Origin of the sequence: Caballeronia sp. AZ10_KS36 (genome assembly GCF_023631105.1) — a bacterium.
Classification (GTDB): Bacteria; Pseudomonadota; Gammaproteobacteria; order Burkholderiales; family Burkholderiaceae; genus Caballeronia.
The window spans coordinates 1-57,514 of record NZ_JALQDQ010000022.1 but is presented as its reverse complement, the minus strand read 5'-3'; the positions used below and the strand labels follow the sequence as shown (position 1 = coordinate 57,514).

The 57,514-nt window shown below is 64.4% G+C and carries 50 protein-coding genes and 1 pseudogene (1 of these 51 cut by a window edge); 19 read left to right on the top strand and 32 right to left on the bottom strand.

Annotated features, from left to right (window positions below; genetic code table 11):
* The 5 genes from NCR35_RS14540 to acnA form a co-directional block, all read left to right on the top strand.
* A protein-coding gene (locus tag NCR35_RS14540; RefSeq protein WP_250534870.1) for an HpcH/HpaI aldolase/citrate lyase family protein crosses the window boundary here: on the top strand, positions 1-949 show its 3' portion. It extends 44 nt beyond the left edge of the window; only the last 949 of its 993 coding nucleotides appear in the window; its start codon lies beyond the left edge, outside the window; the stop codon is at positions 947-949.
* Between the two features lie 109 nt (positions 950-1,058).
* Positions 1,059-2,231 (top strand): bifunctional 2-methylcitrate synthase/citrate synthase, encoded by a 1,173-nt coding sequence (gene prpC / locus NCR35_RS14535; protein ID WP_250534869.1) that lies wholly within the window; start codon positions 1,059-1,061, stop codon positions 2,229-2,231.
* 89 nt (positions 2,232-2,320) lie between these two features.
* Entirely contained in the window at positions 2,321-2,842 is a 522-nt protein-coding gene (locus tag NCR35_RS14530) for a hypothetical protein (protein WP_250534868.1), read from the top strand.
* Positions 2,843-2,873: 31 nt separating this feature from the next.
* Positions 2,874-4,325 (top strand): bifunctional 2-methylcitrate dehydratase/aconitate hydratase, encoded by a 1,452-nt coding sequence (locus NCR35_RS14525; RefSeq protein ID WP_250534867.1) that lies wholly within the window; start codon positions 2,874-2,876, stop codon positions 4,323-4,325.
* Between the two features lie 69 nt (positions 4,326-4,394).
* Positions 4,395-7,100: an aconitate hydratase AcnA gene (gene acnA, locus NCR35_RS14520; RefSeq protein WP_175940898.1), complete on the top strand. Its 2,706-nt coding sequence runs from the start codon at positions 4,395-4,397 to the stop codon at positions 7,098-7,100.
* A gap of 107 nt (positions 7,101-7,207) precedes the next feature.
* Here acnA and NCR35_RS14515 read toward each other — a convergent pair whose 3' ends face one another.
* Genes NCR35_RS14515 through NCR35_RS14505 form a run of 3 tightly spaced genes read right to left on the bottom strand, consistent with a single transcriptional unit; the run spans position 7,208 to position 9,243 of the window.
* On the bottom strand, positions 7,208-7,819 hold the full coding sequence (locus NCR35_RS14515; protein ID WP_250534866.1) for a DUF5666 domain-containing protein: 612 nt from the start codon (positions 7,817-7,819) through the stop codon (positions 7,208-7,210).
* Between the two features lie 49 nt (positions 7,820-7,868).
* On the bottom strand, positions 7,869-8,636 hold the full coding sequence (locus tag NCR35_RS14510; protein WP_250534865.1) for a molybdopterin-dependent oxidoreductase: 768 nt from the start codon (positions 8,634-8,636) through the stop codon (positions 7,869-7,871).
* 4 nt (positions 8,637-8,640) lie between these two features.
* Positions 8,641-9,243 (bottom strand): cytochrome b/b6 domain-containing protein, encoded by a 603-nt coding sequence (locus tag NCR35_RS14505; RefSeq protein WP_502801674.1) that lies wholly within the window; start codon positions 9,241-9,243, stop codon positions 8,641-8,643.
* A gap of 155 nt (positions 9,244-9,398) precedes the next feature.
* On the opposite strand from NCR35_RS14505, the gene NCR35_RS14500 reads away from it, so the two are divergent.
* Positions 9,399-10,070 carry a heavy metal response regulator transcription factor gene (locus NCR35_RS14500; protein WP_206469105.1) on the top strand — a complete coding sequence of 224 codons (672 nt, stop codon included), beginning with the start codon at positions 9,399-9,401 and terminating at the stop codon, positions 10,068-10,070.
* Positions 10,067-11,479 (top strand): heavy metal sensor histidine kinase, encoded by a 1,413-nt coding sequence (locus tag NCR35_RS14495; RefSeq protein WP_250534864.1) that lies wholly within the window; start codon positions 10,067-10,069, stop codon positions 11,477-11,479. Before NCR35_RS14500 ends, NCR35_RS14495 begins: the two co-directional genes overlap by 4 nt.
* 18 nt (positions 11,480-11,497) lie before the next feature.
* Here the strand turns inward: NCR35_RS14495 and NCR35_RS14490 are convergent, their stop codons facing one another.
* From NCR35_RS14490 to NCR35_RS14440, 11 genes and pseudogenes are all read right to left on the bottom strand, one after another.
* On the bottom strand, positions 11,498-13,291 hold the full coding sequence (locus tag NCR35_RS14490; protein ID WP_250534863.1) for an FAD-dependent oxidoreductase: 1,794 nt from the start codon (positions 13,289-13,291) through the stop codon (positions 11,498-11,500).
* Positions 13,288-14,400, bottom strand: coding sequence for a DedA family protein/thiosulfate sulfurtransferase GlpE (locus NCR35_RS14485; RefSeq protein WP_502801676.1), 1,113 nt, complete (start codon positions 14,398-14,400; stop codon positions 13,288-13,290). The genes NCR35_RS14490 and NCR35_RS14485 overlap by 4 nt, the downstream gene beginning before the upstream one ends.
* Before the next feature lie 325 nt (positions 14,401-14,725).
* The gene (denD, locus tag NCR35_RS14480) at positions 14,726-15,691 is read right to left on the bottom strand and encodes a D-erythronate dehydrogenase (RefSeq protein WP_250534861.1); all 966 of its coding nucleotides are present in this window, start codon (positions 15,689-15,691) and stop codon (positions 14,726-14,728) included.
* Positions 15,692-15,719: 28 nt separating this feature from the next.
* Positions 15,720-16,508 (bottom strand): 2-oxo-tetronate isomerase, encoded by a 789-nt coding sequence (gene otnI, locus NCR35_RS14475; RefSeq protein WP_250534860.1) that lies wholly within the window; start codon positions 16,506-16,508, stop codon positions 15,720-15,722.
* 62 nt (positions 16,509-16,570) lie between these two features.
* Positions 16,571-17,590, bottom strand: coding sequence for an L-threonate dehydrogenase (ltnD, locus tag NCR35_RS14470; RefSeq protein WP_350029202.1), 1,020 nt, complete (start codon positions 17,588-17,590; stop codon positions 16,571-16,573).
* Positions 17,487-18,190 (bottom strand): annotated as a pseudogene (locus tag NCR35_RS14465) (FadR/GntR family transcriptional regulator). Before NCR35_RS14465 ends, ltnD begins: the two are co-directional and overlap by 104 nt.
* A 105-nt stretch (positions 18,191-18,295) precedes the next feature.
* Positions 18,296-18,634 carry a thioredoxin family protein gene (locus tag NCR35_RS14460; protein WP_175940888.1) on the bottom strand — a complete coding sequence of 113 codons (339 nt, stop codon included), beginning with the start codon at positions 18,632-18,634 and terminating at the stop codon, positions 18,296-18,298.
* Positions 18,635-18,835: 201 nt separating this feature from the next.
* Positions 18,836-19,363, bottom strand: coding sequence for a chromate transporter (locus NCR35_RS14455; protein WP_250534859.1), 528 nt, complete (start codon positions 19,361-19,363; stop codon positions 18,836-18,838).
* Positions 19,360-19,905 (bottom strand): chromate transporter, encoded by a 546-nt coding sequence (locus tag NCR35_RS14450; RefSeq protein ID WP_250534858.1) that lies wholly within the window; start codon positions 19,903-19,905, stop codon positions 19,360-19,362. The genes NCR35_RS14455 and NCR35_RS14450 overlap by 4 nt, the downstream gene beginning before the upstream one ends.
* A gap of 70 nt (positions 19,906-19,975) precedes the next feature.
* The gene (gene panE, locus NCR35_RS14445) at positions 19,976-20,914 is read right to left on the bottom strand and encodes a 2-dehydropantoate 2-reductase (protein ID WP_250534857.1); all 939 of its coding nucleotides are present in this window, start codon (positions 20,912-20,914) and stop codon (positions 19,976-19,978) included.
* A gap of 39 nt (positions 20,915-20,953) precedes the next feature.
* Positions 20,954-21,295, bottom strand: coding sequence for a hypothetical protein (locus NCR35_RS14440; protein ID WP_250534856.1), 342 nt, complete (start codon positions 21,293-21,295; stop codon positions 20,954-20,956).
* A gap of 284 nt (positions 21,296-21,579) precedes the next feature.
* On the opposite strand from NCR35_RS14440, the gene gnd reads away from it, so the two are divergent.
* Positions 21,580-22,986, top strand: coding sequence for an NADP-dependent phosphogluconate dehydrogenase (gene gnd, locus NCR35_RS14435; RefSeq protein WP_250534855.1), 1,407 nt, complete (start codon positions 21,580-21,582; stop codon positions 22,984-22,986).
* 51 nt (positions 22,987-23,037) lie between these two features.
* Here the strand turns inward: gnd and NCR35_RS14430 are convergent, their stop codons facing one another.
* The 6 genes from NCR35_RS14430 to NCR35_RS14405 are packed head-to-tail and all read right to left on the bottom strand — an operon-like array spanning position 23,038 to position 29,787.
* Positions 23,038-24,159 (bottom strand): Gfo/Idh/MocA family protein, encoded by a 1,122-nt coding sequence (locus NCR35_RS14430; protein WP_250534854.1) that lies wholly within the window; start codon positions 24,157-24,159, stop codon positions 23,038-23,040.
* Positions 24,156-25,229 carry a sugar phosphate isomerase/epimerase family protein gene (locus tag NCR35_RS14425; protein WP_250534853.1) on the bottom strand — a complete coding sequence of 358 codons (1,074 nt, stop codon included), beginning with the start codon at positions 25,227-25,229 and terminating at the stop codon, positions 24,156-24,158. Before NCR35_RS14425 ends, NCR35_RS14430 begins: the two co-directional genes overlap by 4 nt.
* A gap of 57 nt (positions 25,230-25,286) precedes the next feature.
* A complete protein-coding gene (locus NCR35_RS14420) occupies positions 25,287-26,249 on the bottom strand; it encodes a substrate-binding domain-containing protein (protein WP_250534852.1) in 963 nt (320 codons plus the stop codon).
* Positions 26,250-26,280: 31 nt separating this feature from the next.
* On the bottom strand, positions 26,281-27,297 hold the full coding sequence (locus NCR35_RS14415; protein ID WP_250534851.1) for an ABC transporter permease: 1,017 nt from the start codon (positions 27,295-27,297) through the stop codon (positions 26,281-26,283).
* A complete protein-coding gene (locus tag NCR35_RS14410; protein WP_250534850.1) occupies positions 27,278-28,765 on the bottom strand; it encodes a sugar ABC transporter ATP-binding protein in 1,488 nt (495 codons plus the stop codon). The genes NCR35_RS14415 and NCR35_RS14410 overlap by 20 nt, the downstream gene beginning before the upstream one ends.
* 2 nt (positions 28,766-28,767) lie before the next feature.
* Positions 28,768-29,787 carry a LacI family DNA-binding transcriptional regulator gene (locus NCR35_RS14405; protein WP_250534849.1) on the bottom strand — a complete coding sequence of 340 codons (1,020 nt, stop codon included), beginning with the start codon at positions 29,785-29,787 and terminating at the stop codon, positions 28,768-28,770.
* A 198-nt stretch (positions 29,788-29,985) separates the two neighbouring features.
* On the opposite strand from NCR35_RS14405, the gene NCR35_RS14400 reads away from it, so the two are divergent.
* Complete coding sequence (locus tag NCR35_RS14400) at positions 29,986-30,405, top strand: YciI family protein (RefSeq protein ID WP_244849746.1); 420 nt, start codon at positions 29,986-29,988, stop codon at positions 30,403-30,405.
* Here NCR35_RS14400 and NCR35_RS14395 read toward each other — a convergent pair.
* Positions 30,402-31,109, bottom strand: coding sequence for an SDR family oxidoreductase (locus tag NCR35_RS14395; protein WP_250534848.1), 708 nt, complete (start codon positions 31,107-31,109; stop codon positions 30,402-30,404). The genes NCR35_RS14400 and NCR35_RS14395 overlap by 4 nt on opposite strands.
* Positions 31,110-31,185: 76 nt before the next feature.
* Positions 31,186-31,614: a MarR family winged helix-turn-helix transcriptional regulator gene (locus NCR35_RS14390; RefSeq protein ID WP_175940867.1), complete on the bottom strand. Its 429-nt coding sequence runs from the start codon at positions 31,612-31,614 to the stop codon at positions 31,186-31,188.
* A gap of 360 nt (positions 31,615-31,974) precedes the next feature.
* Here NCR35_RS14390 and NCR35_RS14385 point away from each other — a divergent pair, with 360 nt between their 5' ends.
* Positions 31,975-33,135: a branched-chain amino acid ABC transporter substrate-binding protein gene (locus NCR35_RS14385; protein WP_250534847.1), complete on the top strand. Its 1,161-nt coding sequence runs from the start codon at positions 31,975-31,977 to the stop codon at positions 33,133-33,135.
* 3 nt (positions 33,136-33,138) lie between these two features.
* Here the strand turns inward: NCR35_RS14385 and NCR35_RS14380 are convergent, their stop codons facing one another.
* Positions 33,139-34,056, bottom strand: a complete 918-nt coding sequence (locus NCR35_RS14380) for a LysR substrate-binding domain-containing protein (protein ID WP_250534846.1) — start codon at positions 34,054-34,056, stop codon at positions 33,139-33,141.
* A gap of 114 nt (positions 34,057-34,170) precedes the next feature.
* Here NCR35_RS14380 and NCR35_RS14375 point away from each other — a divergent pair, with 114 nt between their 5' ends.
* From NCR35_RS14375 to NCR35_RS14365, 3 genes are all read left to right on the top strand, one after another.
* Positions 34,171-35,334 (top strand): methionine aminotransferase, encoded by a 1,164-nt coding sequence (locus NCR35_RS14375; RefSeq protein WP_250534845.1) that lies wholly within the window; start codon positions 34,171-34,173, stop codon positions 35,332-35,334.
* 16 nt (positions 35,335-35,350) lie between these two features.
* Positions 35,351-36,133 carry an ABC transporter substrate-binding protein gene (locus tag NCR35_RS14370; RefSeq protein ID WP_250534844.1) on the top strand — a complete coding sequence of 261 codons (783 nt, stop codon included), beginning with the start codon at positions 35,351-35,353 and terminating at the stop codon, positions 36,131-36,133.
* A gap of 105 nt (positions 36,134-36,238) precedes the next feature.
* A complete protein-coding gene (locus NCR35_RS14365) occupies positions 36,239-37,807 on the top strand; it encodes a DHA2 family efflux MFS transporter permease subunit (RefSeq protein ID WP_250534843.1) in 1,569 nt (522 codons plus the stop codon).
* Positions 37,808-37,827: 20 nt separating this feature from the next.
* Here NCR35_RS14365 and NCR35_RS14360 read toward each other — a convergent pair whose 3' ends face one another.
* The 3 genes from NCR35_RS14360 to NCR35_RS14350 form a co-directional block, all read right to left on the bottom strand.
* A complete protein-coding gene (locus NCR35_RS14360; RefSeq protein ID WP_250534842.1) occupies positions 37,828-38,265 on the bottom strand; it encodes a DUF29 domain-containing protein in 438 nt (145 codons plus the stop codon).
* Between the two features lie 92 nt (positions 38,266-38,357).
* Positions 38,358-42,026 (bottom strand): DUF748 domain-containing protein, encoded by a 3,669-nt coding sequence (locus NCR35_RS14355; RefSeq protein WP_250534841.1) that lies wholly within the window; start codon positions 42,024-42,026, stop codon positions 38,358-38,360.
* Positions 42,027-42,160: 134 nt separating this feature from the next.
* On the bottom strand, positions 42,161-43,627 hold the full coding sequence (locus NCR35_RS14350; RefSeq protein WP_250534840.1) for a DUF1254 domain-containing protein: 1,467 nt from the start codon (positions 43,625-43,627) through the stop codon (positions 42,161-42,163).
* Between the two features lie 264 nt (positions 43,628-43,891).
* Here NCR35_RS14350 and NCR35_RS14345 point away from each other — a divergent pair, with 264 nt between their 5' ends.
* From NCR35_RS14345 to NCR35_RS30015, 6 genes are all read left to right on the top strand, one after another.
* Positions 43,892-44,542, top strand: coding sequence for an FMN-binding negative transcriptional regulator (locus NCR35_RS14345; RefSeq protein ID WP_250534871.1), 651 nt, complete (start codon positions 43,892-43,894; stop codon positions 44,540-44,542).
* Between the two features lie 148 nt (positions 44,543-44,690).
* Positions 44,691-46,931 carry a heavy metal translocating P-type ATPase gene (locus NCR35_RS14340; RefSeq protein WP_502801675.1) on the top strand — a complete coding sequence of 747 codons (2,241 nt, stop codon included), beginning with the start codon at positions 44,691-44,693 and terminating at the stop codon, positions 46,929-46,931.
* 751 nt (positions 46,932-47,682) lie between these two features.
* Positions 47,683-50,751 (top strand): acetoacetate--CoA ligase, encoded by a 3,069-nt coding sequence (locus tag NCR35_RS14335; RefSeq protein ID WP_284503035.1) that lies wholly within the window; start codon positions 47,683-47,685, stop codon positions 50,749-50,751.
* Positions 50,752-50,949: 198 nt separating this feature from the next.
* The gene (locus NCR35_RS14330) at positions 50,950-52,269 is read left to right on the top strand and encodes a glycosyltransferase family protein (RefSeq protein ID WP_250534837.1); all 1,320 of its coding nucleotides are present in this window, start codon (positions 50,950-50,952) and stop codon (positions 52,267-52,269) included.
* A gap of 117 nt (positions 52,270-52,386) precedes the next feature.
* A complete protein-coding gene (gene purU, locus NCR35_RS14325; RefSeq protein WP_250534836.1) occupies positions 52,387-53,262 on the top strand; it encodes a formyltetrahydrofolate deformylase in 876 nt (291 codons plus the stop codon).
* Between the two features lie 397 nt (positions 53,263-53,659).
* Positions 53,660-54,010: a phage integrase central domain-containing protein gene (locus NCR35_RS30015; protein ID WP_350029203.1), complete on the top strand. Its 351-nt coding sequence runs from the start codon at positions 53,660-53,662 to the stop codon at positions 54,008-54,010.
* A 270-nt stretch (positions 54,011-54,280) separates the two neighbouring features.
* On the opposite strand, the gene NCR35_RS14315 is transcribed toward NCR35_RS30015, so the two are convergent.
* The 6 genes from NCR35_RS14315 to NCR35_RS14290 all read right to left on the bottom strand — a co-directional run.
* Positions 54,281-54,823, bottom strand: a complete 543-nt coding sequence (locus NCR35_RS14315; protein WP_250534834.1) for a hypothetical protein — start codon at positions 54,821-54,823, stop codon at positions 54,281-54,283.
* Positions 54,824-54,856: 33 nt separating this feature from the next.
* A complete protein-coding gene (locus NCR35_RS14310) occupies positions 54,857-55,567 on the bottom strand; it encodes an Imm52 family immunity protein (protein WP_250534833.1) in 711 nt (236 codons plus the stop codon).
* On the bottom strand, positions 55,564-56,229 hold the full coding sequence (locus NCR35_RS14305) for a Tox-REase-5 domain-containing protein (RefSeq protein WP_250534832.1): 666 nt from the start codon (positions 56,227-56,229) through the stop codon (positions 55,564-55,566). The genes NCR35_RS14310 and NCR35_RS14305 overlap by 4 nt, the downstream gene beginning before the upstream one ends.
* Complete coding sequence (locus tag NCR35_RS14300; protein ID WP_250534831.1) at positions 56,229-56,576, bottom strand: hypothetical protein; 348 nt, start codon at positions 56,574-56,576, stop codon at positions 56,229-56,231. Before NCR35_RS14300 ends, NCR35_RS14305 begins: the two co-directional genes overlap by 1 nt.
* Positions 56,569-57,063: a DUF4123 domain-containing protein gene (locus NCR35_RS14295; protein WP_250534830.1), complete on the bottom strand. Its 495-nt coding sequence runs from the start codon at positions 57,061-57,063 to the stop codon at positions 56,569-56,571. The genes NCR35_RS14300 and NCR35_RS14295 overlap by 8 nt, the downstream gene beginning before the upstream one ends.
* The coding region (locus tag NCR35_RS14290; protein ID WP_250534829.1) for a DUF2345 domain-containing protein at positions 57,060-57,514 on the bottom strand (455 nt) is incomplete at its 5' end. The genes NCR35_RS14290 and NCR35_RS14295, both read right to left, overlap by 4 nt.

Genomic DNA, 57,514 nt, shown 5'->3' with positions numbered 1-57,514 from the left:
GCAACCGGCAGTTCTGCCGCCCTGCGATCACTACGCGGGCAGCGAGAAGCTGATCAGGAAGTCGCTCGCGTTGCAGGCGCAGCTCGGCCCGGTGTTCGACATCACGCTCGATTGCGAGGACGGCGCGCAGGTCGGTCACGAGGCCGAACATGCGGAGATGGTGGCGTCGTTCGTCGGCGGCGAGGACGACCGCTTCGGGCGCGTCGGCGTGCGCATTCACGACTTCGAGCATCGCGCGTGGCGCGACGACGTGCGCATCATCCTGCGTCAGGCAAAGCAGGCGCCGGCCTATGTGATGCTGCCGAAGATCCGCAGCGTCTCCGATGCCGCCGAGATGGTCGCGTTCATCGAGGCCACGCGGCGCGAGTTGGATATCGCGAAGGCTATCGCCTGTCATGTGCTAGTGGAAACGCATGGCGCGCTCGCGGATGTCTTGCGGCTGGCCGCGCTGCCCGGCGTCGAGTCGCTGAGCTTCGGGTTGATGGACTTCGTATCCGCGCACAACGGCGCGATTCCGGATACCGCAATGCGCTCGCCCGGTCAGTTCGATCATCCGCTCGTGCGACGGGCGAAGCTGGAGATTGCGGCCGCATGTCACGCGCATGGCAAGGTGCCGTCGCATAACGTGTCGACGGAAGTGCGCGACATGACGGTCGTCGCGAACGATGCCGCGCGCGCCCGCAACGAGTTCGGCTACACGCGCATGTGGAGCATTCATCCGGAACAGATTCGCCCGATTGTCGAGGCTTTCTCGCCGCGCGCCGACGAAATCACGCTGGCCGCCGAGATTCTGCTCGCGGCGCAGCACGCGCAATGGGGGCCGACGCGTCACGGCGACACGCTGCACGACCGCGCGAGTTATCGCTATTACTGGTCGGTGCTGCGCCGGGCGAAGTCGACCGGACACGCGCTGCCCGACGAATGCGCGCGGCTCTTCGGCGCCAACTGATGCAAGCTGACACGAGCCTTTGGTCACGCGGCGCGAGCGCAAGCCCGGCGCGCGTTTCAAGCGAAAGAGACGACGCCGCGAGACGGGCGTTCACAGGAGACTTGAAGCAATGAGCGACACCGTATCGAGCGACGCACCGGCAGCCGGTGGTTTCAAGCCGAAGAAATCCGTCGCGCTGTCGGGCGTGACAGCGGGCAATACCGCGTTGTGCACCGTCGGCAAGACCGGCAACGATCTGCACTATCGCGGCTACGACATTCTGGATGTGGCGACCACGTCCGAGTTCGAGGAAATCGCCTATCTGCTCGTGCATGGCAAGCTGCCGAACGTCGCGGAACTGAAGGCGTACAAGACGAAGCTGAAGGCGCTGCGCGGCCTGCCCGCGAACCTGAAGGCCGCGCTCGAATGGATTCCCGCGTCCGCGCATCCGATGGACGTGATGCGCACCGGCGTCTCGGTACTCGGCACGATCTTGCCGGAGAAGGAAGACCACAACATCGCGGGCGCGAGGGACATCGCCGACAAGCTGATGGCCTCGCTCGGCTCGATGCTGCTCTACTGGTACCACTATTCGCACAATGGCAAGCGTATCGAAGTCGAAACCGATGACGACTCCATCGGCGGGCACTTTCTGCATTTGCTGCATGGCGTGGAGCCGTCGCAGTCATGGGTGCAGGCGATGCATGTCTCGCTCAATCTGTATGCCGAACACGAGTTCAACGCATCGACGTTCACGAGCCGCGTGATCGCAGGCACGGGCTCGGACATGTATTCGGCGATTACCGGTGCCATCGGCGCGCTGCGCGGCCCGAAGCACGGCGGCGCGAACGAAGTCGCATTCGAAATCCAGTCACGCTATGAGACGCCCGACGAAGCGGAAGCCGACATCAAGCGTCGCGTCGAGAACAAGGAAGTCGTGATCGGCTTCGGGCATCCGGTTTATACGATCTCCGATCCGCGCAACAAAGTCATCAAGGAAGTCGCTAAGTCGCTGTCGAAAGAAGCGGGCAACACCAAGCTCTTCGATATCGCGGAACGCCTAGAGACCGTGATGTGGGATGCGAAGAAGATGTTCCCGAACCTCGACTGGTTCAGCGCCGTGTCGTATCACATGATGGGCGTGCCGACCGCGATGTTCACGCCGCTCTTCGTCATCTCGCGTACGTCGGGCTGGAGCGCGCACATCATCGAACAGCGCATCGACAACAAGATCATCCGGCCGAGCGCGAATTACACCGGGCCCGAGAATTTGAAGTTCGTGCCGATAAATAAGCGAAAATAGCGGGCTGCGCGATCGGAATTCGCGTTCTGGCGATTCCCATCCGCGCAGCAACCGCCACTCAACCCAAATGTTTCTGAAAGGTTTCACCGATGAATAAACTTCTGATCGCTGCAATCGTCGGCACGCTCGCCACGTCGAGCGTGTTCGTGAGTGCCGACGCCTTCGCCGCGACAACCGAATCGAGCGCGGCCAAGGCCAAGCGCCCCGCTCCGGCACGCCGACTGATCAAGCGCAAGCCCAAGGCCGAAGCGGCTGCGGCAGCGAAGACGGACCCGATCCCCGACGGCGCAGTGAAGTGGTCCTGCAAGGACGGCATGGCTTTCTACCTGAAAGGCGACATGAAGCGTGACACCATCGTCACGGTGAACTGGGCCAAGAAGGACTACAAGCTGCCGCGTCAGGACACGACGACCGGCGCAGACCGCTTTCACGACGCCGCAACCGGCATGGATCTCGTCGTCATTCCGACGAAGGCGATGCTGTTTTCGGACAAGGACTCGTCGCGCCTTGCCGACGAGTGCATGACGGCCGAGATGGCTGCCGGCGCCACGGCGCCCACGCAGGCGGAAGCGCTGAAGCAGAACCCGCTGATGCTCAAGCCGGCGGAATAAGCAACATCAGTATTCAATACAGGAATCCTCGATGTCCGCACCGATCTCCAATGTCCGGCCCGAACCGGACAAGGTACTCGTCGACATAGTCGACTACGTTCTCGATTACGACGTCGACAGCGCCCTTGCGCTGGAAACCGCGCGCAACTGCCTGATCGACACGCTCGGTTGCGGACTCGAAGCCCTCTCGTACCCCGCCTGCACCAAGCTGATGGGACCGATCGTGCCCGGCACGATCGTCCCCAACGGCGCGAAGGTGCCGGGCACCCAATTCCAGCTCGACCCGGTTCAGGCCGCGTTCAACATCGGCGCGATGATCCGCTGGCTCGACTTCAACGACACGTGGCTCGCCGCCGAATGGGGCCATCCGTCGGACAATCTCGGCGGCATTCTCGCCACCGCGGACTGGCTCTCGCGCAACGCGGTCGCGACCGGCAAGAAGCCGCTCGCGATGAAAGACGTCCTGATCGCGATGGTCAAGGCGCACGAGATTCAAGGCTGCATCGCGCTCGAAAACTCGTTCAACAAGGTCGGGCTCGATCACGTGCTGCTCGTCAAGGTCGCATCGACGGCGGTGGTCGGGCAGATGATCGGCCTGTCGCGCGAAGAACTGATCAACGCGGTATCGCTCGCCTTCGTGGACGGCCACTCGCTGCGCACGTACCGCCATGCGCCGAATACCGGCTCGCGCAAGTCATGGGCGGCGGGCGACGCGACTTCGCGCGCCGTGCGTCTCGCGTTGATCGCGAAGACCGGCGAAATGGGCTATCCGTCCGTGCTGACCGCCAAGACGTGGGGCTTCTACGATGTCCTCTTCAAGGGCAACGAGTTCAAGTTCCAGCGTCCGTATGGCTCGTATGTGATGGAGAACGTGCTCTTCAAGATTTCGTTTCCGGCCGAGTTCCATGCGCAAACGGCGGTCGAAGCGGCCATGACGCTGCACGACAAGCTCAAGGATGCCGGCAAGGGCGTCGAAGACATCGCGAAGATCACCATTCGCACGCACGAAGCGGCCATTCGCATCATCGACAAGAAAGGCCCGCTCGATAATCCGGCTGACCGCGATCACTGCATTCAGTACATGATCGCCGTGCCGCTGATTTTCGGCCGGCTGACGGCTGCGGATTACGAAGATGTAGTGGCAAAAGACCCGCGCATCGACACCTTGCGCGCGAAGATGGAATGCGTGGAAGACCCCCAATTCACGAAGGATTATTTCGATCCGGACAAGCGTTCGATCGCGAATGCGCTGACTGTCGAGTTCAACGACGGCACGAAGCTCGATGAAATCGCGGTCGAGTATCCGATCGGACACAAGCGCCGCCGCGCGGACGGCATTCCGCTGCTCGTCGAGAAGTTCAAGACGAACCTCGCGCGGCGCTTTCCCACCAGGCAACAGCAGGCGATCCTCGCGGTATCGCTGGACCAGGCAAAGCTGGAAGCAATGCCGGTCAATGAATACGTCGATCTGTACGTGATTTAGTCGATCGACTCGGTCATACAGAAACGTTGCATCGAAGCTATTTCCTCGTTTAGCCCTAGGAAAATAACCATGGCCCACAATCTCCACAATACGCTCAAGGAATTCGACAGCGGCTCCGGCAAAGGCAAGTACTACTCGCTGCCGCAACTCGGAAAAGCACTGAACGTCGACATTCAACGCCTGCCGGTTTCGATTCGTCTCGTGCTCGAATCCGTGCTGCGCAACTACGACGAAAAGAAGATCAGCGAGGAGCACATCAAGCAGCTCGCGAACTGGAAGCCGAACGCGGCCCGCGTCGATGAAATTCCGTTCGTCGTCGCGCGCGTGGTGCTGCAGGACTTCACCGGCGTGCCGCTGCTCGCCGACATCGCCGCGATGCGCGGCGTGGCGAAGCGCACGGGCAAGGACCCGAAGGCCATCGAGCCGCTGGTGCCGGTGGATCTCGTCGTCGATCACTCGGTGCAGATCGATCACTTCCGTGAGCCGAACGCGCTCGACCTGAACATGAAGCTGGAATTCCAGCGCAACAACGAGCGCTACCAGTTCATGAAGTGGGGCATGCAGGCGTTCGACACGTTCAAGGTCGTGCCGCCGGGCGTCGGCATCGTGCACCAGGTGAACCTCGAATACCTCGCGCGCGGCGTCCACAAGAAGGACGGCGTCTATTACCCGGACACGCTCGTCGGCACCGACAGCCACACGACGATGATCAACGGCATCGGCGTCGTGGGCTGGGGCGTGGGCGGCATCGAAGCGGAAGCGGGCATGCTCGGCCAGCCGGTGTACTTCCTGACGCCGGACGTGGTCGGCGTCGAGCTGAAGGGCAAGCTGCGCGAAGGCTGCACGGCCACCGACCTCGTGCTGACCATCACTGAAATGCTGCGCAAGGAGAAGGTCGTCGGCAAGTTCGTCGAGTTCTTCGGCGAAGGCACGGCGTCGATCGCGGTGCCGGACCGCGCGACCATCGGCAACATGGCGCCGGAATACGGCGCGACCATGGGCTTCTTCCCGGTCGATGAGAAGACCATCGACTACTTCCGGGGCACGGGCCGCACCGACGAAGAGATCTCGGCGTTCGAGAACTACTTCAAGGCGCAGAACCTGTGGGGCGTGCCGAAGGCCGGCGACATCGAATACACGAAGACGCTGACGCTCGATCTGTCGACGGTCGCGCCGTCGCTCGCAGGTCCGAAGCGTCCGCAAGACCGCATCGAGATCGGCAACGTGAAGAGCACGTTCACCGACCTGTTCTCGAAGCCGGTCGGAGAAAACGGCTTCGCGAAGAAGCCGGAAGACCTGCAAGCCACCTACAAGACGGCAGACGGCATCGAAGTGAAGAACGGCGACGTGCTGATCGCGGCCATCACCTCGTGCACGAACACGTCGAACCCGAGCGTGCTGCTCGCCGCCGGCCTGCTCGCGAAGAAGGCCGTCGAAGCCGGCCTGACGGTTGCGCCGCACATCAAGACGTCGCTCGCGCCGGGATCGCGCATCGTCACCGACTATCTGACGAAGACGAACCTGCTGCCGTATCTCGACCAACTCGGCTTCACGCTGGCCGCTTACGGCTGCACGACGTGTATCGGCAACGCGGGCGACCTGACGCCGGAACTGAACGACGCCATCGTGAAGAACGATATCGTCGCCGCGGCCGTGCTGTCGGGCAACCGCAACTTCGAGGCGCGCATTCACCCGAACATCCGCGCGAACTTCCTGGCATCGCCGCCGCTGGTCGTCGCCTATGCGATTGCCGGCAACATCACGCGCGACCTGATGACCGAGCCGGTCGGCCAGGGCAAGGATGGCCGCGACGTGTTCCTGGGCGATATCTGGCCGACGAGCGAAGAAGTTCACGCGCTGCTCAAGTTCGCGCTCGACGCGGATACGTTCCGCCAGAACTACTCGCAGCTCACGAAGGAAGGCGATCTGTGGAGCAAGATCGCGGGCGAAACCGGTCAGGTCTATGACTGGCCGAAGTCGACGTACATCGCGGAGCCGCCCTTCTTCGGCAATGACTTCTCGATGAAGCCGGCCGATTCGATTCCGGCGGTGACGAAAGCGCGCGCGCTCGGCATCTTCGGCGATTCGGTGACGACCGACCACATCAGCCCGGCGGGTTCGATCAAGGAAACGTCGCCGGCGGGCGTGTGGCTGAAGGCGAACGGCGTGCAGAAGGCCGACTTCAACAGCTACGGCTCGCGCCGCGGCAACCACGACGTGATGATGCGCGGCACGTTCGCGAACGTGCGGATCAAGAACCTGATGATCCCGCCGAAGGCGGACGGCACGCGCGTGGAAGGCGGCCTGACGATTCACCAGCCGAGCGGCGAACAGCTGTCCATCTACGACGCCGCGATGAAGTACATCGACGAAGGCACGCCGACCATCGTCTTCGCGGGCGAGGAGTACGGCACGGGTTCATCGCGCGACTGGGCGGCGAAGGGCACGCAACTGCTCGGCGTGAAGGCCGTGGTGGCGCGCAGCTTCGAGCGGATCCATCGTTCGAACCTGGTCGGCATGGGCGTGTTGCCGCTGCAGTTCAAGGGCTCGGACAGCGTGCAGTCGCTCAACATCACGGGCGAAGAAACGTACGACATCGAAGGCCTGGGCGACGACTTCAAGCCGCAGCAGGAAGTCACGCTGGTGATTCACCGCAAGGACGGCAAGGAAGATCGCGTGGCGGTGCTGCTGCGTATCGATACGCCGATCGAAGTGGACTACTACAAGCACGGCGGCATTCTGCCGTTCGTGCTGCGCTCGCTGCTCGCCGCTTAAGCGGAAGTGTTTTGCAGGTGACCGCGCCCGAAAGGGCGCGGGAACATTGAACCCGGCCTTGGCCGGGTTTTTTTTCGGGTGTGTGGCATCCGTGCGCCCAACCCCCCTCACATCGGCGGCACAACCCCATCCTTCTCCACCACGATCCGCTGCGCCGCATAATCCCCACCCGCCGGGCTCGCCACGACGAACACCTTCTTCCCCGGCTTCAAATCATCATGCGTAGCAGGCGCGAACGTCACCACCGGCACGTTCTCCGGCACCGTGATCGAACTGGAACCGCCCTTGTACGACAGCTTCAGATCACGCCCGCTCGTGCCCTGCACCACCTGATCGACGTTCGCGTTCGTCATCGAGCTTTGCGGGCCCAGGTCCCACGCGTAATGCCCCTCGCCCGTGCCGCGCGCCGCTTCCGGGAAGACCAGGACTTCGGTCGCCGTCAGCTTGCCGTCGGTGCCGGTCGTCGCGGCCGTGCCGACGAACTCGCCCGGCTTGATGTCCTGCAGCTTGATGTTCCTGAGCGCCGTCACGGGCGTGTCGGCCTTGATCGTCACCTTCACCGTATCGCCGCTACGACGATGCACCGTAAGCGTATCGCCCGACAGCGCAACGATATCGCCGCGAATACGCGTGGGCTTGGCGGCAGGCGTCTGCGCGAACGCGCCAGCCGTGAATGCGAGCGCCGCGATGCTGACGCCGAGTTTCATGCGAATCGACATGCAATCTCCTTGTGGTTGAACAAAAGACAAGCGTTGAATCAACGTCCGATCAGGAACCGCCGAACCAGTTGTAGCCCTGGTTCTCCCAATAGCCGCCGGGGTATTCGTTCGTGGCGGTTATCGCGACGATATGCTTCGGGTTCTTGTAGCCGAGCTTGGTCGGCATGCGCAGCTTCATCGGGAATCCGTACTTCGGCGGCAAGGTCTGCCCGTCGTACGTCAGCGTGAGCAGCGTCTGTGCGTGCAGCGCGGTCGGCATATCGATGCTCGTAGAGTAGTTGTCCGCGCAATGGAACGCGACATACTTCGCGCTCGTATCCGCGCCTGCGCGCGCCAGAAAATGCGCGAAGCGCACGCCGCCCCATTTGCCGATCGCGCTCCAGCCTTCTATGCAGATATGCCGCGTGATCTGGCTTTCCTGCGGCATCGCGTGAAGTTCGTCGAGCGTCCACACGCGCTTGCCTTTCACAAGACCGCCGACTGCGAGCTTGTACGCCGACGGATCGACTTCCGGCACTTCGTCGATGTCATAGAACGCGTTGAACGGTAACGGCCGCGTGATCATCGACTCCGGATAGGTCGGCGCGAGCTTGTTCGGATCGAAGAGCAGCGCCTGCGCGTCGTCGTTCAGCGACGAAATCTTGCGCAGCATCGCGTTCACGGATTTGTCGTCGGTGAGATTGCAGCCGGACAGCATGACGAGTCCGCCCAGCGAAAGAATGCGCTTGCCGAACAGGCGCCGCGCGGGCGCTTTGAGTTCCTTCGCTGCGTCCTTGATGATGGATTCGGCGTCGAGTGTGTTCTTGCTGATGCGCATGGCGTCAACGTCCTTTGATCATCAATACGAGCGAGCGCGGCACGAGCGCGACCATCGCCACGTGCAGCACGACGAACGCAACGAGAAAACTCATGCCGAAGAAATGCACGACGCGGGCGTTGTCATAGCCGCCCAAGAGCGTGCGCAGCCACGGAAACTGCACGGACTTCCACACGACCAGCCCCGACAGAATGATGACGACGATATCCACGAGCACCGCGAGATACGCGAACTTCTGCACCGCGTTGTAGTGCGTGAGATCGTCGTGGCCGAGCTTGCCGCGCAGCGCGGCGAACGCATCGCCGAGCACGCTCTTGATGCTCAGCGGAAACATGCGACGGCGCAGGCGGCCGGTCGCCACGTTCATCGCGAGATAGACGATGAAGTTCGCGACGAGCAGCCACATCGCTGCGAAATGCCATTGAAGCGCGCCGCCGAGCCAGCCGCCGAGCGTGATGGCGGGCGAGAACGTGAGCGCCTTGAAGATCGGCGACGCGTTATAGATTTGCCAGCCGCTCGTCACCATCACGAGAATGGCGAACGCATTCACCCAATGCGTGATGCGCAACCAAAGCGGCTGGACCGTCCGAAGTGTTCGTTCTTGCACGTATTGCCTCGCGGTTTGATGATCGAGCACGGAACGCATGCTAACGGCCCCGCGCTGATCCATCGATGACGTCTCCATGACGTTTTTGTCATTTGCGGCGGGACGCGGCCGACGCTCGTTAGAATCACGTCAACCTGATAACGAAGCGCGCGCGCATGACCATCCTCGTGATCGAAGACGACCGCAAGACCGGCGATTACCTGAAAAAAGGGCTTATCGAGTCCGGCTATCAGGTGGACCTCGTTCGCAACGGCACGGACGGCCTGCATCAGGCGCTTGCGAACCCGTACGAACTGATCGTGCTGGACGTCATGCTGCCCGGCATCGACGGATGGCAGGTCATGGCCGCGTTACGCGCGAAACGTGACTTGCCTGTCATTTTTCTCACGGCGCGCGATCACGTCACGGACCGCATTCACGGACTCGAACTGGGCGCGGACGATTACCTCGTCAAGCCGTTTTCCTTCACCGAGCTTGTCTTGCGCATTCGCACGCTGCTGCGTCGCGGCGTGATGCGCGAATCCGATACGTTCCAGATCGCCGATCTGCATGTGGATGTCTTGCGCCGCAAGGTCACGCGCAAGGGCATCGACATCGTGTTGACCAACAAGGAATTCGCGCTGCTGCATCTCTTCTGCAAGCATCCGGGCGAAGCGTTGTCGCGCACGCTCATCGCATCCGAAGTGTGGGACATGAACTTCGACAGCGACACCAATGTCGTCGATGTCGCCGTCAAACGCCTGCGCGCGAAAATCGACAACGCATTCGAGCCGAAGCTCATTCACACGGTGCGCAGCATCGGCTATTCGTTCGGGGAGGATGCTTGAACCGGCGCTTGATTCCGCGCTCGCGCTCGCTTGCGCTGCGCATCGCGCTGTCGTTCGCGGCCATCGTGTGGATCGTGGTCGGCATGGTGGGCGTGGCGCTGTATCAGGCGACGAACTCGGCGCTGTCCACGCGCGCCGATTATCAATTGATCGGGCGCGTGGAGCACTTCCGCTCGCTGCTGCACGATCTCTATACGATCAACGAGATCGAAGCGCGCCCGCGTCTCTTCGAAACCATGCTCGGCGACCGGCAGGACGTGATCATCTTCCGGCGCGCGCGATCGGCGGCGTTCATCAACGTCAATCCCGATCATATGCCGCTGCCGCCGCTGCATATCGCGCCGGTGAACCGCGCGATCGGGCTCGACGATTTGTACGAAGGCGCCCGCGCCGACGGCGTGCGCATGCGCTGGATCGGCGCGCAGGCGCGCATCGGCGAGAGCGGCGAAGTGGTCGAGATCATCGCGGCGCATGTGATGACGCAGGAAGCGCGCGTGCTGTCCACGTATCTCGTTCGCGTGTGGGTCAACATGATCGGCGCGGCGCTCATCGCCATGTTGCTGGCGTACTGGGCCACGAGCCGCGGCCTGCGACCGCTCAAGCTCATGGCCGACAAGGCCGCCGAGATCACGCCCCACCGCCTGTCCGCGCGTCTCGACGTGGCGCATGCGCCGACTGAATTGCAGGGCCTCGCCGCGTCGTTCAACGCGATGCTCGACCGTCTCGAAACCGGCTACGAGCGCTTGCTGCAATTCTCGGCGGACCTCGCGCACGAACTGCGCACGCCCATCGGCGTGTTGATCGGCGAGACGCAAGTGACGCTCGCGCACGCGCGCAGCGCGCCGGAATATCGCAACGTGCTCGAATCGAATCTCGAAGAACTGGAGCGGCTCGCGCGCATCGCGCAGAACATCTTGTTTCTCGCGCAAGCGGATCACGGCGAGCAGGCGATCGAGCGCGAGCGTCTCGGCATACGCGAGGAATTGCAGAGCATCGCAGCGTATTTCGAAGGCATTGCGGAAGAACGCCGCATCACGTTCGATATCGACGCAACCGGCGACATGCACGCCAACGCGATCATGTGCCGCCGGGCTATCGGCAATGTCGTGGTGAACGCAGTGCGGTATGCGACGCCGGACAGCGTCGTGCGTCTGTCCGGCCATGCGGATGCCGAGGGCGCGTGCATCGTCGTGGGAAACCGCGGCGCGCCGATTCCGCGCGAAGCACTCGCGCGGCTTTTCGATCGCTTCTATCGCGGCGACGCGGCGCGCAGCGAATGGACCGAATCGAGCGGATTGGGCCTCGCCATCGTGCAGGCGATCATGCGGATGCACGGCGGAAGCGCGTCGGCTCAGTGCTCGGCGGACGGCTGGATCGAATTCACGCTGCGCTTTCCCGCGCAAGCCTGAGCGCGCCCGGCCAAGCACTCACGCACCCGCGACGCTCTCCACTTCGCGCTGCGCCAGCAACGCGTGAATCTGCGAGACCACCGCCGCGCCTTCGCCCACGGCCGCCGCCACGCGCTTGGTCGAACTGGAGCGCACGTCGCCGATGGCGAACACGCCCGGCACGCTCGTCTCGAGTCCCATCACGCCTTCGGTGCGTCCCCCGTGCGCCTCGGGGCCGGTCAGCACGAAGCCTTTCGGGTCGGTATTCACGCTGCAATCGCGCAGCCAGTCGGTGTTCGGGTCCGCGCCGGTGAACAGGAACAGATGCCGCGATTCCAGCTTCAGCGGTCCATCCGGCGTCTTGCAGTTGATGGCCGTGAGCATGCGGTCATCGCCTTCCAGCGAGGTGATCTGCGTATGCGTGCGTACCGTCACGTTCGGCAACGAGCCGATGCGCTCGACCAGATAATGCGACATGCTCGCCGAGAGGCTCGCGCCGCGAATCAACACATCGACGTGGCGCGCGTGCGAGGCGAGATACACCGCCGCCTGCCCCGCCGAATTGCCGCCGCCGACCAGCACGACGTCCGCGTTCTTGCAGAGCTTCGCCTCGACCGGCGACGCCCAGTAGTACGTGCCACGGCCCTCGTAACGCTCCAGCCCTTCGATGGCCGGCCGCCGGTACGCCGCGCCCGACGCGATCACGACTGTCTGCGTGGCGACGCGCGTGCCTTTTTCCAGTTCGATCTGAATGGGCGACTCGCCGCAATGCAGCGCCTTGATGCGCGTCGGAATGGCGATGTGCGCGCCGAACTTCTGCGCCTGCACGAACGCCCGCCCCGCAAGCGCCTGACCGGAGATGCCGGTCGGAAAGCCGAGATAGTTTTCGATGCGCGAGCTCGCGCCCGCCTGCCCGCCCGGCGCGCGGCAATCGAACACGGCCACCGACAATCCTTCGGACGCCGCATAAACCGCCGTCGCAAGACCGGCCGGCCCCGCGCCGACGATCGCGACATCGTAGACGTGATTCGCATCGAACTCCGGCAGCCAGCCGAGCTGCGTCGCCACCTGATTCTCGTCGGGCGCGCGCAACACCGTGCCGTCCGGGCAGATGACGAGCGGAAAATCCGCCGTGGACGCCGAGATGCGCTCCAAGAGCGCGATGGCGTCCGGGTCCGTGTTGGCGTCGATGACCGTGTGCGGATAGCCGTTGCGCCGGAAGAAGCCTTGCAGCGAGATGAGCCGGCCGTCGTCCGCCTGGCCGAGCAACACCGGCCCGCTGCCCTTCTCGATCAAGCCGACGCGCCGCAGGATCAGCGCGCGCATGATGCGCTCGCCCAGTTCCGCTTCGGCGACGAGCAGCGCGCGCAGCCGTTCGGGCGGGATCACGATGCCTTCGACATCTTCGGCCGCGATGCCGTCGACCAGACACGGCTTGCCGGAAAGCTGCGCGACTTCCGCGAGAAAATGCCCCGCGCCGTGTTCGACGACGATATGCGTCTTGCCGAGCGCATCGCGCCGCGTGACGCGCACGAGTCCCTTCAGGATGACCACCATGCCGCGCCCGACTTCGCCGGTGCGAAACATCCACTCGCCCGCGCGCCAGCGCGCCGCCTTGCCGAAGCGGGACATGCGCTGGATCTCGTCGTCGGTGAGACGCGGAAACATCTGGTGCGCCCGCGTTTGCAGCGGCGAGAACGGCGCGCTCTCGGCTTCGGGCGCGGCAGCGGCCTGCGCTGGCGTGCCCGAATCGTCCGGCGGCGGCATGCCCGGACTCCACGCCACGACATTCGGCATCTGCGTGGCGCGTTCGCTGTTCGGGGTGGTGCTCATGCGTGATCTCCGTGAGGTAAGCCGGGTTCATGCAGAGGCGCTGACGTTATGTTGGCGGACGGCGTGTTGGGCGACGCCGCATCTCGAACCATCGGCAGCGAGCACGTATTGGCCATTTGCTCCGCTTCCTCCGGCGTCGCCGCGACGATTTCGCCGAACTCCGTCAGCTTCGCCACTTCGAAGCCGGCGAGCCGCCATGCGTCGAGGCCGCCGGTAAGCGGAAGGACATCGCGAAAGCCCGCGTTGCGCAGCGTCTTCGCCATCCATGCGGCGGACACTTCGTTCGGGCACGAGCAATAGATCACGAGCTTGCGGTCCTTGTCGTAGCTCTCGATGATCTTCTGCAACTCGCGTTCGTCCGCGAAGAGCGCGCCCGGAATCACGTACGGGTCGAGCATGCGCTTTTCCGCCGAGCGGATATCGAAGATGACGGGCAGCGGATTGCCGTGCATCAGCGCGTAGAGATCGTCCACGTTGATGCGCGCTTTCTCCAGCGTCGCCATGAGCGCGCGGCGGCGCCACCAGCGGTAGGTCACGTAGACGGCGAGCAGCACCGCGACCACGATGACCGCCTGGCGTCCGAGCCGCGAGATCATCGCGAAGAGCATTTCCAGTTCCGCCGCGAACATCACGCCGACGGTGAGACCGACCGCGCTCCACAACGCGACGCCCGCGCCGTCATGCAGGATAAAGCTGCGCAGCCGCACGCCCATGGCGCCCGCGAGCGGCACCGACACGAGCGACAGACCGGGGATGAACTTCGCGACCAGCAGAATGCGCACGCCCCAGCGTCCGAAGAAGCGTTCGGTCTTCTTCACGCAGGTATCGCGCGAGAGCGACAGCTTGCAGATGGTCTTGAGCGTGCGGTCGCCGTACTTGCGCCCGCCCTGAAACCAGACGAGATCGCCGAGCACGCCGCCCAGCACGGCGACGGCCAGCACGCCCGCGAGCGGCGGCCAGAACGCTCCGCCGTTCACGGCCATGAGCGCGGTGGATGCACCGACGATGATCATCGTCGGCATGGCAGGCACGGGCAGCCCGAGCGCGGAGCCCATGACGTTGATGAAAACGATCGCCGGGCCGAAACGATCGACTAGCTGGTGGAGCAACATGGGATCTCCCGCGTGCGCGATGGCGTTCTGACGTGACCGAAGCGCTTGCCGCGAGCGCGGCGAAGGCGGCAATCCGGCCGCGAGCGAGGGAGAAACGGGCGTGCGACGCCCGTGATCCACTGCGGCCTTCGTCACACTGAAGAGAGAAGTGTAGCGCGGAAATAAGGATGTAAGCGTGACACGTGCGCGGATGCCGGGCGCGATGGCGTTAGCTATTCGCTCCTTGAATTGGCTGCGGGTGTTTGCGCGACGAACGAGGCTCAGAGGTCGGCGGCGGCATCACCCGACATTCTTGCGTATGAGCTCTCGCCGACTTGCCCTGCTACCCGCGCATTTCCTCGATATAAGCGCGGATCACGTCAGCAAACGACCGGTCGCCCGTCAGTCCCAGTTGCTGGGCGCGCGACGTATCCCACGCGCCCGGCCAGCTTGCGACGATCTTCGCGATGCGCTCGTCGCGCTGCCAGTCGATGCGCGACGCGACCTCGTCGCCCGCCACTTCGCGCAGCGCCGCGACCATCTCGTTCACGCTCACCGACAAGCCCGGCAGATTGATGATCGGCCGCATGCCGAACTCGCCGCGGTCGATCTCGCAGCCGGCGATCAGCGCATCGACGGCGCTCTTCGGCGAAAGCAGCCACAGCCGCGTTTCGCCGTCAACCGGACACACCGAGCGTTCGCCGTTCAGCGGCTCGCGAATGATGCCGCTCGCAAACGACGATGCCGCCGCGTTCGGCTTGCCCGGCCGCACGCTGATGGTCGGCAGCCGCAGCACGCGGCCATCCACGAAACCGCGCCGCGAGTAATCGCAGAGCAGCAGTTCGGCAATGGCCTTCTGCGTTCCATACGACGTTTGCGGGTTCAGCGCCGTGTCGTCCTGCACGATGTCAGGCAGCACGCCGCCATACACCGCGACCGAGCTCGTGAACACGACGCGCGGCGCGTGCCCCGACGCGCGGCACACGTCCAGCAGCGTGCGCGACGCATCCAGATTGATGCGCATGCCGAGATCGAACTCCGCTTCGGCCTGACCGGAGACGATGGCCGCGAGATGAAAGACGGCGCGCGTCTCGCCGTCGATGCAGCGTTCCAGCACCGCGCGCTCCGCGATATCGCCGGTTTCGGCGCGCACGCGCGAGTCGGCGAGCAGACTCGCGTCGGCGGGACGCGCCACGTCGAGCAGCAGCACCTCGGTGCCGGGCTGGCCGTCGAGCGTGCCACGCGCAAGCAACCGCTTGGCGAGCCGCTGGCCCAGAAAGCCCGCGCCGCCCGTGATCAGGATTTTCATGTCGTCGCTCCGGAACGCATCACACGAATCAAAGATAGGGCTTCAGCCAGCCGAGACCTTCGGACGTACCTGCTTTCGGCCGGTATTCGCAGCCGATCCAACCGTCGTAGCCGAGCGAATCGATGAGTTCGAACAGATACGGATAGTTGAGCTCGCCGATATCCGGCTCGTTGCGGTCCGGCACGCCCGCAATCTGAATGTGCCCGATGCCGGCGTTCGGCCGCTTCATGTCGCGCTTGAGTTTCACGGCGATATCGCCTTCGACGATCTGGCAGTGATAGATGTCGAACTGCACTTGCAGATTCGGCGCGCCGATTTCATCGCAAATGGCTTGCGCCTCGTCCTGTCGATTCAGAAAGAAGCCGGGAATATCGCGCGTGTTGATCGGCTCGATCACGATACCGACGCCCGCCGTCTGCGCCGCTTTCGCCGCGTATTCGAGATTGCGCAGATAGACGGCGCCGTGCTCGTCGCGCGGCTGATCCGGCGCGATGAGGCCGGCCATCACGTGCAGTTTCTTGTTGCCGAGCGCGGCCGTGTATTCGAGCGCCTTGTCGATGCTTTGCCGGAACTCGTCCTCGCGCCCCGGCAACGACGCGATGCCGCGTTCGCCCGCCGCCCAGTCGCCGGGCGGCGCGTTGAAAAGCGCCTGCGTGAGGCCGTTGTCGGTCAGGCGCGCCTTGATGTCGGCGGCGGCAAAGTCGTACGGGAACAGGAATTCGACCGCCTTGAAGCCATCTTTCGCGGCGGCGGCGAAGCGGTCGAGGAACGCGTGTTCGGGGTACATCATCGTCAGATTCGCGGCGAAGCGGGGCATCGCGTGTTCTCCTTCAGTGTCTTCGTGGCGGCGCGGCTTATTGCATCAGGCTGCATCAGGCGTCACTTCGCGCCTTTCGGAAGCTCGATGCCGGGAAAGATTTTGATGACCGAGGAATCGTCCTCGCCGCCGTACCCGGCCGTCGACGCCATCATGAACATCTGATGCGCGGCTGCAGAAAGCGGCAGCGGAAACTTCGTGGTGCGCGCCGTATCGAGCACGAGGCCCAGGTCTTTCACGAAGATATCGACGGCGGAAAGCGGCGTGGTGTCGCCCGCCAGAATGTGCGGCACGCGGTTCTCGAACATCCACGAATTGCCCGCGCTGTGCGTGATGACGTCGTAGAGCGCCTCCGGATCGACGCCTTCGCGCAAGCCGAGCGCCATCGCTTCGGCGGCCGCCGCGATATGCACGCCCGCGAGCAACTGATTGACGATCTTGACCTTCGAGCCCGCGCCGTGCGCGTCGCCCAGCCGATACACCTTGCCGGCCATCGCTTCGAGCACGTCTTCGCACGCGGCATAGGCGGCGGCGGGGCCGGAGGTCATCATCGTCATTTCGCCGGATGCGGCCTTCGCCGCGCCGCCGGACACGGGCGAGTCGAGCATCAGCACGCCTTTTTGCGCGATGCGTTCGCCCAGTTGCACCGCGAACGCCGGCGCGACCGTCGCGCAGGCCAGCACGACGCTGCCCGGCTTCATCGCGTCGACGGCCCCGGACTCGCCGAAGAGCACCGCTTCCGTTTGCGCCGCGTTGACGACGAGCGTCACGACGACATCGCACTGGCCGCCCAACTCGGCCGGCGACGCGCACGCGATGCCGCCTTCCGCCGCGAAGGCGTCGAGCACGTCGCGGCGCACGTCGCACGCATGGACGGCGAATCCCGCCCGCAAGAGCGAGCGCGCGACGCCCATTCCCATCGCGCCCAGCCCGATGACTCCGACGTTTCTCGACATGGCGTTCCCCTGATGTGAAGTGTTAGCGAATGCCCGCTTCCGCGAGACGGCGCGCGGCGTTGATGAGATGCGTCTGCGCGGCGTTGCGCGCGGCGACGGCGTCGCCCGCGCGGATGGCGTCGGCAATCGCGGCGTGTTCCTCGCGCACCTGCCGCGAGAAGTCCTCGCGCAGCGCTTCGTTGCGGCGCGTGACGACCGTTCCGGCCTCCAGATACTGATTGAGAAAAGCGAGCGTCTTCAGAAAATACGGATTGCCGGTCGCGTTCGCGATTTCGCGATGAAACGCGACGTCCTCGGCCACGCCGTCGCGACCTTCGCGCACGGCTTCGTCGATACGGCCGAGCGCCGCGTCGATAGCCTGCAAATGCGCGTCCGTGCGATGCATCGCGGCTTCGGATGCCACTTCCGCTTCGATCGCGCGACGCAGCGCGAGAATCTGCACGACCGCGCCCGGCTCGACCGCCTGCGCATAGTCGATGCGCAGCGGCCGGATGCCCGCGCGCTCCACGATGAACACGCCGCTGCCCTGCCGCGGCTCGACCATGCCTTCGTTCTTCAGACGCGAGACGGCTTCGCGGATGACCGTGCGGCTCACGCCGAACTCCTGCGCGAGCACGGCTTCGCTCGGCAGCTTGCCCGTCGCGGCGAAACTGCCGTTTCGATCAGCGTCTGCAATTGCTGCGCGACCGTGTCCGACAACGCACGAGGCGGAATCTTTTCGAACAGACGCGGCGTGGACGGTTGCAAAGTCATCGGGTCATCATACAAGTCAGGCGTGGCGCTGTCTTGCTGGCGATAACCCTGAGCGCGCTAAGAAGCGCGAGCGGGCGGTTACTCGGCGAGCGGCTCGTCGATGAGCGCGAGCGCGTCGCGAATCTCGCCGACGTCGCCCGGGCGCACGAGGCGCGCGACTTCCTTGCCTTCGAGCATGAAGATGAGCGTCGGCCACAGCTTCACGCGGAAGGATCGGCCGAGCGGTCGGCCGCTGCCATCTTCGATCTTGATGTGATGCACGCCGCGATGCGCCTGAAACGCCTGGGCGATCAGCGGCTGCGCGGCGCGGCAGAAGCCGCACCAGTCCGTGCCGAATTCGACGACGGTCGGCGCGGTCATCGCGTCGATTTCGCTGCGGTCGGGCGCGGTCTTCGCGTATTCGGTGGTCATGGTCATGGCGCGTTCTCTCGTGTTTGCATCGACTTGAGAAGCAGCAGGAAGCCTGCCAGGTTGGCGCTCAGCCGGTTGGTGTCCGAAGCGCGACAGCTAGTCATTCGTCGGTTACTGCCCCGAGCCGGACATCAGCGCGCCGTACGGCTTGCCTTGCTCGTTTGCTTCCTAAGAACCGACAGTCTCAATCAATTGGCCGTTGTTCGGTCACTGCCCGAAGCCCGACAGCCCGATCAGCGCGCCGCCCGCCAGCAGCCACAGCGGATGCAGCTTCGTCCTGTACGCGAGCACCGCGACCGTCGCCGTGATGCCGACGAGCACCGCCTCGCGGTCCGACGCCTCGGCGATCAAAAGCGCGCTCGCCGCGACGAGTCCGACGGTGATCGGCACGAGCCCGAGCTGCACATAGCGCCGCCACGGGCGGTCCTTGAACCGCTCCCACGCGTGCAGCGCGAGAATAGTCACGAGCGACGACGGCCCGAACTTCGCGAGCGACGTCACCAGCACGCCCGGCCATCCCGCGACATGCCAGCCGATCAGCGTGACGACCATCATGTTCGGCCCCGGCGCGGCCTGCGCGAGCGCGAAGAGCGCGGAGAAATCCGCCTTCGTCATCCAGTGATGCACCTGCACGACCTGCCGCTGCATCTCCGGCAGGATGCTGTTGCCGCCGCCGAACGCGAGCAAGGACAACTGGCTGAAGATGGCCGCGAGCGAAAAGAGATCGTCTTTCATCGGCGCACCTTCCACGCGATCAGCACCGAAATGGGCGTGAGCACGAGCATCGACGGAAGCAGCGGCGTGCGCAGCAACGCGATGCCCGCGAACATCACGAGCGCGACGGCGGCGGCCTCCGGCTTCTTGCGCAGCGGCCAGAGCAGCTTCACGGCCATCGCGATGAGAAGCCCCGCCGCGGCCGCCGCGAGCCCGGCGAAGAGATGCGCGACGCGCGGGTCCTGATGCGTGCGCTGATAAATGACGCCGAGCCCGATCACGATCAGCGACGGCCCGACGAGCAGACCAAGCAGACCGGCGAGCGCGCCCGGCACGCCGCGAAAGCGCATGCCGACAGCCACGGACAGATTGATGACGTTGCCGCCCGGCAGGAACTGACAGAGGCCGAGCAGATCGGTGAAGGCTTCGGCGTCGAGCCATTTGCGGCGCTCGACGATCTCGCGTCGCGCGAGCGGCAGCGCGCCGCCGAACGCCGTGAGGCCGAGCGTCAGAAAGCCTAGGAAAAGTTCGGGAATCGTGGGACGGGCGGAATCCGGTGGCATGGCGCGAAGAAGAGCAAAGCCGAGAGCGTACAGCGTCCGGCCGCGCGGCAAAAGCGGCCGGCGCACGGGTTCATGCCTGAGAAGCGCGCGCCCGCCTTGCTTCATATGCCTTCAGATGCGCATACGCCGTTGCGAGCACGGACGACGACGCATCCACCGCCGACTTTCGCCGCGCGAGCAAATCGCCGACGATATGGTCCGCCTCGATCGGCGCGTTGTTCTCGATATCGCGCAGCATGGACGCGGTCATCTGCGAACCGCGCTCGGAGAAGAACGCACGCGCACGCGCGAGCACGGCATCGCCGGGCGCGTGGCCGTTGTCGGCGGCAATGCCGCGGCATTCGTCGAAGAGTCGACGCAGCAGCTCTTCGCCGCCCGGCGCGGCCACGATGTCGCCGATCGGCGCGCGCATCAGACACGTGCCGCTCGCGAGCGTCGCGAGAAAGACCCACTTGTCCCACATCGACTGAAGGACGTTCTCGCTCACGTTCAATTCGAAGCGCGCGCCGCCGAGTTGCTGCGCGATGGCGTCGATGCGCGGCGTCCGGCCGCCCGCGCGCTCGCCGATGGTCATCGACTGCATGTTGTTCAGATGCACGATGGTGCCTTCTGCATCGAGCGTCGCGGCGATCACGCATTGGCCGCCGAGCACGTTCGCGGCGCCGAAACGCGCGTCGAGCGCATCGAGGTGAGCCATGCCGTTCAGGAGCGGCAGGATGGCCGTGTTGGGACCGACGGCGGCCGCGAAGGAATCGATCGCGCCTTGCAGATCGTAGGCTTTGCAACTCAGCACAATGAGATCGAAAGGCCGGTCGATATCTTCCGCAAGAACGATGGGCGGATTCGCGAAAGTCAGATCGCCTTCGGAGCTTCGCACGTTCAGGCCGCTTGCGCGCAGCCGCTCGGCGCGGCGTTCGCGCACGAGAAAGGTCACGTCCCTGCCCGCTTCCAAGAGCCGCGCGCCGAAATAACCGCCGATCGCCCCCGCGCCTACGACCAGAATCCGCATGTCTCGCTCCTTATCGCAATAGTTGTCCGATGTTCGCCGCTATGCCTGCCAAACCCCGTAGCCCGCTTCGCGCAAGCCGATCGCAAGCTCCACTTCCATGTCGCGCGCGCCATCGTAGGGCATCGGGTTGTACATCTCGTACAGATGAGGCAAGAGCCGCAGCCCGAATTCGCGCACATAACGGTTCGACTGAATGCCCGCCTTGTGCTTGTCGAAGCGCACGTCCGGGTCCACGCCCGTCATGCCGACATACACGAACGGCTTGCCGAGCACGTAGTCCGGATTTGCACGACGAAAGCGCGACTCGTTCCAGACCGCGTCCGAGAGTTCGACGACATAAACCGAATAGTGATGCGCTCGCGTGCGCCGGGAAAGCGCCATGATTCGTTGATAGCGTGGCTCTTGGCCTGTTGCGCCGATGGCGGGCGTCCATTCTATGCCGGCGAAACGCGCCGCGCACAACCGCGCTCGCTGCCGGATAACGCCCGAAGTGGTAAATTCGGGCGGTCTGCGCTCGCGCACCGGCCGGGCGGCGGCGCAATCCTTCGCCGGTCGGACATGAGGACGACCCCTCGCGCGCGAAGCCCGCATTCAATCGACACGTTTCTTTCCCGAAGCGACACGCGCCACGAGCCGCGCTCGCTTCGGTCATTCGGAGATCAAGCATGAGCAAACAAGCTATCGGCGTGGTGGGTCTCGCCGTCATGGGCAGCAATCTGGCCTTGAACATCGAGAGCCGCGGGCACGCTGTGTCGGTCTACAACCGCAGCCGCGCCAGAACCGACGAACTGATTGCCGAACACCCCGACAAAAAGCTCGTGCCCACGTACACGCTCGAAGAGTTCGTGCAGTCGCTCGAAACGCCGCGCCGCATTCTGTTGATGGTGAAAGCCGGCGCCGGCACCGACGACACCATCGCGGCGCTGCGTCCGCTGCTGGAAAAGGGCGACATTCTCATCGACGGCGGCAACACGCATTTCACCGACACGATCCGCCGCAATCAGGACCTTGCGAAGTCGGGCCTGCATTTCATCGGCACGGGCGTGTCGGGCGGCGAGGAAGGCGCGCTGAAAGGGCCGTCGATCATGCCGGGCGGACAGAAGGAAGCCTACGAACTGGTCGCGCCGATCCTCACTGAAATCGCCGCGAAAGCGCCGGACGGCGAGCCGTGCGTCGCGTACATGGGACCGGATGGCGCGGGCCATTTCGTGAAGATGGTGCACAACGGCATCGAGTACGGCGACATGCAGCTGATCGCCGAAAGCTACGATGTGCTGAAGCGCGTCGCGGGGCTGTCGAACGAAGAGTTGGGCAAGGTCTACGTCGAATGGAATCAGGGCGAGCTGGATAGCTATCTGATCGAGATCACGTCGAAGATTTTCTCGAAGAAGGACGAGGAAACCGGCAAGGATCTCGTCGATGTCATTCTGGATCGCGCCGCGCAGAAGGGCACGGGCAAGTGGACGAGCCAGAACGCGCTGGATCTGGGCGCGCCGCTGCCGCTGATTACCGAAGCGGTGTTCGCGCGCGTGCTGTCGTCGCTGAAGGATCAGCGCGTGGCGGCGAGCAAGGTGCTGTCGGGCCCGACGCCGAAGTTCGACGGCGACCGCGCGGCGTTTATCGAGTCGGTGCGGCGTGCGCTGTATCTTTCGAAGATCGTTTCTTATGCGCAGGGCTTCGCGCAGTTGCGCGCGGCGTCGGAAGAGTACAACTGGAATCTGCAATACGGCGAGATCGCGAAGATTTTCCGGGCGGGCTGCATTATTCGCGCGCGCTTCTTGCAGAAGATCACCGATGCTTATAAGACCGACCCGGCGCTCGCGAATCTCTTGCTCGATCCGTATTTCAGCGATATTGCCGCGAAGTATCAGGACGCATTGCGCGATGTCGTCGTCGCGGCGGTGAAGGCGGGTATTCCGGTGCCGGCTTTCTCATCGGCGATTGCTTATTTCGACGCGTATCGGTCGGAGCGGCTGCCGGCGAATCTCGTGCAGGCGCAGCGGGACTTCTTCGGCGCGCATACGTTCGAACGGACGGATAAGGCGGGGAGTTTTCACGCGAATTGGGGGTGATTCTGCGGTGAAGGATTAGTGGGAAGGGGGCGGCTTTGGCTGCCCCGCTTTTTACTCCACCCCCACCCACTCCCCGTTCGCGGCACTACTCCTCAACACCCCCTCCACAAACCTCAACCCCGCGACCCCATCCTCGACAGTGGTAAGCCATTCATCGCCCTGAACAGTCCCGCGCGCGATACACCCCGCCGCATCCGCATAAACCTGCGCGAACGCTTCGATATACCCTTCCGGATGCCCCGCCGGCACGCGCGTCGCATGCAACGCCTCGCCGCTTTGCACGCGCCCTCGCGTGATCCGCTCCGACGCCCCGCCGACCGGCGTGAACCATAGCTCGTTCGGCGCTTGCTGGTCGAACATCAAACCGGCCTTCGTGCCATACACGCGCAGCCGCAGCGCGTTCTCCTCGCCCGCCGCGACCTGACTCGCCCACAGCATGCCGCGCGCGCCGTTCGCATAACGCAGCATCGCCTGAACATGATCGTCGACGCGTCGCCCCGGCACGAACGTCGTCACTTCCGCCGATAACGCCGAAGGCCGCATGCCCGTCACATACTCGGCCAGTTGATACGCATGCGTGCCGATATCGCCGAGACAACCCGCCGGGCCCGCGAGCGCCGGATCGGTGCGCCACGCCGCCTGCCGGTTCGCCTGCGTCTCGACCGGCATCGAAAGCCAGTCCTGCGCGTACTCCACCTGCACGACGCGTATTTCGCCGAGCGCGCCGTTTCGCACCAGCGCGCGCGCATGGCGCACGAGCGGATAGCCGGTGTACGTGTACGTCACCGCGAACACGCGATTCTTCTCCCGCGCGAGCTTCGCCAGCGCCTCGCCTTCATCGAGCGATACCGCGAGCGGCTTGTCGCAGATCACGTGGATGCCGGCTTCCAGAAACGCCGTCGCAATCGGCGCATGCAAGTGATTCGGCGTGACGATCGCGACCGCTTCGATGCCATCGGCGCGACTCGCTTCGACGCGCGCCATCTCGCGATAATCGTCATAGCTGCGCGGCAAGCCGATGGCCGCCGCGCTCGCCGCCGCCCGCTGCGGATCGGACGACAACGCGCCCGCCAGCAGCTCATAACGGTCATCCAGCCGCGCCGCCATGCGATGCACCGCGCCGATAAACGCGCCCTCGCCGCCGCCGACCATGCCAAGCCGGACGCGCCTCATCGCTTTTCTCCTGCTTTGTTCCCAATCCCGAGCACGTCGCACATTTGTTCGCGGCTCGCGCCGCTGCCGGCGAAGTCGTCGAACGCATGCTCGGCCACGCGGATGATGTGATCGCGAATGAACGTCGCGCCTTCGCGCGCGCCGTCTTCCGGATGCTTCAACGCGCATTCCCATTCCAGCACGGCCCAGCCGGGAAAGTCGTACTGGGCCATCTTCGAGAAGATCGCCTTGAAGTCGATCTGGCCGTCGCCGAGCGACCGGAAACGCCCCGCGCGCTCGACCCATCCCGAATAGCCGCCGTACACGCCTTGCCGCCCGTTCGGCCGGAACTCCGCGTCCTTCACATGAAACGCCTTGATGCGCGCGTGATAGATGTCGATGAACGCGAGATAGTCCAGTTGCTGCAAGACGAAGTGACTCGGGTCGTAGAGGATGTTCGCGCGAGGGTGATCGTCCACGGCCGCGAGAAAGCGCTCGAACGTCACGCCGTCGTGCAGGTCTTCGCCGGGATGCAGCTCGTAACACACGTCGATGCCCGCGCGGTCGAACTCATCGAGTATCGGACGCCAGCGCGTGGCCAGTTCATCGAACGCAGCTTCGACTAGACCCGCCGGGCGCTGCGGCCACGGATACACATACGGCCACGCGAGCGCGCCGGAGAAGGTGACGTGCGCATTCAGGCCCAGCCGCTTCGATGCCGCCGCCGCGTGCTTCAGCTGCGATATCGCCCATTCGGTGCGCGCCTGCGGATTGCCGCGCACATGCGGCGCGGCGAAGCCGTCGAAGAGCGTGTCGTAGGCCGGATGCACGGCAACCAGCTGCCCTTGCAAATGCGTCGACAATTCGGTGATGACAACGCCCGCATCCTCGACCGTGCGGCGGATCTCGTCGCAATAGGCGTCGCTCGATGCGGCTTTCTCCAGGTCGATCAGGCGCGGATCGGCGGGCACCTGAATGCCTTTGTAGCCGAGTCCCGCCGCCCACGACGCAAGACTGGCGAGCGTGTCGAACGGCGCTTCTCCGCCCATGAACTGAGCGAGAAAAATCGCCGGGCCCTTGATGGTCTTCATCTTTCGCCTCGTTGGAAACGCCGGTCAGCGCGGTTCAGCGCAAGACCGGCTGTGCGCTCAGAACGGCGAGTTCGGGAAATAGAACTGCTTTGCGTTGTCCTTCGTGATGAGCACCGAAGGGATGATGGTCGTCGGCGGCAGCTTGTCGCCCTTTAGACGCGCCTCGGCCGTGAGCTTGATCGCATCGTAGATGAACTTCGGCGAGTACGAGACGTCCGCCTTCACACGCTGGTCGCCGTCCATGATGCGCTTGACCGCTTCCTTCGATCCCGCGCCGCCGAACACTTCCTTGATATCCGTGCGGTGCGCCTGATCGATCGCCTTCAGCACGCCGATCATCATGTCGTCGTCGGCGGCCCAGACGGCGTCGATATGCTTGAAGCGCGTGAGATAGTCCTGCATCACCTTGAAGGCGTCGTCGCGGTTCCAGTTCGCGTACTTGGCATCCAGAATCTTGATGTCCGGATGCTGCTTGATCACGCCTTCGAAAGCGGTCCAGCGTTCGTTGTCGAGCGTCGTGGGGATGCCGCGCAGCGCGACGATATCGCCCTTGCCGTTAAGCGTCTTCGCCAGATATTCGGCGGGCAGCTTGCCGAACGCGGTGTTGTCGCCTGCAACGTACGCGTCTTGCGCGCTGGTGTCGGTGAGGCCGCGATCGACCACGGTCACGTACACGCCCTTCTTCTTCACCTGCGCGACCGGCTGCGTGAGCGACGCCGATTCGAACGGGAAGATCACGAGCGCGTCGATCTTGTTGACCGTCACCAGATCCTGTAGCTGGTTGGCCTGCTCCGGCGCGCCGGACGCCGTCTTCACGATGATCTTGAGATCGGGATGCGCCTTCTCCAGCTCCTTCTTCGCCTCGTTCGCCCACCAGACGATGCCGCCCGTGAAGCCGTGCGTGGCGGTCGGAATGGCGACGCCGAGCACGACCTTGTCGGCGGCGAAGGCGGACGATGCCGTGGCGAACGCGCTCGCCGCGAGCGTCAGCGCGCCGAGCGCGCGAAGCAGTTTTTTCATGACGATGTCTCCTGTTATTCGAAGTAGGAAGTTACCGACGGCCACGCTGCAAGAAGGCTACGAAAATGATCACGGCGCCCTGCACCGCCGCGTTCAGATACACGCTGATGATGCTCGTGAGATTCAGGATGTTGTTGATGACCGAAAGCAAAATCGCGCCGATGACCGTGCCGATCACGCGCCCTTCGCCGCCCTTGAGCGCCGTGCCGCCGACCACCACGGCGGCGATCGCTTCGAGTTCCCACAAGAGGCCGGTCGTCGGCGTCGCCGACCCCAAGCGCGGCACGTAGAGCACGGTCGCCACGGCCACGCATAGTCCGAGCAGCACGTAGGTCGCGATCTTCACGTTATCGACGCGAATGGCCGCGTAGCGCGCGACCTGTTCGTTCGAGCCGATGGCCTGCACGTGCCGCCCGAACACCGTGCGGTTCAACACAAGCGCACCGCCCGCCGCGACAATCGCGAAGACCCAGATGGGCACGGGCACGCCGAAAAGATCCGCGTAATACACGGGGCCGTAGAGATCGACGAGCGAATTGTCGAGCGTGAGCGCGCCGCCGTCCGCGAGCCACGTCAGCAGCGCGCGAAACACGCCGAGCGTGCCGAGCGTCACGATGAACGGCTCGATGCGCCCTTTGGTCACGAGCAGTCCGTGCGCAAAGCCGAACAGCGCGCCGAGCACGAGCGCGAGCACGATGCCGAGCGCCACGATCAGAAGCGGCGGCAGCGCATGCCCGCGCACGCCCTGAAGCAGGCCGTTCATCATGAAGATCATGCTGCCCGCGATGAGCGCGGCCATCGACCCGACGGACAAGTCGATGCCGCCCGAGATGATGACGAAGGTCATGCCCACCGCGATGATGCCGATGAACGACGTGCGCGTGAGCACGTTCATCGCGTTGTCGAAGGTGGCGAAGTCGCCGTTCAGCAGCGTGCCGCCGATGCACAGCGCGATCAGCCCGATCAGCGGCCCGACGCCGAGCAGAAACCGCGCGACGGCGGTGAGGCGGCTTTCTTGCGCGGTGTCTTCAGTGTGTGCCGGTCGCATGCGCGATCAACCTCTCTTCGGTCAAAAGGTCCATGCCGAGCGTCGCGACCAGTTCGCCCGCGCGCATCACGGCGACGCGATGGCACAGCCCGATCAGTTCGATCAGCTCGGAAGAAATGACGATCACCGCGCGGCCCTCGGCGGCGAGGCGGTGGATCAGGAAATAGATGTCGCGTTTCGCGCCGACATCGACGCCGCGCGTGGGCTCGTCGAGCACGACCACGCGCGGATCGGGATGCAGGAACTTCGCGAGCGCGAGCTTCTGCTGATTGCCGCCCGAGAGCATGCGGGCGCGGCTGCGTGTGTTGCCGGTGCGAATGCCGAAGTCCTTGACCGCGAGCGTCAGCGCATCGCGTTCGGCGCGCGAGTCGATGAGCGGGCGCGCGTAGCGTTCCAGCGTCATCATCGTGAGATTGTCCTTGAGCGCCATGTCCACATGCAGGCCGCGTCCCTTGCGGTCTTCGCTCAAGTACGTGATGCCGTGACGCATCGCGTCGCGCGGGTTCTTGAGCTTCACGGTCTCGCCTTCGATGGCGATGCGCCCCGCCGCGAGCGGCCGCAGGCCGACGAGCGCCTCGAACAGCTCCGTGCGTCCCGCGCCGACGAGTCCCGCAAAGCCGAAGACTTCGCCCTGCCGCACGGAAAAGCTCACGCCTTCGGCCCAGCCGGGCACGGACGCGCCTTCCACTTGAAACGCGAGCGGCGCGTCGGCGGCGAGCGCGGGCTTCTCGGGAAACATGTCGGAGACTTCGCGGCCTACCATGAGGTTGGCCATTTCGCGGCGCGTGAGGTCGGCGGTCGGCGCGCGCGCGACGAAGCGGCCATCGCGCATCACGATCACTTCGTCGGTCACGCGTTCCACTTCGTCGAGCTTGTGCGAGATATAGACGATCGTCGTGCCCGCCTCCTTCAGGCGCGCCATCAGCGCGAAGAGGCGCTGCGTCTCGGCGGGCGTCAGCGTGGCGGTCGGCTCGTCCATGATGAGCAGGCGCGTGTCGCGCAGCATGGCCTTCGCGATCTCGACAAGCTGCTTCTCCGCGACGATCAGCTCGCGCACCTTCGTGTCCGGATTCTTGTGCAGGCCAACTTCGTTGAGCGCGGCGCGGGCGTCGTCGCGCATGGCGGGTTCATCGAGGAAGAAGCCTTTGCGCAGTTCGTGGCCGAGAAACATGTTCTGCGTGATGCTCAGATGATCCGCGAGATTCAGTTCCTGGTGAATGAGCACGATGCCCGCGCGCTCGGCGTCGCGCGAACTGGCGAAGGCGGCGGGCTTGCCGTCGATCAGCACGTCGCCAGCGCTCGCGCGCTCGTAGCCCGCGAGAATTTTCATGAGCGTGGACTTGCCCGCGCCGTTTTCGCCGAGCAAGCCGTAGATGCGCCCCGGCGCGAGATCGAAACTCACGCCATGAAGCACGCGCACCGGGCCGAAGGCCTTCTCGACTGCGTCAAACCGCACGGCAAGGGTCATCGTCAGGCGCTCCTTCTTTGTATCAGGCGATGCGGCAGCAGCACGCCCGGCACGTCCGCGCGCGGATCGCGCAGGCGCTTGAGCAAGAGTTCCGCCGCCGTCTCGCCGAGCGCGCGCATCGGCTGCGCGACGGTCGTGAGCGGCGGCACGGCGTGGGCGGCCACCGCGATGTCATCGAAGCCGACGACCGCGACATCTTCCGGCACGCGCAGCCCCGCGCCGCGCAGGCCGTTCAGCACGCCGATGGCGAGCGTGTCCGACACCGCGAAGATGGCTGTCGGCCGGTCGCGCCCGAGCGACGCGAGCTGCCGGGCGGCGCGCTCGCCGGCGTCGTAATCGAGGCTGTACAGTTCGACCTGCCATGCCGGGTTCGCGACGATGCCCGCGGCTTGCAGCGCATCGCGATAACCCGCGAGGCGCTGTCGGCCGTACAGATAGCCTTCGCCCGAGTTGATCAGCGCGATGCGCTCGTGTCCCTTGTGCAACAGATAACGCACGACATCGCCCGCGGCAAGATGGTTGTCGATACCCACGTAAGGCACGCGCGCGGCCGGGTCGAATTCGCAGCACGCGACCCACGGCAGCGTCGAAGCCTGCTCGACGAGCGCCTTCTGCACGGCGGCAGGGTCGAGACAGATGGCGCCGTCCGCGCGACGCCCGCGCAGGAGGTCGAAGTAGCTGCGCTCGCGCAACGGATCGGCGCCGGTATCGCAGAGAAGCATGAAGTAGCCGTTCTGTCGCGCGACCGTGTCGATGCCGCGCACGATGGCCGCATAGAACGGGTTGCCGAAGTCGGGGACCATCGTGAGAAGCAGGCGGCTTTCGGCCGTGCGCAGATTCCGCGCAAGCTCGTTCACGCGATAGCCGCTCGCCGCGACCGCCTCGCGCACTTTCTCGCGCGTGGCCTCGCGCACGTTGCTGTGGCTATTGAGCACGCGCGACACCGTGGCGACGGACACGCCGGCCCGCCGGGCAACGTCGGCTATCGATACTTCCTCGGGGGGACGCACGGGATCGGACATGCTGCGCGCCGGGCGGCGAACGAAATGTAATGGATTACATTATTCGACGGTGTTCGTCCGGAAGGCAATCCGAATCGGATAGGGATAAACGCTTAAAGCCAAATTCGACGGCTCGTGTCGATCGCGCGGCGGCGTGCGCGTCGTAAGGTGTGAGCGCGCGCAACTGCGCGTTCGCCGACCTCGAACAGGAGCACTCCCATGCGATTCATGATGCTGATGATCCCGCGCGGCTACGAAAGCGCGGAACCGGGCGCGATGCCGAGCGCCGAAGCCGTCGCCGCGATGATGAAGTATAACGAAGAGCTGCAGAAGGCCGGCGTGCTGCTCGCGCTCGACGGACTGCATCCGCCGTCGATGGGCGCGCGCGTCACGTTCGAAGGCGGCAAGCCGCGCGTGACCGACGGGCCGTTCGCGGAAGCGAAGGAAGTGCTCGGCGGCTATTGGATGATTCAGGTGAAGTCGCGCGAAGAGGCGATCGAATGGGCGAAGCGGTGCCCCGCTTCGGCAAACGAGATCATCGAAGTGCGGCAAGTGCAGGAGTTCGGCGACTTCCCGCCCGACGTGCAGGAAGCCGCCGCCGGCTTCGAAGAAATGCAGAAGGCGCAGAAGCCGGCTTAGCCGGGAATGCCGGTGATGTAGATCGGCTTCGCGGTGGACAGCGATTGCTTGACGCCGCGGCCGGTGTCATCCACGAGCACTTCTTCTTCGTCTCGCTCGACGGCGGCGAGCACTTGCTCGACCACGCTCGCCGGCGACGTTTTCGGGGCTGCGACTTCGGCGACCATGTCGGTGTCGATGTAGCCCGGATGCACGCCGACCACGAGCGTGCCCTGTCCGCGCAACTCGCCGCGCAGCGCGTTGGTCACGGCCCACGCCGCCGACTTCGACGCGCTGTAAGCGCCGCCGTCCGGCAACGCGACCCAGCTGAGCACGGACAGCACGTTGATGACCGCGCCGCCGCCGTTCGTCTTGAGCGTGGGCGCGAACGCCTGCGTCACGGCGAGCGGGCCGATCACGTTGACCTCGAAGAGATCGCGCATGCCTTGCGTCGATGCCGGATCGACCAATGCGCCGCGCGTCAACGCCCCCGCGTTGTTGATGACGATCTGCACGTCCGTGTACTTGGCCGCGGCTTCGGCGATGTCGGCGGGCTTCGTGACGTCGAGGCGGATGGCTTCGACGCCTTCGATATCCACGCTGCCCGGATCGCGCGCCGCCGCATACACCTTGGCGGCGCCCGCCTGCAACAGCGACTTCGCGAACTGCTTGCCGAGACCGCGGTTCGCGCCGGTGACGAGTACGACCTTTCCCTTGATCTGCATGACTGCTCCTGTTAGTGCATATGCACTTTAGCCGACATAAAAAAGGCACGCGGTTCTGCGTGCCGGTTCCGTTAATTCAATCCATTGCGGTGATCTCGAACAGCATCTGACGCAGCGACTTCGCGCGCTTCTCGCCGTACTTCTGCTCGAATTCGGCCTGCGCCGTCCGCCACTTCTCGACGCCCTGCGCGAGCAGCGCCTTGCCCGCCGCCGTCAACGTGAGACCGACCGCGCGCGAATTCGGCGACTGCTGATCCGCCTGCACCATGCCGTCGCGCTGAAGCGGCTTGAGCGCGCGTACGAGCGTCGTGCGGTCCATGACCATGGCGTCCGCGAGTTCGACCATCTGCACGCCGGGCTTGCGCGCAATCGACGCGAGCAGCGTGAATTGCGCCGAAGTCAGGCCGACTTCGCCCATGTGCCGCTCATAGAGTTGCGAGACATAACGCGCGGCCTGCCGGATGGCGAAGCAGTTGCAGTCGAGAGGAGATGAGTGCGTTGACATGACTCGTAGCTTATATGTGTATATGCACTCGTGTCAAATGGCGCATTTTCATCGGCGCGATAGGCCGAGCGCATGAAGCGGCGGGAATCGTCACGCACTCGGCTCCGCGAAATGCGTGACGCCGCGCCGCGTCTGGAGGAGCACGCTGCCGCGCCTGTGCCGAAATCCGCAGTCGCCGCGCGATGAATCGACAAGACGCGGCCAATTTGGCTTCCTACATTGCGCTTGTCCGCCGCCAAGCGAGTACGGATGCGACTTTCGCCGCGACGAGGGCAACTCCGTCTTGCGGGCGGGTAATTGGTCATGTTCCATGCAGTAGCCGCGTTCCTGGATTGCCAAACCACAAAAGGAGAGGAAACCATGCGTATCCGTACGAGCGTCAAACCCTTGGCATGGCTGGTGACGTGCGCGAGCGCCGCACTCGCCGCCGTGCCCATGACCGCCGCCGCCGAAGACGTCACGGTCAAGATCGGCTTCGCCGCGCCGCTCACGGGCGCGAACGCGGGCTACGGAAAGGATCTCCAGAACGGCGTGCAGCTCGCGCTCGACGAAGCGAACGCCAAGAAGATCAGCATCGGCGGCAAGACGGCGAAGTTCGAGATTCAGGCGGAAGACGATCAGGCCGACCCGCGCGTCGGCGTGCAGGCGGCGCAGAAGCTCGTCGATGACGGCGTGGCCGTCGTCGTCGGTCACTTCAATTCGGGCACGACGCTGCCCGCTTCGCCCATCTATAACAACGCCGGCATCCCGATGATCGATCCGGCCGCGACGAATCCGACCATCACCACGCGCGGCCTCGAAAACGTGTTCACGGTGATTTCCAGCGACGCGCAGAACGCGGGCAATGCCGGCGCGTACGCGGTCACGACGACGAAAGCGAAGCGCATCGCGATCATCGACGACCGCACGGCCTTCGGCCAGGGCGAAGCGGACGAGTTCGAGAAAGCGGTGAAGGCGAAAGGCGGCAACATCGTCGGCCGCGAGTTCAGCGACAACCAGACCGTCGATTTCAGCGCGCAACTCACGCGCATCAAGGCCACGAACGCGGACCTGATTTTCTTCGGCGGACTGGACCGGCAAGCAGCGGCTGTCGTCAAGCGCATGAAGCAGCTCGGCATGAACGCGCAGTTCGTGGGCGGCGGCGGCGTGATGGACGCCGATTTCCTGAAGCTCGCGGGCGACGCGGCCGAAGGCGCGCAGGCCTGGGAATACGGCAGCCCGCTCGACAAGCTGCCGCAAGGCAAGGCGTTCAGCGAGAAGTTCCAGAAGCGCTTCGGCGTCGCGATTCTGTCGTACGCGCCGTTCGGCTACGACGCGGCGTGGGCCGCGATCAACGCGATGCAGAAGGCGAACTCCGCCGATCCGAAGGTGTATCGCCCGGTGCTGAAGAAGATTTCGTTCGAGGGCATCACGGGTCCGATTGCGTTCGACGACAACGGCGCGCTGAAGAACGCGTCGTCGACGCTTTATCAGGTGAAGAACGGGCAGTGGGAAACCGTCGTCACCAAGCACGGCATGTAGGCGTTATTGATGACGCAGCTTTTCGCGCGTGGCCGCGGCTTCGCTGTCCAGCCACTGCGCGAACTGCTGCAACGCGGGCGACGGCGCCGGCCGCTCCGGATAGACGAGGTAGTAGGCCGCGCCGCTCGGCACGCGCAACGCGAATGGCGCGATCACGCGTTTCGCGCGCAGGTCTTCTTCGATCAGCGAGACATCGCCGATGGTGACGCCCAGGCCCTGCATCGCCGACGAGATGGCGAGGTCGAGCGTGTCGAAATGCTGCGCCTTCGTGGACGGCAAGCCGTCGTAGCCGTACGCGCCGAGCCACAAGAGCCAGTCGCGGCGATCGCGCGTCGGGTGCAGCAGCGTCTGGCCCGCGAGGTCGTCGGGCGTCGGCTCGGCGTTGCCGCGCGGTTTCCAGAGTTCGGGCGCGCAGACCGGCGTGAGCACTTCATCGAAAAGATGATGCACCGTCAGGCCCCTGCCCGACGGCTTCGCGGACGTCGGGCTGAAGACGATGGCGGCGTCGAACTGCTCCGCATTGAATTCGACGCCGTGCGACACCGACGCCGTCACTTCCACGACCTGTTCGGGCCGCTCGTTCTGCAGCCGGATCACGCGCGGGAGCACCCAGCGCATCGCGCAGGTCGGACACTTGACGCGCAAGGTTCCCGAGGCGCTGCCGCCCTTGGCGAGCGCGTCGCCGATCTGCGCGAACGCCTGCTGCAACGGCGCGATGAGCAGCGCGCCGTGATGCGTGAGCGCGAGCCCGCGCGCCTGCCGCACGAAAAGCGCATAGCCGAGCTGCGCCTCCAGTCCCGCGATCTGCCGGCTGACCGCGCCCTGCGTCACGTTGAGCGCATCGGCGGCGCGCGTGAAGTTCAGCTTCTGGGCGACCACGAGAAAAGTCTTGAGAACGTCGAGCGAGGGCAGCGGTTTCATCGGGTTAACGAAAGGAGCCATGAGCGGCGCACATGGCTAGTATGACAAAGTTTCGATTGTCGGCCGTTTATTGCCGCGGTTGAATCGTCGCACTGTCTATTGGAGCGAGCCGTCGTGCACAGCGCCTGTATTCCCGAATCGAAGCTGCCGAAGGTCGGCACCACCATTTTCACCGTCATCGGCCAGCTTGCCGAGGAGCATCACGCGCTGAATCTGTCGCAAGGCGCGCCGAATTTCGCGTGCGATCCGAGGCTCGTCGAAAGCGTCACGCGAGCCATGCAGGCAGGACATAACCAGTATTCGCCGATGTCGGGCGTGCTGGCGCTGCGCGAGGCCATCGCGTTGAAGACGCAGAAAGTCTACGGCGCGCAGTACGATCCGGGCACGGAAGTGACCGTGGTCGCGAGCGCGAGCGAAGGGCTGTATGCGACCATCAGCGCCCTCGTGCATCCCGGCGACGAGGTGATCTACTTCGAGCCGTCGTTCGACAGTTACGCGCCGATCGTGCAGCTTCAGGGCGCGACGCCGATCGCGATCAAGCTGTCGCCTGAAGACTTCAGCATCGACTGGGACGAAGTCGCCGCCGCCATCACGCCGAAGACGCGCATGATTCTCGTCAACACGCCGCACAATCCGACGGGCAGCGCGTTCACTTCCGCCGACATCGAGCGGCTCACGGCGCTCACGCGCGATACGAAGATCATCGTGCTGTCGGACGAAGTGTACGAACACGTCGTGTTCGACGGCGCGCCGCATCACGGCATGGCGCGCTATCCGGCGCTCGCCGAACGCAGCGTGATCGTGTCGTCGTTCGGCAAGTCGTATCACGTGACGGGCTGGCGCGTCGGTTATTGCCTCGCGCCCGCCGCGCTCACCGCCGAGATTCGCAAGATTCACCAGTTCATGACCTTCTCCGCCGACACGCCGATGCAGATGGCGTTCGCCGAGGCGCTCGCCGACGAATCGAGCTATCTGAACCTCGGGCCGTTCTATCAGCACAAGCGCGACGTGCTCGCCCAAGCGCTCGCCGGCTCGCGTTTCGAACTGTTGCCGAGCGCAGGCAGTTTCTTCATGCTCGCCCGCTACAGCGCCATCTCGGACGCGCCCGACAGCGATTTCGTGCTGCGGCTGATTCGTGAGGCGCGCGTCGCGACCATTCCGCTGTCCGCGTTCTACACGGACGGCACCGACAATCGCGTGATTCGCCTGTCGTTCGCGAAGGACGACGACACGCTCATCGAAGGCGCGCGCCGCCTTTGCCAGATTCAGCCCCTTTGATTGATTGGAGACCACGATGAAGAAGAACCACCTCGCCGCCGCGCTTTTCGTCGCGTGCTCGCTCGCGAGCGGCGCGGCGCTCGCCGCCGACACCCTGCGCTTCGGCGTCGAAGCGCAATACCCGCCGTTCGAATCGAAATCGGCGACGGGCGAACTGCAAGGACTCGATATCGACGTCGGCAACGCCGTCTGCGTCGCCGCGAAGATGCAGTGCAAATGGGTCGAAACGTCGTTCGACGGCCTGATTCCCGCGCTGCAGGGCCGCAAGTTCGACGCGATCAATTCCGCGATGAACGCGACCGAGCAGCGCCGTCAGGCCATCGACTTCACGACCGTCGTGTATCGCGTGCCGACGCAACTCATCGCGAAGACCGGCAGCGGGATCGAGCCGACGGCGGCGGCGCTCAAAGGCAAGAGCGTGGGCGTGCTGCAAGGCTCCATTCAGGAGACGTTCGCCAAGGCGCACTGGGAAAACGAAGGCGTGAAGGTCGTGCCGTATCAGGACCAGAATCAGGTCTACGCGGACCTCAAGTCCGGCCGTCTCGACGCGACGCTCGTGCTCGCGCCCGCCGGACAAAGCGGCTTCCTCTCGAAGCCCGACGGCGAAGGCTTCTCGTTTGCCGGCGCGCCGGTGCGCGACGACAAGATTCTCGGCAGCGGCATCGCGTATGGCATCCGCAAGGGCGACGATGCGCTGAAGGCCAAGCTGGATGCGGCCATCGCGAAGGTGAAGGCGGACGGCACCATCGACAAGTACGCGAAGAAGTATCTCGGCAATATCGACATTTCAGCGAAGTAAGCTGCGTGGCGGCGGCTGTGCAGCTTTTTTGAAGCGCAGGCACACTGGCGGATTCGTTGACATTCAGCCGCGATTTCACCGTCGCGGCGCTTCGCCGGGAACTGCATGAGCACGCCGCCGCAAACCAAAGCCGCACCGCCACCGCCGCCGCTCAAGGGCGGCCAACTCGTGCTCGCCACCTTCGCCGTGGCGCTCGCGACCTTCATGAACGTGCTGGACTCGTCGATCGCCAACGTCGCGATTCCGACGATCTCCGGCAACCTCGGCGTGTCGGTGAACGAAGGCACGTGGGTCATCACCGTGTTTGCGGCGTCGAACGCGGTTTCCATTCCGCTGACCGGCTGGCTCACGCAACGGCTCGGGCAGATTCGGCTTTTCGTCGGCGCGATTCTGATGTTCGTGCTGTCGTCCTGGCTCTGCGGTCTCGCGCCGAATCTGCCGGTGCTGCTCATTGCCCGCGTGCTGCAAGGCGCGGTCGCGGGGCCGCTGATTCCGCTTTCGCAGGCCATTCTGCTCGGCTCGTATCCGAAAGAGAAAGCGTCGATGGCGCTCTCGCTCTGGGCGATGACCGCGACCGTCGGGCCGATTGCCGGCCCCGCGCTCGGCGGCTGGATCACTGACAGCTATTCGTGGTCGTGGATCTTCTACATCAACATACCGGTGGGCATCTTCGCGGCGGGCGTGACGTGGTTCATCTACCGCACGCGCGAATCGCCGACGCGCAAGGCGCCGATCGACGTGATCGGGCTCGCGCTGCTCGTCGCGTGGGTGGCGTCGCTGCAGATCATGCTCGACAAGGGACGCGACCTCGACTGGTTCTCGTCGCCGGTGATCGTGGTGCTGGCGATCGTCGCGGTCATTTCGTTTGCGTTCTTCGTCGTGTGGGAATTGACGGAGGCGAATCCGGTGGTCGATCTGCGGCTCTTCACCGGGCGCAATTTCTTCGGCGGGACGGTGGCGATTTCAGTGGCGTACGGCGTGTTCTTCGGCAACCTCGTGCTCCTGCCGCAGTGGATGCAGCAGTACCTCAACTACCGTTCCGTCGATGCCGGCCTCGTCACCGCGCCGCTCGGCGTGTTCGCGGTGATACTCGCGCCGATCATGGGCAAGATCCTGCCGCGCAGCGACGCCCGCGTGATCGCGACGATGGCGTTCATCGGCTTCGCGTTCGTGTTCTGGCTGCGCTCGAAATACGTGATCGAGATCGACACGTTTCATCTCGTGCTGCCGACGCTGCTTCAGGGCATTCCGATGGCGATGTTCTTCGTGCCGCTGACGGCCATTGTGCTGTCGGGCCTGCCGCCTTCGAAGATTCCGGCGGCGGCCGGTTTATCGAACTTCGCGCGGGTGTTTTGCGGCGCGGTGGGCACGTCGCTCGCCGGCAATGCGTGGGACGACCGCATCGCGCTGCATCACGAGCGGCTGACCGAGCAGGCGAACGCCTTCAACCCGACGTTCTGGCAGGCGCTCGGCGCGTCGCAATCGACGCTCCATATCAGCGAAGCGCAGGCGCGCGGCATGTTCAACTTCACCGTCAATTCGCAGGCCGCGATGATGGGTCTCAACGATATCTTTCTGATCTCGGCGGTGATCTTTATTTTGATCATCCCGCTCATCTGGATCACGAAGGTGGCGAAGGGCGGTGGAGGTGGGGCCGCGGCGGGGGCGCATTAGAGCGGGGGCGGGCGCGCAGCTCAGTCAGGATAGAACTCCGGATCGAGAACCTGCGCCATAGGCCAGGGGCAGGTCTCGGGAAACGCGTCGATATCGAGACCCGTTTCCGATTCCGCGAGATTGCGTGCGCGCGACCACACCACGTCGATCCAGGCCACGTCGTCGAACTTTCCGCGCAGGCTCGGCGCTTCATTCAGCACGTATGCGACTTCTTTGCGCTGCGTGCCGATGGTATGCCTCCAGCTTTTGCTGCGTCTTGCGTGCTGATACGTCCACTTCAACAAATTCGCCAGCAACACCGACATCCGGCTCGCCAGTTCGCGTTGCTCGCTCTTCCCCACGTCCTCGATTTCCTCTGCGATATGCTCGATATCGATGGCCGTGAGCTTCCCTGCACGCAGCAGCGCGGCCTGTTCCCTGGCCCACGCGACAACGTCCTGCTCGTAAGGCGTTCCCATCGGCTGACTCCCGTTTTCTTTCGAATCTCCGGTTTGGCTCATCGTAATTCGCCCCTCGCTGTTCTTCGAGATCGTCCGTTCGGCTAACGCCGCTATTTCAGGCCCAGGTCCACGCGGCTTCCCGCGCTTTTATCGTCGATGCCGTCGGCAGTCAGCTTCGGCGCGACCACGAAAATCCGGCTGCTGTCGATCTTGCCGTCGAAATATTCCTGCACCGCCTGCGCCCGCCGCAGCGCGAGGTCGCGTAACGATGCTTCGTCGACCGGCGCGTTCTGCAGCAGCGCGGCCTTCATGTCGGCATCCGGCACAGTCTTGGTCAGACCGATCATATTGCGCGGCTTCTTGAAATCGGCCGACTTGTAGACCTTCGTCAGGTACTTGTCGTAGTCGTCGCCGGACACCTTCACGCTCGCCCAGTCGACGTTTTCGCCGTTGCTCGACATGTCGCGCACCTTCGCGCGCTTCACCTGCGCGTCCAGCCACGCGCTGCGCAAGCCCGGCTCGTCCACCTTCGGATCGACGCGGCCGGTCACGTCCAGCCGGACCGACGGCTTGTCCGCGAGCGCCTTCGCGATCGTGTCGAGCTTCTTCTGCGCGGCATCGGTGAGCGTCGCGGAGCCGGCATCGAATTCCACATAGTTCAGCTCCTCGCCGCTGCCGCCGAACGCGTGCGCAAGCAGCGAGAACGGCGCGGTGACGGCCTTCTGCACGAGGTTCAGAATGGCCTGCCACACGAGCCCGCCGACCGAAAACTCCGGGTTCGACAGCGAGCCGGAAATCGGAATGTTCACGTCGATTTCGCCGCGCGAGTTCTTCAAGAGCGATACCGCGAGCCGCACCGGCAGCTTCGTCGCGCTCGGATTGTCGATGTGATCGCCAAAGGTCAACTGATCGATGAACAAGTGGTTGTTCGCCGTCAGCTTGTCGTCGGCGAGCATGTAGTGCAGATCGACGTTCAGCTTGCCCTTGGTGATCGGGTAGCCCGCGTACTTCGCGGAATACGGCGTGAGGTTGGTCAACTCCACGTCGTGCGCGCTCGCGGTCAGATCGAGCGCGGGCTTCGCGATCAGCGGATTCACCTGCCCCTTGATCGACACCGGTCCGTTGGCCGCGAGCTTTGCGGTGACATCGACGGGCGCGGGCGTCGTCGAATGCGTGCCGAACGCGCCGATCGTCCCGTTGATCGCCACGAGATTCGCCGTGTAGTTCGGCTTGATGAAGTCGTCGGTGTACGTGACGCGGCCGTTCTGCAAGACGAGCTCGCCGAAGCGCAGATTCAGCGGCGGCCCGGATTTTGCCGTGTCGCCGGGCGCGCTCGCGGCAACCGGCGCCGACGCCGACGCTGACGCCGACGCCGCCGGCTGCGTCACCGATTGCCCGGCTGCGTGATCGCTCGCCACGACGTTCTTCAGGTTCAGCTTGCCCTGCGCATCCAGCAGCACGCGGCCGTAGAAATTGGCGAACGTCACGCGCGCCGCCTCCACGTCCGTGCCGCGCTCGCCGTAGCTCGCCTTCAGATTCGTGAGTCCCAGCAGCTTCCAGCCGGCGAAGCGGTCGGACGTGGCCTTGTCGATCATGCGCACGTCGGTGAGCGACGCGTCGCCCTTGTACGACGCCGCGAGCGTCTTGCCGCTGCCCGACATCGCCACGTCGCCGTTCGCGTTGAGCGCGGCGCTCGCCACTTCGACGTTGAGCTTGTCGCCGAAATACGGCTCGAACGCGGACACATCCACCTGATCGCCCTTCACATGCAGCGCGACCTTGAGCGGACTGAGCGTGACATTGCCGTTCACGGCGAGCGCGCCGCGGCCGTTGAGCGTGAGCTTGCCGTCGATGGGAAGCGGCTTGCTCATATCGTCGCTGAACTGCCTGACATCCACCGACAGCGGCGCGACGCGCAGCTTCACCGGCCGCGCGGGCGTTTCGTCGGTGAACTCGGCCGATGCGCCGTCCAGCCCGATCTGGCCGATCTGATAGCGCCACGCCGGACCGGCCTCTTGCGCCTTCTGCACCTTGCGCGTCGCCGTTTGCTCGGGCGCGGCCTCGTGCGGTCCGCCAAGCGCCGCCAGATCGATGCTGCCGTCCTTGCGGCGCGTCGCCTCCAGCGCGAGGCCGCTTACCCGCACGCTGTCGAGCGCGGCGGTGCGCGCGGCTACATCGACCTTGCCGATCTTCGCGACCGCCGAGCCGAGCCTGATCGGCGCTGCGCCCGCCGCATTCGACGGCACGAGCGTGAGACCGGCGAGCGTGACATCGCCCGCGCCGACCTGCACGCCGGCATCGGGCTTCGACCAGTCGACCGACACCGGCAGATTCGCGCTCACCGTGCCCGCGACGACGCGCGCCGCCACCATGTTCGCGATGTACGGCTGCAGCGGCGGCAGCGCCAACGCGTCGAGCGCGAGCTTCGCGTCCGCCGTGTGCGCGGCGAGCGCGACGCTGCCCGACGCGGCGAGCGTGCCGCCCTTGTCCGACGCGGTCTTGAGCGTGTAGCGCGCGGGCGTCTTGCCGAGCGTGGAGAAGCCGTCGAGCGTGACGGCGAGGTTCGTCAGCGCGGCTTCGACGTGCTGCTTCAGCAGATCGTCGGCGTACGCGAGGCGCCCGCCGTCGATGGCGAGATGGCGGATCGCGAGGTCGAGCGGCGGTGACTTGCTGTCTGCAGGCTTCGCGGCTTCAGGCTTCGAAGGGGACGCGAGCCTGGTCACGTTGTACATGCCCGAGGCGTCGCGCGTGATACGCGCATCCGGCCCGGATAGCGTGATTTCGTCGAAGTGATAGACGCTGCGCAGCGGCTGCATATCCGCGATCTTGACGTGCAGCGCGCGAGCGGCGATGAGCGGCGCGTTCGCGCGATCGGTCACGGCGGCGTCGGCGAGATCGGCGGTGCCGTCGATGCGGATGGTCGGCACGTCGCCCGCAATCGCGAAACGCACATTGAGATCGGTCGAAAGCCGTCCGCTCTTCACCGCGACGGGCAGCGAGGCGGGGGCATACGACGCCAATTGCGGCACGTCGAGCCCGTCGAGCGTCAGCGCAATCTCCGATTCGCGCGACTGCGCGAACGGCTTAGTGCGGCCCTTCAGCACGAGCGGCGAACCGTCGATGCGCGCCTGCAAAAGCGGCGTCACGAAGATGTCCGTGGCGGACGGCAAGGTTGCGATGAACGGAATGCCGAGCGCGAAGCGGTCGATGGTGTGCTTTGTTTTCGTGAGCCTGTCGTCGAAAACGATGCGCCCGTTCTCGATCCGGATATTCGACACCGAAAACCGCGCGGGCTTGTCCGAGGGCGGCGACGAAGGCTTCGAGAACTTCGCGATCAGGTCGGAGAAATTGAAATGCTCGGCGTCGTACCGGACGATGTTGATGCGCGGCGAGTCGATCTTCAGTTCATCGATAACCGGCGCGAGCCGGAACAGCGACGTCCACGACGTCCGCACCACGAGCCGCGACACATCCACGAAGCTGGGCGCGTCCGGGCCTTGAGCGCGGGATTCGCCGATATGCACGTCATCGGCTTCGAAATCGAGGGTATAGGGATTGAGCGCGATGCGCCGGATGCTCACCGGCCGGTCGAGCTGTTGCGAAAGCTGCTGTTCGGCGACGTGCCGGATAACCGGCGGCGCGACGAAAAACCCGAGCAGCCCGATCACCAGCAGGGCGACGACGAACCCGATCGCGATGCGCCGCGTGCGGCGCGCGTGGACCACGCCGCGCAAGGTCTGTCCGGCCGTGGTGAACGTTGACTTCGTGGTGCTTGACATGCGATGCGCGGCGACGCGATGCGCGCATCGGCGCGGCGCGATCTCGCCGTCTCGGAAGGAGGATGCCCGAGTATACGACGATGCGCCGCGCCAACGTTGTCAAAACTCTTCGATGACGCCGCGCAAAAAACGCGCTACTGCCGCTGCACGGGCGGCGGCGCCCACGTGCCGTCGCTCGCCTGCGGCTTCGGCGCATAGAGGCGCATGGCGAGCCGGAATTCGCCCGCGGGCGCGGGCAGCCAGTTCGACGCACGCCCCTTGCGGGGCGACTCGGAGGACACGATCACGTCGATGGAGCCGTCGCGATTCTTCTTCAGGCGGTCGCGGTCGGAGATGGACAGGCGCGGCACTTTGGCATCGGCGAGTGCGCCGTCTTTCGTGTACGCCGTGAGCGTCCAGAAGCCGCGCACCGGCGGAAGCTGATTCGGCTCGAAGTGCAGCACGTAGTCGTTCGCGCCGTTCAGCGCGTGGCCGTCGCTGTCGACGGATGCGACCGGCTTCGTTTCGCCGTCTTTCGTGCTCGTCGCCGTCTGCCGCCGCGCAAGATACGCGCGCAGCGTGTAGTCGGTGCCGTAGTTGCCGACGCCGTCGCCGAACCACGTCCAGCCGTTCTTCGTAATGGCGTTGGGCGGCACGGTCGAGAGCCGCTCGCGCGCCTCGGCGATGCCCGCGTCGAGCACCGGCGCGTCCGTCGCCTTGAAGTGCACCGGCTCGCCGGGCTTCACGCCGATTGCGGCGAGACGGTTCATCGCGGGCGTGTCGGCGGTGGCGGGCGGGTTGTCGTCGAGCGAGCGGGCAAGACGCGCGAAAAAGGCGCTCGCGTCGAGCGATTCGGCTTGCGCACCGGGCGATGCCGTCGCCAGCGCGGCGGGCAGCGGCGGCACCGACGGCTGCTGGCCGCTGCTGCCGCCGGGCCACGCGCCGGCGACGGCGGGCGTCGTATCGGCGACGGAGCCTTTCGCGGGCGTGAGCGGCTCGATGCGCATCGCGGTTTGCAGCTTGCGCGCCTCGCGCACGTCGCGCGGGCCGTTCACGCGCACGCGCACGGAGAGCCAAACGTAGCGCGTGCGGCATTCGACGCGCGTCGCATCCGCGGGCAGCGTGCCGCTGAAGCCCGCCGGCACGAACGCGATCGACTGCGTCTTCGGATACGGCGTCGTGTCGGCGCTCGAATAGAGCGCATTGGTCCACGCGTCGAAGGCGCGCGCGTCCAGATACCGCCCGCGCGGCGCGGCCGGCAGCGAGACGATCACCGGATCGGCCGACACATCCAGCCATGCGGTCGAGTCGAGCGTATCGACGCTCGGCCAGCCCGCCGCGCCCACGGGCGGCAGCGCGCTCGCGTGCCGGAAGGTGTTGAGCGGCGCGCGTCCCGACTGCGCCGCGTTGCCGCTCGCGCGCTCGCGGGCGATGTCCGAGGCAACGAGCGGAAAGCCGAACGTGTAGGCATCCGCCACCTGGTCCTTCACCCAGCCGGTGCTGGCTTTGGCTTCGGGCGGCTTGTTCGCCGCGCAGCCGGACAGGAGGCTCGTTCCGGCGATGCATGCGCCTAGACAGAAAGCGGCGTTGAGCGGGAAGGTCCAGCGTCGTGGTAGGTTCATTCGAATGGGAGTCCGGTTCTTGTTTCGCATGGTTGGCGCAACTTCCGGCGCGCAAACCGATGCTGCCGCCTTAACGTTTGCGCCTTTGTTACGGGCGCGGAAACTATCTCGAAATTCGGGTTTTAACGTATCCGCTGATGATAGGCAAGGAGCCGCTGCCAAAACCGTCATCAGGCGCTGATGACGGAAGCAAACCGCATGCGCCGGCATCGCGTAACATCGGGATTCTTGCTGTTCTCCATTCCACCGTCACAGAGCCGCCCGATGTATCTGCCCGCCCATTTCGAAGAAAACCGCGCCGACGTGCTTCACGCGCTGATCGCCGCGAACCCGTTCGGCGCGCTCGTCACGCACGGCCCGAACGGGCTGGACGCAAACCACGTTCCGTTCGAATTCGATGCGAGTGCGGGCGAGCACGGCCTCCTGCGCGCGCATGTGGCGCGGGCCAATCCGGTCTGGAAAGAAGTCGCGCCGGGCGAGAAGGTGCTCGTGATCTTTCAGGGCGAAGCCGGGTATATCTCGCCGAATTTCTATCCGAGCAAGCAGGAAACGCATCGTCAGGTGCCGACCTGGAATTATTTCGTCGTGCACGCGCACGGCCGCATCACCGTGCGCGACGACGAAACCTACGTGCGCGGCGTCGTCGCTCGGCTCACGCGCAAGATGGAAGCGGCCGAGCCCGCGCCGTGGAAGATGGGCGACGCGCCGCGCGATTACATCGACGAGTTGCTGAGCGCGATCGTCGGCATCGAGATCGAGGTGACGCGGCTCGTCGGCAAGGCGAAGCTCTCGCAAAACAAGGCCGACGCCGACCGCCTGGGCGCGGTCGCCGGTCTGCGTCAGCGCGGCGGCGACGCGGCGCACGCGCTCGCCGACGCCATGTCCGCCACCCTGAACGATCCGCCGCGCGGCTGAGAAGCGCGCTTGACCTTCCAGTCATGGGAAGGTCGATACTGGAGCCATGAGAACGGCAATTGCGCCCGTTCAGCCAGACCCGGAGCGTTTCACCATGTCATCGGCTTCAACTCGATCGGGAAGGACCGCCGAATTCGCCGTCGGCGGGATGACGTGCGCGTCCTGCGTCGCGCGCGTCGAAAAGATGCTCAAGCGCGTGCCGGGCGTGGATGCCGTCGCCGTCAATCTCGCGACCGAGCGCGCCACCGTTCACGCAAGCGACGCCGTCACCGACGACCAACTGCTCGCCGCCATCACGAAAGCCGGCTACGAAGCCACGCGCATCGTGCCTGACGCGCCGCCCGCCGCCGACGCCGGACCCGCGCGGGATCGGGAACTCGCGGCGGTCATCGGCAGCGCGGTGCTCTCCCTGCCGCTTCTTGCGCCGATGCTTTCGCCGATGCTCGGCTTCGACCTCTCGCCGTGGCTGCAACTGGCGCTTGCGAGCGTCGTGCAGTTCGGCTTCGGATGGCGTTTCTATGTCGGCGGCTATCGCGCCGCGCGGGCGCTCTCGGGAAACATGGATCTGCTCGTCGCGCTCGGGACGTCGGCGGCATGGGGCGTGTCCGTCTATCAGATGTTCGCGCACGGCCACGCGCATCTGTACTTCGAGGCGTCGGCGGTGGTCATCACGCTGGTGCGCTTCGGCAAGTGGCTGGAGGCCCGCGCGAAGCGCCAGACGACCGACGCGATCCGCGCGCTCAACGCGCTTCGCCCGGACAAGGCGCGCATCCGCGATGCCGCCGATCCCGCGCGCGAACGCGAAGTCGCGCTCGCGGATGTGCGGATCGGCGATATCGCCATCGTGCGGCCGGGCGAGCGCGTGCCGGTGGACGGCATCGTACGCGAGGGCCGCACGCATATCGACGAATCGCTGATCACCGGCGAAAGCCTGCCGGTCGCCAAGGAACCGGGCGCGCGCGCGACAGGCGGCTCGATCAACGGCGAAGGCGTCATCGCCATCGAAACCACCGCCGTCGGCGCGGAGACGACGCTCGCGCGCATCATCCGGCTCGTCGAGTCGGCGCAGGCGGAGAAGGCGCCGATCCAGCGGCTCGTCGATCGCGTGTCGGCCGTGTTCGTGCCGGCGATTCTCGGCATCGCGCTCGTCACGCTCGCCGGCTGGCTGCTGCACGGCGCGAGCGGCGAGACAGCGTTGCTCAATGCGGTCGCGGTGCTGGTGATTGCCTGCCCGTGCGCGCTCGGCCTCGCGACGCCGACCGCGATCATGGCCGGCACCGGCGTCGCGGCGCGTCAGGGCATTCTCATCAAGGACGCCGAGGCGCTGGAGCGCGCGCATGCCATCGAAATCGTCGCGTTCGACAAGACCGGCACGCTCACCGTCGGGCGGCCGGCGCTCGTCGCATTCGACGCCGCGCCGGGGCAGCATCGCGACGAGGCGCTCGCGCTCGCGGCGGCCGTGCAGCGCATGAGCGAGCATCCGCTGGCGAAAGCAGTGGCCGCTGCCGCCGGCGCTACCGACCACGCCCGGCGCTTTGAGGCACGCGCGGTCCGCGCAGTTGCGGGGCGCGGCGTGGAAGCGGACGTCGCCATGGCCGGGAACGCTGCCGCGCCGCGACGCGTTGCGATCGGCAGCGGACGCTGGCTGAAAGAATCGAACGCCGCGGTGCCCGACGCGCTCGCCGAGCGTGCACGCCAACTCGAAGCGCAGGGCAACACCGTCTCGTGGCTGTTCGAGCCGGAGCGCGGCGCGGTGCTCGCGCTGCTCGCGTTCGGCGACACGGTGAAGCCTACCGCGCGCGCCGCCATCGAACGCCTCTCGCAGATGGGCGTGAAAGCCGCGCTCGTGACCGGCGACAACGCGGGCAGCGCGCATGCCGTTGCGCGGGCGCTCGGCATCGCGCAGGAGCGGGTGTTCGCGCAGACGCTGCCCGGCGACAAGGCGCAGGTCGTCGCGCGACTGAAGGCGTCGGCGAAAGGCGTCGTGGCGATGGCGGGCGACGGCATCAACGACGCGCCCGCGCTCGCCGCCGCCGACATCGGCATTGCGATGGCGAGCGGCACGGACGTCGCGATCGAAGCGGCGGGCATCACGCTCATGCGCGGCGATCCCGCGCTCGTCGCCGATGCCATCGACATTTCGCGGCGCACGTATCGCAAGATCCGGCAGAACCTGTTCTGGGCGTTCGTCTATAACCTGATCGGCATTCCGCTCGCGGCGCTCGGCATGCTCGATCCGATGTACGCCGGCGCGGCGATGGCGTTCTCGAGCGTGAGCGTCGTGACCAACGCGTTGCTGCTCAGAACGTGGCGCGCTCGGTCGGGACACGCGGGCGCCGCGACGGTCGATGCCGCGCGCGACGGCAAGCCGGTTACTCGGGCCGCATAACACGCGCTGTTCGCGGCGGCGGAATGGCGACGATGCCGCCGTCGCGAGAAGCGGCGGTTCTTCGTGGGCCGCACCGGAACGCGCTTGGATGCGCGCCTTGCAATGCGCATGACGCTCTGCGCTTGCGGTATTGCCCGCGCGAACGCCATTCCGATGTCGCCGGTCTGCGTGCCCGAGTCGTTCGCGGCCGCCGGATGGCGACGATGCCGCCGTCGCAAGACGCGGCTTTCGGCGGCCGCGCCCGCAACGTGCTTGCGTGCGCTTCTTGCCACGCGCATGGCGCTCCGCGCTCGCGGCATTGCCCGCCGCGAACGCCATGCCCGAGTAGTTCGCGGCCGCGGAATGGCGACGTTGCCGCCGTCGCGAGAAGCGGCTTTCAGGGCATTGCATGCGCTTCTTGCCCCGCGCAACGATACCCAGCGCCCAACCCGGTGCGCGAATTCACCACGCTGCCACATGGCAATGATTAGCGCGCACCGTGGCAAGCATTTTGAAATCCGAAATGTTTCTCATCCTGCCCGGGCCAACGTCGCGACGAGAAAGCATTCCGCACGGACCGCTCGATAAACGGAAAAACACGGATGCCCGTTTGTGCGTGGTCGCACATTGCGGCGATTTCGCTCGCGGTACTCTGGCTTCACACCCCTGACCGGCGGCAAGGCGCTGTACCGGAAACTGAGAGATTTTCGGAGCCGGCCGCTGAACAAATAAGCATTCAATCACGCAGCGCAGATTACAGGTCCGTCGCAACATGCAACGTCACAACGCTATGCGCGAGCGTGCGCGTGTGGGCTCGCGCCCATCCCTGTTTCAGCCGGACGCGGAGCGTATCGCGCGCTCCAGCATGACCCGCTTCACCGAAGGCTTCGAAGCACTGACAGGCAAGCATTTCGCCGATTACCCGTCCTTGCACGCCTACAGCGCCCGCGAATTCCGCCGCTTCTGGCAATACTTCCTGCAATCCGCGCAAGGGCTGGAATGGTCGGGCGACGCGGAAGCCGTTTGCATCGGCGATCGCTGTGAGACCGCGCGCTTCTTCCCGCATGTGCAGTTGAACTATGCCGAGAATCTGCTGAACCCGGGCATTGCGCCCGACGACGCCCCCGCGCTCGCTTCCTGTTATGCCGATGGCGGCCGCGTCGCCTATACGCGCGGCGAACTGCGCGAACGCGTCATGCGGCTCGCGCAGGCCCTGCGCGAACTGGGGCTCGGACCGGGCGACCGCGTCGTCGCGATCATGCGCAACGACGCCGACGCGATCACCGCCGCGCTCGCCGTCACCGCGCTCGGCGCGACGCTCTCCACGGCCGCGCCCGAGAATGGCGTGCAATCCATCGTCGACCGCTTCGCGCCGCTCGCGCCGCGCATGTTGATCGCGCATACCATGCCGCGTTCGTTCGATACGGCCGGCTCGCTCAGCGCGCATGTCGCGGCGGTCGCGGCCGAACTGCCGTCGCTCACGGATATCGTGTGTCTCGACGACACGCCGCTGCCGACCGGCATCGGCACGCGTCAGCACGCCTTGCGCGAGCTGATCCTGCAAGGCGACGCCGCGCAATTCGCGTGGCAGCGGTTCGCGTTCGCGCATCCACTCTTCATCATGTTTTCGTCAGGCACCACCGGCAAGCCGAAATGCATCGTGCACGGCGCGGGCGGGACGCTCATCGAGCACGTGAAGGAGCACCGCCTGCATAGCGACCTCGGCCCCGGCGACAAGCTCTTCTTCTTCACGAGCTGCTCGTGGATGATGTGGAACTGGCAGTTGTCGGCGCTCGCATCAGGCGTGCAGATCGTGACGTACGACGGGCCCGTCGCGGCGGTGGATACGCTCTGGCGCATCGTGGCGAACGAGCACGTCACGGTGTTCGGCACCAGTCCCGCTTATCTGAAGATGAGCGAGGACGCGGGGCTCGAACCGGCCGCGCAGTTCGACCTGTCTGCGCTGCGCGCGATGATGTCGACCGGCGCCGTGCTCTTCGATTCGCAGTTCCACTGGGCTCATCGGCATGTGAAGCCGTTGCAGCTTCAGTCGATCTCGGGCGGCACCGATATCCTCGGCTGCTTCGTGCTGGGTAATCCGAATCTGCCCGTGTTCGCGGGCGAGGCTCAGTGCAAGAGTCTCGGCCTCGACGTGCAGGCGTTCGATCATGGCGCGCCCACGCTGCTGCCGGGGGAGCTCGTCTGCACGAATCCGTTTCCGTCGCGGCCGCTCGGCTTCTTCGGCGACGACGAGGGCTTGCGCTTTCACAGCGCATATTTTTCGCAGAATGAAGGCGTCTGGACGCACGGCGATGTAATCGAATTCTCGCCCGAAGGCTCCGCGCGTCTGCATGGCCGCAGCGACGGCGTGCTCAACGTTCGCGGCATTAACGTGAGTCCCGGCGAGATCTATCGCATCCTCAGCGACATTCCCGAAGTCTGTCAGGCGATGGCCGTGGCGCAAACGGGCGCGCGCGCGGGCGAGAGCGGCCAGCGGATCGTGCTGCTGCTCGTGCTGCGGCCCGGCGCGCTACTGAATGCGACGCTCGCCGTGCGCATGCGACGCGAGATCATGCGGCAAGGCTCCGCCGCGCTCGTGCCCGACGTGATCGTGCAGGTCGACGGCCTGCCGGTCACACACAACGGCAAGCCGTCGGAGGCCGCCGCCCGCGATGCCGTCAACGGGCTGCCCGCGCGCAACGTGTCGTCGCTTGCAAATCCCGGCTGTCTCGATGGCATCCGCGAGCACCCGCTGCTCGCGCGGCAGACGGGCGAACTGCCCGCGCCGGGGGCATCGGCGGAGAGTGTCGAGGCCTACCTGTGCGCGCTGTGGGAGCGGTACTTCAACTTCGCGCCGATCGGCCGGGAAGACAACTTCTTCGAACTCGGCGGACACTCGCTGCTGGCCGCGCGCATGCTCGCCGATATTCGGCGGACGACCGGTCGCACCCTGCCGATTGCCACGTTGATCGTCGCGCCAACGATTGCGCGGCTCGCCGGCGCAATCGTTTCCGACCAGGGCACGAGCGCCGCCAACTCGACGCTCGTGCAGATGCGCGCGGGCCGCGGCCGGCCGCTCTTCATGGTGCATAGCATCACGGGATCGGTCATGGAGTGCCTGACGCTCGCGGCTACGCTTCAAAGCGAGCGGCCCATTTACGGGCTGCAGGCGCAAGGGCTGGATGGCGATGAAACGCCGCAGCGCAGCGTCGAGGACATGGCGCGCGCCTACGTGCTGCGCATGCGCGGCGTGCAGCCGACCGGTCCGTATGCGCTCGTCGGCTATTCGTTCGGCGGACTGGTCGCGCTGGAGATCGCGCAGCAGCTCGTGAAGGCGGGCGAGCAGATCGAAATGCTTTGTCTGCTCGATACCTACGTGCACGAACGTTGTCTGCCGCTTTCGGCGTGGGCGCGCTATCAGGTCGCCATGCTCGCGTATCGCATGCGGGAGTTCCGATCGCTCGATGCGCGCTCGCGCGTGCGCTATGTGCGCGGCAAGGCGCTCGCGCTGACGGACCACGTCCGCATGCGGCTCGGCAAGACGGCGCAGCGGCCCGGCCCCGAAACGCGCAGCCTGCCGCCGCCGCTGATGCTCGTGCGCGAATCCATGCGCGTCGCGATGACGACCTACAAGCCGCGCCGTTATGTCGGCGGCCCGATCGTCTACGTGCGCGCGTCGATCATGCAGGACGATCGCGGCGATCCGCTGCCGGTGTGGCAGCGCGTCGCGAAGCAGGGCCTGCGCATCATGCAGGTGGAAGGACGGCATCACGATCTCGTCGTCGAGCCGCATCTGGCAACCGTCGCAATGGCGCTCGCGCAGGTGTTGTCGAATATGTGAGCCGTCGATGACGGCGGCGCGTGACAGTCCACGCGACAGGCCTCGACCGGGACCCTTCCTTCTCGCCTACGCGGCGCGTCCATCGAATTTCTTCGATTTCAGACATGCCCGATACCACTCGGCGCGTGGGCTGCGCATACTCCGAAAACTGTAAAAAATCGCAATCACGCAACGTCCGCATTGTTTCCAGTACGACCTATGACTACCCGCTGCCTGAGCTTTCTCCGAGTCGACGCACCCGCAGTTCTCGTCAATCACAAGCACTATTGCGCGCAACTGGGCTACGAGCACGAAACCATCTCGCTGGTCGGCATCGAATCCAGAGCGCAACGCCTTTTGCTGAAGTACGAAACGGTGCTGCATCACCTACGGCAGATGCCCGAGCATGCGCTGCTCGTCTGCTTCAGCGAAGACTGCCTCGTGTTGAACATGCATCCGGTGGAACCCATGGCCGATGGCCGTCAGCATCTTCTGCCCGCGCTCGGCGGCAACACCGGCAAGGAGCAAACTGCGCTGCACGTCTGGCGCAATACGCAGCCTATCCGCGATTTCATCGTTCACTGCATCGAGCAGTGCAAGATCTGCGGCGCGACCGACGACGAAATCCAGCTTCTCTCTCCGCTCGACTATATCGAGCCGCACGGCGAGCGCGGCGGCATCATGTGCGCCATGTTCTGCAATCCGCGCTTCGAACCGGTCTGGGCGAGCCGCGCCAATCTGTGGACCATCGTCATGTCCGAACAAGAGATGTACGGGTTCATCCATGCGTCGTTTCGCAACGCGCTCGCCGAGCACATCAACGATTGTCAGCAGAAAGGCGTGCGGCTTCTCGACTTCTCCCGGCATGCGGCGTACGCGCCCGCCGAGCCCTTCAGCGTCTTCAATCCTGGCCGGCCCATTGCGCTTGTGACGTATTACACGGCGAACGTGCGCAACTACGGCGCGGTCGCGGAGCAGAACATGCGGCGCTATTGCGAGCGCCACGGCTACACGCTCTACGTCTACCGCGACACGCCCGCCGACGCCGACCCCGGCAGCACCGGCACCTGGCTCAAGCCGTGGTTCCTGCGCAAGCACTTGCCGCATCACGAATGGATGATCTGGATCGACGCCGACATTCTCTTCGTCAACCAGAAGAAGCCGCTGGAACCGCTGCTCGCGGATCGCGACATCCTCGCCGCGCACGACATCGGTCCGTGGGTCATCAACGCGGGCGTGCTCGGCTTCAGGCGCACGGCGGAGAACGCGGCTTTCGTCGATGAAATCTATCGGCACGTGAGCGCCGCGCCCGATAAGTCGAGCACGTACGCGAACGGCGGCGATCAGACGATCATCGCGAATCTGCTGCGCGAGCGGCTCGGCTGGACGCTCAAGAGCGGCCATGACTGCGTGAGTCTGAACACGCCGTGGTACTTCCAGCAGCCGTCGAGCTTGATGGTTCACTTCGTCGCCATTGCATCGCCGCTGCGCGCGATGATGATGTGCGCGCAAGAACGCGTGAGCCTGCAAGCGGGCTGACGCTTTCATACCAGCGCGACGGCGTAACGCTTCTATCGCGCGCGCCACTCCGTTTGCTCTACTAGCGAGACGCTCGCCCGATTGCGGGCGACGCCTTCTCACGAACGTGGAGCACGCATGTCAGCGCAACCTCGCCTCAATCAACTGGTGCTCACCGTCGCGTGCCCGAGCGCGGCGGGTCAGGTAGCCGCGATCGTCGGCTTTCTGGAGCACCACCACGGCTATATCGACGAACTCAGCGTCTTCGACGACGACCTGAGCGAACGCTTCTTCGTGCGCTGTGTCTTTCATGCCGCGCGCCGCGACGACACGCTGGACCTCGCGATGCTGCAGCGCGAATTCGCGCCCATCGCCACGCGTTTTTCGATGACGTGGGCCATGCACGATCTCGCCGTGCGGCCCAAGGTGCTCATCATGGTGTCGAAGCTCGAACACTGCCTCGCGGACCTGCTGTTCCGCTGGCGCATGGGCGAACTCAAGATGGATATCGTGGGCATCGCATCGAACCATACCGATCTCGCGCCGCTCGCCGCGCAGCACGGCCTGGCGTTCCATCATCTGCCGATCACGGCCGACACCAAGCCGCAGCAGGAAGCGCGCGTGCTCGATCTCTTCGACACATCGGGCGCCGAATTGCTGATTCTCGCGCGCTACATGCAAATCCTTTCGGCCGATACCAGCCGCAAGCTCGCGGGCCGCGCGATCAACATTCATCACTCGTTTCTGCCCGGCTTCAAGGGCGCGAAGCCGTATCATCAAGCGCATGCGCGCGGCGTGAAACTCATCGGCGCGACCGCCCACTTCGTCACCGACGATCTCGACGAAGGCCCGATCATCGAGCAGGAAGTGGAGCGCGTCGATCACGCGTATAGCCCGGAGCGTCTGCTCGCGACCGGGCGCGATGTGGAATGCATCACGCTTGCGCGTGCCGTGAAGGCGTTCGTCGAGCGGCGCGTGTTTATCAACGGCGAGAGGACTGTCGTGCTGCGCTAGCGGCCTGGAATGCGCGTGAAACGCGCTTGAAACGCGCGAGGAACCGCTGTCATGAATCAAACATATTCTCCCGGTTTTTCCTTTTCAAGTCATCGACTTAGGGCGGACCTGTGACCGGCAAAGCGTGACAAAAAACGCCACTGTGACAGAACAGGGGGTTTGAGGGGGGATGTTGGTCTTATAGTTCGCCCAACAACAACCCGAAACACCTCTGAAATGCGCGCGGTCGCCCGCCTCACTGTTCAATCGGTTAAGACGCTCAACGTTCCCGGCTATTACGCCGATGGCGGCATCTTTACCCGTTCGCCAATACTCGGGCCATAAGAGTTGGATTTACCGCTAGAAGGCCGGCAAACGTAGCCCCGAGCTACGTCTCGGCCCCTACCCGCTCGTTTCGCTGGCCGAGGCCCGCAAAGCTGCATTCGAACAGAACCGCCTTCGTTTCGCTGGCGTCGATCCAGCGGACGCACGCCGAAAGGCGCGCGTAGCGACTAAAACGCACCTTTCGTTGCGTCTGACGTTTAAGGAAGCGGCGGCGCAGTACTTTGAAGCCCACGCTCCCGGCTGGCGTGGCGCGCGCACGGCGAAAGATTGGACTCAGACCATGCGCGACTACGCCGAGCCGGTCATCGGCGCGCTCGTTGTTGGGAACGTGGACACCGACCATATCGTTGCTATCGTCGAACCGCTCTGGTTGACGAAGCACAAGACGGCTAACAATGTCCGCAGCGTCTGTACGGGTGTATAAGCGGCGGCCCTTCGTTTCATGCGTCGCGACGAGGCCGTCCTTTATGGCGCGCTTCAACAAGAGCCGAACGACGGACGTGGACGTTTGAAAAGCCTCGACGAGTACCGACATCGTGAATGGCTTACCGGGCCTCGTCAGGGCTAGGAGCGCAGCAACCCGTTCCGGCGTTGCTGCGAGTTTTGTTTCCGATTGCACCGATGATCGTCTCGACGGCATGAGAAAAAGACAGCAAAGAGGCGGGGACGGCGCTAGCGTCGTCCGGCTAACGGCTCATATATGTGCGTGGACAACATCCACGTCACAGCCGAGCCTCTTCCTAAACTCCTCTATGAATTCGTCAGTGAGATTAGGGCAGTTATAGAAAGTGAAGCCTAGGTTACTGAACCCCCACGGCCAAGACATCTTGTAGTTGTGAATCTCGCTCGCATGCTTACATCGGGGGCACGTTAGGTTGTCAGTATCCCCTTGTGCCCAGTCGTTGAACATATCCCAATCCTCTTGGGCAATATCCTCCTTACAATTCGGACAGACAATATCCTCAAGACCGTTTTCGTATCCGCAGAAGACAGTTCGCTCAGTGATGATCTCCAACCCGTTCGTCACGAGCGTAAGGCTGAAATCTCCATCCGCTTTCACAACGGATTTTGCGCCATTCGAGAAGCGATAACCGAAGTCTGCGCCGAGCACGCAATCTGAAGCCTCGGCCACCACGATATCTCGACCCACCAGCCACGCGAGAATCTCTTTCGCTTTTTTCTCCGGCTCAGGATAAGTAGATTGTCTCGGGACGATGGAAATGCTTATGTCGCTCATAGGCTCCTCTTTTCTTAAGACGTTGAAATCGATTCATAAATCAACATAGCGCGGCAACAGGTCCTGATCCGCGAGCCGTATCTCTATCGCATTAGCGACCTTCACATGCTCGGGATTGTCCACGTCGAACGGGCCGTCAATCTCGCTGATGATAATGGTCCCCTCCGTGCCGTTTAGGTCTTTGACGTGACGAATAAGGCGAGCCTCGGGAACCTGCTCGAACTCGATCCGGCGCGGCAAGTAGAGCATCCAGCCGACGCCGGGACGGTCTTTGAACACCTTATGACTAGCAGAGTATGAATATGAGCCAACCTCGACCAAAATGCCCGGCCATATTTTTAACGCCTTCTCAATAATATCCGCTACAACATGGTAGTACTTCATGACATCGTTGCCATCCGCTCTGAAATCGAATGATGATCGCTTCCATAGGTAATACCACGAGCGGAACCCGGCTCCGCCTTGTCCTTCGCGTCCGTTCCACACGCTCTTATATCTGTCTTCTTCGTCAGCAAGAGATGACGGGTCGATGAAATCCTCCGATGGGCCCGAGTCAGTGAATGCTGGTCGATTAGCTTCGCCATCGAGCAGCCATTGGTCCAAACTGAAGCTGTGGGTCTCAAGTACCCTAGCAAATTTCCACAAGTCTTCGCACTGCTTGGCGGCGGAAGGTAAAACGTCAGCATCAAGTTTGAACCTCAATCCAAGTTCCACACTTAGAAGATTTTCTTCATTTCCACTCATTCTGTGTCACCTGCAACATTCATTGGTTTGAATTCGGTTGTAGCAACAAGGCCTTCTGCGGCAAACGTCGTTGTCGCCCATGCATAGAACTTCTTCTGCATGAAGTACCAACACAACCGAGCCGGTTCATTCTTTACAACGACTCTATGCTGGGCATTAACCTGCTTCATCGTGCTCTCATATGCAGACGTGTCTGTAACTTTGTCGGGGTTGTTTTTGCTTTTTGCGTGGAAGAAGAAGAAGTTCGGGTTGCCCTTCTTATCGAAAAAGAAGTCATAGTTGGCTTTTGCCTCTTGCAACAGACATTGCGTCGATTGAAAACCATCGAAGTCTATGTCACAAAATTTCCATTCCATGCCTCGTGGGAAACCCGTTACGTATTGCTGGTACTGCGCGGAGAGTTCGGACATTGAGTGATTGACGGGAGCCATTAGCCCCTTCTCGGGGGGGCACTTGCAGTCGCGAGTCCGCGCCCGCGTTTTGACCTGCGTGTCGGTCTGCGCTTTTTCCTTGTCTTGAGACGTGTCCCCCGGCAGAGACAATATGGCGCCTGTCGCTATGCCACCAGCGGCGGATGTCGCGGCAGACGACGCTAGACTCCGCAAGCCGGCATAGACCGCTTGAGCCGCTAATCTAAGCAATGGAACGGCTAATGCACTCATTAATGCAACTCCTTTTCTTCGCGAAGATTTGTGCGCGCAACGTCCATCATCATGTCGAACCGCTGTTCAGGCGGTAACCCTTTTTTATTGAGCCAAGCGGAGACGGCAGGCTTTTTATAAAAATTCGGTTCGACGCTCTCCAGATACAAGAAAGCAACAAGGTACTTATCGTCCGTGAAGCCAATTCGCTTTGCGTCTTCGTAAGCGGCATTCAAGCGGTCGGAGAGCGTCGCATCCTCGGCGAGTGCGGGGCGGTCTTTGACAATGTCCTCTTTCACAGCCAACACGAAATTGCGTTCGTCGGCGGCGCATAGCGCCGTCCATTCTTCTTGTGAGAAATTAAGCATTCAGTGTCAAGTAAAAACGTTCACCATCGAACAAGTAAAGCCACGCGAGCGCCGCGCCGAAGTAACGCGTGCGCGTTGCCTCACTCATTGACTTAATCAACGCATGCAACGCCCGCGGGTCCCAAAACCGCATAAGCAGTTCGGTGCCGTCCGGCTGCGTGGCGTTCAAGCGTTGCCGCAGCTTGTCCGCGAGCGTCGGCGCGTCATCGGTCGAGACAACCCACACCACGGACGGCCGCGCCGCTTCGAGTTGTGCGGTTATGGCCGCGTGTTCGTCGGTGAGCATTTCGACGAGCCACGGCCCCGCGTGCGCTAACGGCTCGTCCTCGGTTCCGTCGAAGAGTGCGATCACTCCCGCGCTCGTCCGGTCAAAGCGTTTGCCGGTCTGCCGCTCGTATTGGATGCCGTCAACGAGCGCAAATAAACGGGCGTCCGGATGACGCTCGCGAAGCTCTCCAATGTGTATCTGCACCGCTTGCGGGATCATGAGCGCACCAAGGAGGAAGCGCCGTTCTCGACGGCATGAATCAGGCATTCAAGGCAGATGCGCGGAGCGACGGCCGCTATTGCGCTCGTCAGCGGATCGGCTTTCGGGTCGTCCGTCGCATGGCTGGCAGCATGGACGAGGAACGCGCCGTTCGTGTACCCGATCAACCCTTGCGGACTAATTTCGATGACACTGCCGCCGCCGTTGATACGAACACCCTTGGCGGCGGTTAGATTGATCCAGCCATCGGAACTAATGATCTCTGCGTTCTGCTTCGCGATGATCTGAGCGCCGTCCGTCTGTGCCTCGATACGGATTTTTCCCGCCGCCGCGACGAGCTTGATTCCGGCCTGCTGCACGAATAGCGCGAAGCTATTCATGACACTCGCGAAGAATGAGCGCGCCGCCGCAAAGCTGACGTTTCCCGCCGCCGTCACTGCGAAATCTTGAT

What these genes read in the sequence shown, in the direction of transcription:
- prpC (WP_250534869.1), top strand. Translation starts at nt 1,059, where the DNA reads ATGAGCGACACCGTATCGAGCGACGCACCGGCAGCCGGTGGTTTCAAG.
- NCR35_RS14530 (WP_250534868.1), top strand. Translation starts at nt 2,321, where the DNA reads ATGAATAAACTTCTGATCGCTGCAATCGTCGGCACGCTCGCCACGTCG.
- NCR35_RS14525 (WP_250534867.1), top strand. Translation starts at nt 2,874, where the DNA reads ATGTCCGCACCGATCTCCAATGTCCGGCCCGAACCGGACAAGGTACTC.
- acnA (WP_175940898.1), top strand. Translation starts at nt 4,395, where the DNA reads ATGGCCCACAATCTCCACAATACGCTCAAGGAATTCGACAGCGGCTCC.
- NCR35_RS14515 (WP_250534866.1), bottom strand. Translation starts at nt 7,819, where the DNA reads ATGTCGATTCGCATGAAACTCGGCGTCAGCATCGCGGCGCTCGCATTC.
- NCR35_RS14510 (WP_250534865.1), bottom strand. Translation starts at nt 8,636, where the DNA reads ATGCGCATCAGCAAGAACACACTCGACGCCGAATCCATCATCAAGGAC.
- NCR35_RS14500 (WP_206469105.1), top strand. Translation starts at nt 9,399, where the DNA reads ATGACCATCCTCGTGATCGAAGACGACCGCAAGACCGGCGATTACCTG.
- NCR35_RS14490 (WP_250534863.1), bottom strand. Translation starts at nt 13,291, where the DNA reads ATGAGCACCACCCCGAACAGCGAACGCGCCACGCAGATGCCGAATGTC.
- denD (WP_250534861.1), bottom strand. Translation starts at nt 15,691, where the DNA reads ATGAAAATCCTGATCACGGGCGGCGCGGGCTTTCTGGGCCAGCGGCTC.
- otnI (WP_250534860.1), bottom strand. Translation starts at nt 16,508, where the DNA reads ATGCCCCGCTTCGCCGCGAATCTGACGATGATGTACCCCGAACACGCG.
- NCR35_RS14460 (WP_175940888.1), bottom strand. Translation starts at nt 18,634, where the DNA reads ATGACCATGACCACCGAATACGCGAAGACCGCGCCCGACCGCAGCGAA.
- NCR35_RS14455 (WP_250534859.1), bottom strand. Translation starts at nt 19,363, where the DNA reads ATGAAAGACGATCTCTTTTCGCTCGCGGCCATCTTCAGCCAGTTGTCC.
- NCR35_RS14450 (WP_250534858.1), bottom strand. Translation starts at nt 19,905, where the DNA reads ATGCCACCGGATTCCGCCCGTCCCACGATTCCCGAACTTTTCCTAGGC.
- panE (WP_250534857.1), bottom strand. Translation starts at nt 20,914, where the DNA reads ATGCGGATTCTGGTCGTAGGCGCGGGGGCGATCGGCGGTTATTTCGGC.
- NCR35_RS14440 (WP_250534856.1), bottom strand. Translation starts at nt 21,295, where the DNA reads ATGGCGCTTTCCCGGCGCACGCGAGCGCATCACTATTCGGTTTATGTC.
- gnd (WP_250534855.1), top strand. Translation starts at nt 21,580, where the DNA reads ATGAGCAAACAAGCTATCGGCGTGGTGGGTCTCGCCGTCATGGGCAGC.
- NCR35_RS14430 (WP_250534854.1), bottom strand. Translation starts at nt 24,159, where the DNA reads ATGAGGCGCGTCCGGCTTGGCATGGTCGGCGGCGGCGAGGGCGCGTTT.
- NCR35_RS14425 (WP_250534853.1), bottom strand. Translation starts at nt 25,229, where the DNA reads ATGAAGACCATCAAGGGCCCGGCGATTTTTCTCGCTCAGTTCATGGGC.
- NCR35_RS14420 (WP_250534852.1), bottom strand. Translation starts at nt 26,249, where the DNA reads ATGAAAAAACTGCTTCGCGCGCTCGGCGCGCTGACGCTCGCGGCGAGC.
- NCR35_RS14415 (WP_250534851.1), bottom strand. Translation starts at nt 27,297, where the DNA reads ATGCGACCGGCACACACTGAAGACACCGCGCAAGAAAGCCGCCTCACC.
- NCR35_RS14410 (WP_250534850.1), bottom strand. Translation starts at nt 28,765, where the DNA reads ATGACCCTTGCCGTGCGGTTTGACGCAGTCGAGAAGGCCTTCGGCCCG.
- NCR35_RS14405 (WP_250534849.1), bottom strand. Translation starts at nt 29,787, where the DNA reads ATGTCCGATCCCGTGCGTCCCCCCGAGGAAGTATCGATAGCCGACGTT.
- NCR35_RS14400 (WP_244849746.1), top strand. Translation starts at nt 29,986, where the DNA reads ATGCGATTCATGATGCTGATGATCCCGCGCGGCTACGAAAGCGCGGAA.
- NCR35_RS14395 (WP_250534848.1), bottom strand. Translation starts at nt 31,109, where the DNA reads ATGCAGATCAAGGGAAAGGTCGTACTCGTCACCGGCGCGAACCGCGGT.
- NCR35_RS14390 (WP_175940867.1), bottom strand. Translation starts at nt 31,614, where the DNA reads ATGTCAACGCACTCATCTCCTCTCGACTGCAACTGCTTCGCCATCCGG.
- NCR35_RS14385 (WP_250534847.1), top strand. Translation starts at nt 31,975, where the DNA reads ATGCGTATCCGTACGAGCGTCAAACCCTTGGCATGGCTGGTGACGTGC.
- NCR35_RS14380 (WP_250534846.1), bottom strand. Translation starts at nt 34,056, where the DNA reads ATGAAACCGCTGCCCTCGCTCGACGTTCTCAAGACTTTTCTCGTGGTC.
- NCR35_RS14370 (WP_250534844.1), top strand. Translation starts at nt 35,351, where the DNA reads ATGAAGAAGAACCACCTCGCCGCCGCGCTTTTCGTCGCGTGCTCGCTC.
- NCR35_RS14365 (WP_250534843.1), top strand. Translation starts at nt 36,239, where the DNA reads ATGAGCACGCCGCCGCAAACCAAAGCCGCACCGCCACCGCCGCCGCTC.
- NCR35_RS14360 (WP_250534842.1), bottom strand. Translation starts at nt 38,265, where the DNA reads ATGGGAACGCCTTACGAGCAGGACGTTGTCGCGTGGGCCAGGGAACAG.
- NCR35_RS14355 (WP_250534841.1), bottom strand. Translation starts at nt 42,026, where the DNA reads ATGTCAAGCACCACGAAGTCAACGTTCACCACGGCCGGACAGACCTTG.
- NCR35_RS14350 (WP_250534840.1), bottom strand. Translation starts at nt 43,627, where the DNA reads ATGAACCTACCACGACGCTGGACCTTCCCGCTCAACGCCGCTTTCTGT.
- NCR35_RS14345 (WP_250534871.1), top strand. Translation starts at nt 43,892, where the DNA reads ATGTATCTGCCCGCCCATTTCGAAGAAAACCGCGCCGACGTGCTTCAC.
- NCR35_RS14340 (WP_502801675.1), top strand. Translation starts at nt 44,691, where the DNA reads ATGACGTGCGCGTCCTGCGTCGCGCGCGTCGAAAAGATGCTCAAGCGC.
- NCR35_RS14335 (WP_284503035.1), top strand. Translation starts at nt 47,683, where the DNA reads ATGCAACGTCACAACGCTATGCGCGAGCGTGCGCGTGTGGGCTCGCGC.
- NCR35_RS14330 (WP_250534837.1), top strand. Translation starts at nt 50,950, where the DNA reads ATGACTACCCGCTGCCTGAGCTTTCTCCGAGTCGACGCACCCGCAGTT.
- purU (WP_250534836.1), top strand. Translation starts at nt 52,387, where the DNA reads ATGTCAGCGCAACCTCGCCTCAATCAACTGGTGCTCACCGTCGCGTGC.
- NCR35_RS14315 (WP_250534834.1), bottom strand. Translation starts at nt 54,823, where the DNA reads ATGAGCGACATAAGCATTTCCATCGTCCCGAGACAATCTACTTATCCT.
- NCR35_RS14310 (WP_250534833.1), bottom strand. Translation starts at nt 55,567, where the DNA reads ATGAGTGGAAATGAAGAAAATCTTCTAAGTGTGGAACTTGGATTGAGG.
- NCR35_RS14305 (WP_250534832.1), bottom strand. Translation starts at nt 56,229, where the DNA reads ATGAGTGCATTAGCCGTTCCATTGCTTAGATTAGCGGCTCAAGCGGTC.
- NCR35_RS14300 (WP_250534831.1), bottom strand. Translation starts at nt 56,576, where the DNA reads ATGCTTAATTTCTCACAAGAAGAATGGACGGCGCTATGCGCCGCCGAC.
- NCR35_RS14295 (WP_250534830.1), bottom strand. Translation starts at nt 57,063, where the DNA reads ATGATCCCGCAAGCGGTGCAGATACACATTGGAGAGCTTCGCGAGCGT.